This is a genomic window from Mycolicibacterium baixiangningiae, from assembly GCF_016313185.1.
Lineage (GTDB): Bacteria > Actinomycetota > Actinomycetes > Mycobacteriales > Mycobacteriaceae > Mycobacterium > Mycobacterium baixiangningiae.
Map to the genome: position 1 here is coordinate 4872312 of NZ_CP066218.1, position 57021 is coordinate 4929332.

Genomic DNA, 57021 nt, shown 5'->3' on the forward strand with positions numbered 1-57021 from the left:
CATACCCCCCCAAAGGCAAAGATCCTGAGTGGATCGCAGTGAGCATCTCAGAATGCGCTCAGGTTGTCAACGCGAACCATGGTTGCCGGGCGCGCCAATTATCACGGCGACTTAGTTGGCCAAGGAGCTGTTTGGCACGGCCGCGCTTGATCGAAAAATCGTGCGCAAATCACCATTCCTGGCAACAGCTTCACAGCCCACCCGGAACTCGACACTGTGCCGACGTGAACACGAAATACTATGCCCCCCAGTGCTTTTAGGCTGACGGCCGATGCGGATCAATGCCGGACCTCGGCAACTGCGCGACGCTCTGCGATATTCAGCAACTTTACGAAGACTTCCGCCTACGATCCGGCCGCCTATCACGTAGGAAGCCGCGGTTCACGCCGTGTCAAGTCGTTAGCTTGGGCGAACGGCTTAGGAAAGGAAACCATCGAGCCGGAAAAGGTTAGCTAAAAGAAAGATAGAGAGGCTGACGTCAACTCCATCATCCGGATGCTGAGCGGCTGATACTTTGCGGCAGCGAGTTATGGCAAGGCCTCGAGCGCTCATCCCAACGGCCCGGTAATCACACGGCTTCTCCCAAGCGCGTGGCGACCTGTCGGACACGAGGTTGAACATGCAGACGAGGTCGACAACGACTCGCCCCAATCCTGATGCCCGCAAGAATAGCGACGCCGTTCACCAAGGAGCTGCTGCCTCGCGGGTGATCGGCTAGCGCAATGAGTTAGGCGTGGCACCGACCTCTATGCCGCGGATGCCGTTTCAGGCCTTCGCCGCCTCGAACACCTTCTCGCCACGGAGAAGTCCGTAACGAGAAACATATGGCTCCTCGGCGGTGAACTCAGCCAGCTCGAAACCTGCAGTCTTAATCCGGTCGCGCACGTCGCGTCCGAACATTCTGACGTGGTCGTCCTGGCCGAAGTATCGAACGCGGTCAGCCTTGGAGGTGTGAGTCGGGTCCTCGTAGGTCCGATCCCATCCCTCTACGATCGGGAACATCAACAGTGCATGTCCGCCAGGCCGGAGAATGCGGTGGATTTCTCGAAGTGCCTTCGTGTCGTCGACATGTTCGAGAACGTGGGAACAGACAACTAGGTCGACGGATGCGTCCGGCAGGTCGATCGCCTCTATGTTGATGACGATGTCGGCGGCACCTGGTTCGAGGTCTGCGGACTGGTACGCAGATGATCGGCTGCGAAACAGCTTGGCGAGCACCTCTTCAGGCGCGAAGTGCAGAACTCGGGCGCCGTCCACCGCATCCGGGTGGGCCGAAACCCACAAGCCCATGAGGCGGTGGCGCTCCTTCGAGAAACACTTCGCGCAAACCGCACCTCCGCGAGGAGGGTTACCGAAGGGCAGGAATTTGCCAGAGTATCCGCAGAGATTGCACTCATATCTCTCGACCCGCAAGAGGTTCGCAGTTCCCTTGAGTAAATAGAACGCCGATGGGCTTGCGTGACGGATCCCCCTGCTAAGCCTCGTCTTTAGTCCTTGCGCTGTCGCGGTCATCCCCATTGGATCAACTTACCAACTACAGGCATAGTGCGGCGGCCTGAGGCAGCCTGTCACAGCGCTGATGTCCATAAGGCGGTGCAGCGAACTGGTCACCAGTCTGAATGTCGATCACTCTGACCGACGCCCGTCGACTCAACGGCCTGCCGGGATCGCCGTGTGAGCTTCGTCGGTTACGGCACCGGCCAGCGATATGAGCGCTCAGGCTGGGCTGAGCTTTTCCTCTTCTCGCCTCGATGGCCGCGCATGCCCTAGCTTTTTCGCTGCCCACGCGATGACTGGAGCGAAGAATATCGCGTACGCGAGCAGGTTGTCTGCGAAGTTGATACCGAGCCCCAGATACACTCCGACATGGAAGCCGATTACGAGCAGGAGCCATATTCTAAAAAGAATTGGAAAGAAGACCACAAGAATCAGTCCACCTTCAGCGATCAACGTAGCGTAGTCGAGGAATTTCCAGAACACGCTGCTGTCGATGTTCAGGAGCCACGGACCGAGCGGACCCAACTTTTCGCCGAGGGCCAGGTCTCTTGCCACATAACCCCGCGTCGCAAACCTATCTGGCGAAACCCATCCGCCCGCAACCTTCGGCACGGCTGCCGAAAGCATGGCCCAGCCGATCGTCATTGCATAGAGGAGAACAGGAAACCCGCTGACAGCGACCGGATTCTGCATCCGGCGCCGCCTGAAGATCGCGTCGACCGACCACATGCAACCCCACCCCGTGAAGGCCAGGAAGACCGGGGCCAACTCGAAAAGGATGAAGTGGTCGACTTTGGAGAAGGAGTACGAAATCCCAGAGCTGCATATCAGGGCGATCGAGAGCCCCACCGACGCCGGTAGCGTCCACAGCCCTACCGCGACCATCCCTCCGAACAGGACTTTTGCTGCCATGAGCGCATACAGCGTTGTGAGGTCAGGAGGTGCGGACAGCCATGCGAATAGTCCAGGGCGTGGGTTGACGAAATCCGCTGGCACATTGGCGATCCAGGTTACGTCGCCGGGGAAAATGATCACCCAGATACCGAAGACAATTCGAAGTGCGGCCAAGACTCGTGGGTCTGGAGCGTACGCACGCGCAACCCTCGCCAGGCGTGATTCGATCCGGGCGATCACAGGACCATCGTCTTCCAGGTACACGGCTGTTCGCCGGCTACGGAAGAATCGGACACGCGCACTCTAGACGCTTGCCAGCATATCCGAACGGCCGTGGCGTCGATCCCTGAATCAATTTCGTCGATCCGCTCCCGTAACCACATTCTGACCGGGGGTGAAATATGTGACGGTTCGCTGTCTCGGAAGACATAGTCGAATGACGGGCGCGCAGTCGAGAAGCGGAAATCAGCCATGAGCTCGACGACCGGGATTTGTCGTATCGAGCCATTGCTTCCGATCGCCTCTACGTGAGCGAAAGTGACTCCGACTGTTCCGTCACCCTTCGCGGCAGGACCGAAACTCGGCATTCGAATACTCGGATAGGGCTCGGGCCTTATCGCAAATGATAAGTAACCCTGTCCAATGAGTAGCAACGCAAACGCGACGACGACGATCAATCGCCAAGGCGTCTTGTTCGTACTCTGCCCCGTGACCACAAGCTCCCCCTCCGCCTCCGCCTCCGGGTACTTCGATATCAGAGCATGCTGCCGACCGTTGGCCGACCTCGTTCGAATAGTAGTGGGCTCGAGCGATCCGCACTCGGGTGGCGTACAACAGATTCCGCCGGATCGATGCTTGGCCCGTAGACGGGTAACCAGGCGGTGCAGTCGACTTGACATCCACACCGTCTCATCGTTCGCGTTCGACGAGGTCGGTGGCGCACCGACGTCGCGGTATACGGACTCGTCACAAGGGGGTCCGCCCGGCGGTCAGGACGCAGCGCTACTCGAAGTAGGTCTCGCGTACTCGTGGATTCGATAGTTGAATAGCGCCGCCAGGCGCCCATACCCTTTGAACAGATTGACAAATGGCTCCGCCTGCAGCCCTCTACCCATGGCCAGCCCGAGCCCGAGCGCAAAAACGCTGTACCCCGCGCGCAGGACGCTCACCGCCAGCCACGCCGGCGACAGGTCCCCGTGCTTCCGGCGTATCCGGGTCTCGGCGATGCCATTCCGGATGGCTCTGCGGCGAGTCCATCGCAGGGACAACCGATTGTTCGGTACGTCCTCGTACACCACCGCCTCGGCGCAGAAGACGATCCTGCACCCGGATTTCCTTATCCCCCAGAACAAGTCCCAATCCGAACCGCCAGTCAGGGAGAAAGACGGGTCGAATCGGGGAGAGCCCGCCCGGTGCCAGGCTTCACGGGTCAGCAGCGTGTTGTTGGTAGCCGCACTCGGAAGTTCAAGACCACTCTCCTGAATCCGGCGTTGCAGGAAGCCTCCTCGCTCAACCCACTTGGGTGTCTCTCCAGGAAATACGCTCACTACAGGGCCTTGTACGACATCGGCTTGGGCGCGTCGAGCGTATGTGGTGAGCGTGGAGAGCCACTCGGGCGAAACCCACTCGTCGTCATCCACGAAGATGATCGCTTGATGACGGTCGCTGAAGTGATCCAGCGCCCGGTTTCTCGCTGCCGCGATGCCGGGCTCGGGCTCTACCAGATACAGGGGCCGAAGTGGGTGGTTGGTCGCAACGGCGCGGGCTGATTCCTCGGCGTCATTATCGACCACGACAACTTCCGCTGCGACTGAACCGACGGCTGTTGCAAGGCTATCCAGCAGATGCAGCAGCGCTGATGGTCGACGATATGAGGCAATTGCGATCAGATAGTTGTCCGTCATCTTGCCATTCTCGTCGGTGTAGGCGGGAGCACGCAGTCCCCTGACTGTCACGGAATCATGCGATGGTTGGTTCGGCGTCATCGACTTGACCACAGCACCCCGATCGACCACCATCATGTCGAGGGTCCTTGACCGGGCGATCCGGTCCGACTTGTGGTGCGCTTACAGGGGGGCGCGGGCTATAAGCTACACGAGATCGACGGGGAGGAGTCGGGGGTTGGGACCCGGTAAAGAGTTACCCGCCCTTTTCGTCCTTGGAAGTGGCCAGGACGACAATGTCGGCGATGTGGTCCTGCGGCGCGAATACTTCGACCGCCTTCGTCGATTCGGGCGACTGCATATCTATCTCGGACCGGCGTCAGATGATTTCCTCAAGAGTCTGGCGCTTCAAGAATCCGACGTCATCTACGGCGACCTCCGGAAGTGGCACTCAGCCGCCTGGGGAGCCCTTTTCCGTGGGCCAGTTTGGTTCGTCGACAAGCCCGGTGAGCTTCTGGTCGACGGCCGTAGCTTCCGCCGCAACGTGAAGTTCCTGCCGTTGATCCTCGGCGTCAGGGCTCGCAGAGGGCAGGTGCTCCGCTTGGGAGTGGCAATGCGAGCGGAAAATCAGTCGTACGTGAAGATTCTGCGTCCGCTCTTCCGGTTATCGACGTGCGTTCGATGGCGCGACACTGATTCGAGAACAGCTTTCGGCTTCGGTGAGGTCGGTCCGGATTGGGCGTTCGGTTGGGAGTCGGCCGCCCGGGACGTCTCGGACGTCACTGGTGGTGACATCGCGGTCACGTACCGGGCAGACCGAGAGCCGCCATCCGACACCATCATCGACTCGATCCGCGCGTTGGCACGCGCCGGTTCGAGGCGCGTGGTCGTGGTCACCCAGGTCCGCAGAGACGCAGAACGTAGTGCCGACCTGGCGTCACGCCTTGGCGGAGAGCTCATTCCGTGGCCCGCCGAGCGGTCGTTAGCAGAACACGAAAATGTTCTTCGCGAGGTCTACCGAAACAGCGCCATGGTGATAAGCGACCGCCTCCACGCTCTGATCGTCGGAATGACGGAAGGTGCAGTCCCCGCGTGCGTCACTGACCACAGAGACGCCAAGGTCGGCCGGCACCTCGACGCGGTGGGGTTCCACCGCTCCACAATCGCCGTCGGAGACACAAGCCCGGCTGCACTGACCGATAATCTCGCGCAGCACCTACTGAGGCGTAAAGAGGCACTCACCGCGGTGCGTGCGGCGCTCGATTACCTCGACAATCTCACTGAACAGTTCGCAGCCCTCGCGTTTGCGCGATGGCCGAAAGGGACTTTCCCTTGAGCTCTTTGGCGCGAAAAGCGCTCGGCGGTGCGACCGCGACCCTGTTCTGGCAGGGAACGCGCATAGCGTTGCTGGTCATCTCACTCGTCGTGCTCGCGCGCTTGTTGTCGCCGGACGACTTCGGGCTCATTGCCATGGTGACCGGTCTGATCGGCATCGGGGAGTTGCTCCGCGATTTCGGGCTGTCAGTGGCATCCCTTCAGTCGAAGACGCTCAGCCCGGAAGAGAAATCAAACCTGTTCTGGCTCAACACCGTATTCGGCGCCTTACTCTCGATCGCGGCTTTCGCGGCGTCCTGGCCTATTGCGCACCTCTACGGTGATGCCAGACTTGTGGGAATCACACAGGCCCTGTCCGTGACGTTCTTGATCAACGGCATCGCAACCCAGTTCAAGGCACAGATCAATCGGGACCTCCGGTTCGTCGCTCTCGGGGTGACGGAGGCGGTACCGCAAGCTGCGGGTCTGGGCGCTGCAATCGCGCTCGCCACGACACTTCACAGCTATTGGGCTCTGGTAGTTCAAGCGCTCGTCACGGCCGTTCTCGGAGCCCTGCTTTGCATCGCGATTGCTGGTTGGCGTCCGGGCATGTACCGCTGCGATGTACCGATTGGCCGCTTCGTCCGGTTTGCCGGCGCACTCGTCGGAACACAGGGTCTTGCGTACCTACCCAAGAATGTCGACAGCGTATTGCTCGGCATCCTTGGGGGACCCGCTCAACTCGGCCTCTACAACCGTGCCTATCAGGTCGTGGTACTTCCGCTCAACCAGGTGACAGCACCACTATCCCGTGTCGCCATTCCAGTGCTGTCGCGCCTGCAAGACTCTGTGCAGACTTTCATGAAGTATCTCACGGCAGCCCAGTTCGCGACTGTGGCAGTCACTTCCACTGTCTACGGTGTGATGATCGGGATGGGCGGCCCACTCGTCGGCGTCGTGCTCGGTGATCAATGGGTCGAAGCAGCACCCATTCTGCAGATCCTCGCCGTATCCGGCATCTTTCGCGCGCTCAGCCAGGTTCCATACTGGGTGTTCGTAACGCTGGGTGAGACGCGCAAACAGCTGTATCTGTATGTGGCCGGCCAGCCATTGATCGTTGCGGCCATCGCCGTCGGAGCGTTCTGGGGCGGCGGCATCGGCGTAGCAACGGGATGTTCCGTTGGGTACGGCGGCTTCTGGGTGCTCAACATGTGGTGGGCGCGGCGAGTCACCGGGTTTCCCATCGGTCAGCTGGCGCTGTCAGGGCTAACACTTGTCGGAGTGTTCGGGCTTCCAGTCACCGCGGTAGGAGCCACCGCCTCGTTCTTGATCGACAGTGACCTGCTGGCGGTAGGCGTCGGCTGCCTCGCGACGGCTCTCTGGGTGGCCGGCGTCGTATACCTGGTTCCCCGTTACAGAGCGGAGGCCGTACGGTTCGCAAGGCTTGCGCTTGATCGCAAGTCACGGAAGAGGCGCACGGAATCCGTTACCGACGTTCAATAAGTGGTTGCGCGCCAACGGTGCTCGGGCAACGAGCAGCGACGGCGAGCACTTCGCAGGTCAGCGAAACCTACCTCGTTCACTCTCAAGTCTGACGCAACACCCGAGGCACCACTCGACGAAGCAGGAGCACGGGTTCGATCAGGTATCGGTGGGCGAGGCGGCGTGGCTCGTTGAGAAGGCGCCATAGCCATTCCAGACCAAGACTGCCGAGCCATCTGGGCGCCAGCCGCGTGCTTCCTCCGACATAGTCGATGGCACCGCCGACTGTCGCGTAAGTCGCCGCCGGAAGCCCATCGAAATTCCTCAACAAGAAATGCTCTTGACGAGGCATGCCCAGACCGACGATTACGAGATCGGGGTTGAAGTCTGTGATCGCCTTGACGGCGACTTCGTCGTTCACGTAGCCGTCCACACCGGAGATCGCCCAGTTCGTGAGTCTACCCCGCAAGACGTCGACAGCCTTCTGATTTGAGTCAGCAGTAGCACCGAAGATGAACAACCGTCCCGATGAATGGACCCGGGTAAGCGCTTCAAGCCAGTCCGTCGATGAGACGCGCCATGAGGTGCCGAAGGTGTCCGTAGAGAACTGGGAGGTGAGCCAGAGAATTGGCGCGCCGTCGACTATGACCCAGGTCGCCCGTCGGTAGAGCTCTCGGAACCGGCTATCGACATCGTGCAGATACGCGCTGTGCAGATTGTGATTGAGCAGCAGCCGCTTGCCTGATGCGTTGGCGACAATCTCCGCCACCTCGGGTGCGGTAAGCGGCGTTACCGAGATGTCCAGTGGATCAATCCGTACCCATTGCCCTGCGCAGTTGGTGGTCAACGCGAATCCCCCCTGGTCACGTCAAATCCAGAACGCACCCCACCTCGCCGAAACTTCTGCTGAAGTTGTTCGCTTGGCCAGTTGCAGATGCAAAGACCCACATTAACGTCTATTTGAGTAGACAACAACTTCACTCGCGCCAAAGCGATCGGTCAGCGTGGCGAACTCAGCACCATCAAGGCGCGAATGGCCGCGGTGTTCTTGGCCCCGAAAGGTGTCTCGACGTTCAGTCCGAACAGTCGGCTAATGTATCCCCGACGTTGAGGGGGCTTGCTGTGTACCGATGGAGCTGGGTGCTTATCGCCACTCTGGTGCTTACTGCCTGCGGAGGCGCGCGGCCCGCCGCAGTCCACACGAATCCTCCACCACCTCCACTTGAGGCGACACCGGAGCCGGGCGTGGATTACATCGCCATCATCGGAGACGGCTTTAGTGTTGGAAGCAAGGGTTCCGGCGGCGATCCAGATGCGTGGCCCAGTTTGATCCGGCCGCTGCTGCAACGACAGGGCCACGTGATCCAGGCCAACACTTCGGCCGCGTCGACGTACGGATACATACCGCGCGGCCCAGAAGGTCGGAAGTTCCACGACATTGCACCGCGTGTGGTTGGAAAGAACACAGACGTGGTGGTGCTGTTCGGCGCGTCCCGCGACAAGACAATGCTGCCCGACGGTGCTCGTTTGGCATCTCTCGTGAGTTTGACCATGCAGCGCGTTCAACACATCGCCCCCGACGCGCGCCTGCTCGTCATCGGGCCGGCGGTGATGGGTCCGCAGCCACCGGACGATGTCATGCAGGTGCGTGACATCGTGCGAGAGCAGGCGCTCGCGTACGGCGCCACGTTCGTAGATCCTCTTGCCGAAGGCTGGTTCACAAGCCAAGAGCTGGCCAACGACAAAGGGCGGCCGAATCCTGCCGGTCAGATTCTCCTTGCCGAGAAGATTGCTCCGCTCATTGCGGAGCAACTAGCAGGAGCGCCGGCGCCGCCGTCGTAAGCGCAGCTCACCCACACATTGATTGCAGGCTCTAAACGGCGCGCGCCGGTTCACGCAGAGTCGCGCTAAGCGACCCTGCGCCCCCTGATTCGCACCACACCGTTGGCAATCGCCTGGTAAAGGCGATACGGGACGACTACTTGGGCGGCGACGATGATGGCATGCCTCAATGGGAACGCCCGTTTCACGACGGCCTGGGCAAACAGCATGACTGCATAGGAGCGATTAGATGTGGATGCGACTCGCGCACACGGCCAACCGCGGCCCGCCCAGTAAGCGCGATCTGATATCTCACCCGTTCTTCTCATCCGGTCGAAGTACGCGAGCAATGGCGCGTAACTCGCGTTCCTGGACACGCGTGCATAACCGACTTTGTCTTCGAGCACAATCAGCGGCTCATCAACGAATTCGAACAAAGCACCGGCGTTCCCCGCGCGAATTGCAAAATCGCTGTCCTGAAACCACGGCAAAGACTCGTCAAATCGTACGCGGCGTGCAAGAGCGGCTGATACAACGATCGTGGACGTTCTGATGGTGCCGGGTGTACACAGGATGTACTCGTCGATGCGTTCATCTTCCTGAGCGCCTTCGGCAGGGCGGACCCACTTCTTCTCCATCCCCCTCTCCACGATCATCTGCGAATACAGCAACACTTCGCCGCCGTGCCGCTGGAGCACCTCCGCGCATTTCTCCAGCTTATTCGGCAAAAAACGATCATCTGAGTCCAGTAGCGCAATATAACGCCCCTTCGACAGCTCGAAACCGTGGTTCCTCGCACTACTGGCGCCACCGTTATCTTGTCGAACATAACGGAAACGGCTGTCGTCCATCGAATGAACCACAGCCGCTAGTTCATCCCCGTCACGCGAGCCGTCATCCACCACGATGCACTCGAAATGTGGGAACGTTTGCGATTGAACGGACTCCAACGTAGAGCGAACCACTTCGGATCGGTTGTAGGTCGGGATGATGACGGAGAAAAGCGGTGGGTCGGTGTCATCGACCATGGCTTTGGGGTCTCCTTCGCCTGAGGGCATGCACAGATCGACGTATCGACAACTCCGAGAATCGGCGCAGATCTGCACATTGTCTCGCAGAGTATATCCGGGCCTCCGCCCGGACGTGCGCTCCCCTGCTGGCGCGAAGCATGATCACGCTATCGCTCTCTGTGGACGAAAGTACTTGCGGCGGAGAGCCATCCAGGGCAAGCTCCTCAGTGAAAGCTGTCGACGTGCGGCACCGAGCCGTCCGTGTGACAAACTGCGCTCACGACAATCACGCCGTTCCGTGCGTCGCACCTCGTCGAGCACCGCGCGAATGGAGAAACGCCGTGAAGATCCTGTTCGTCTGCACCGGGAACATTTGTCGTTCCCCGACGGCAGAGCGGCTTGCGATCGCGTACAGCGCTCGATCGCAGGCTCACGGCGACATCGAAGTGTCCAGCGCTGGAACGCGAGCCGTGATCGGGCACCCGATCCATCATGAGGCGGCAGTGGTACTGGAGGAGATGGGCGGTCAGACGACGGATTTCGCCGCTCGGCAACTCACATTCAAGATCGCCTCCAAGGCCGACCTGATCCTCACCATGACGAAGGCCCATCGAGACGCCGTATTGGAAGTCGCACCACGCCAACTGCGTAGAACCTTCACCCTTGGAGAAGCCGCCCGGCTCGCAACAGATCACGACGCCCGAAACGTCGCTGACCTATCAGCGCTCCGACCGCAACTGGGCTCGCACGAGGCGGATGACATCCCCGATCCGATTGGGCAAGATGCGGAGGTCTTCGCGATGGTAGGTGCGCGTATCGCCGAACTGCTCCCGCCGGTTCTTGCGCTTTGCCAACAGCAGGACGCCTAGGTTCCGTCCGCCTTTTTGCCGCTACGGTCTGCCGATACCGCGGTACGACCAGCCCGCTCCGCGCCACTTGACCGGATCAAGGCAGTTTCGCCCGTCGATCACGACTCTTCGGCGCACCGCACCCGCGAGGTCTGTGGGCTCTACGGCAGTGAACTGCGTCCACTCCGTCAGAATCATGACCACATCGGCGCCTGCGCACGCTGCAGTCATATCCGGGGCGTACTGCAACGTCGGAAAGAGCTGTCGCGCATTCTGCATCGCCTCGGGGTCATAAACGGTAACCGCGGCGCCCTGCAGCTGGATCTGTCCTGCGATGTTCAACGCCGGCGAATCGCGAACGTCATCGGAGTCCGGTTTGAACGCAGCTCCGAGAACGCCCACGCGCGCGCCGATGAAGGAACCGCCTACGGCCTCTCGCGCCAACTCCACCATCTTGTTTCGCCGACGCATGTTGATGCTGTCCACTTCCCGGAGGAGCGCGAAGGCTTGTCCTGCACCGAGTTCCCCCGCCATGGCGATGAAGGCACGAATGTCCTTGGGCAGGCAGCCGCCTCCGAAACCGATCCCTGCGTTCAGGAACCGCCGTCCGATTCGGGCATCGTGCCCAATGGCGTCTGCAAGTACCGACACGTCCGCGCCCGTCGCTTCGCACACCTCAGCGATTGCGTTGATGAACGAAATTTTAGTTGCGAGAAACGCATTCGCGGATGTCTTGACCAACTCAGAGGTCGCCAAGTCGGTCACCAGGAACGGAATCTGTTCTTCCAGCAGCGGCGCATAGACGTCACGAGCGACAGCCTCAGCATTGCCGGGGCGGTCTCGATCCACACCGAGCACAATGCGATCGGGATGCAACGTGTCCTTCACCGCGAAGCCCTCCCGCAGGAATTCGGGGTTCCATGCGAGTTCTACCTGCCCCGTAGCGGGGGCAAGAGTGCGGACTCGAGCGCCCAACCTCGCTGCCGTGCCGGCCGGCACCGTTGACTTTCCGAAGATGACCGCCGGGCGGGTCAGCAGTGGTGCCAACGACTCGACAACAGCCTCGACGTGCCTCAGATCTGCGGCAAGTTCGCCTTGCTTCTGCGGAGTACCGACGGCGATGAAGTGCACGTCGGCGAATTCGGCGGCCTCCTGATAGGAGGTCGTGAAACGCAGCCGGCCAGCATCGATATTGGCCCGCAACACGTCCGGCAGACCCGGCTCGTAGAACGGCAGCTCTCCCATGGCCAGCTTGGCTAGTTTGCCTTCGTCGATGTCTACGCCAAGCACGTCATGGCCGAGTTCTGCCATGCAGGCGGCATGGGTCGCACCGAGATAACCGGTGCCGAACACCGCGATTCGACAGCTCATGAGTCCCCCCTTTGAATTCCTCCCACGCGTCATCCTAACTATCCGTCCGGGAATCCGCTCCGATGGGCGTTGCGACGAGGAAAGACACCCCCCGTCGCCCCCATCGCCAGACCAAATCGTCGGTGCGGCAGCGATGTCGGCAGTGGGTCCCAGCGATGCCGCAGAGGAGACGATGACGTCGGACAGCCGAATCGCCGTTGAGTAGCGCTTCTTGGCATGACGCCTCCATGGTTGATGGGTGACGGCATTGCGTCGGCAGAACTGCGAGGCCGGCACATCAGCGATCGAAGATCCATTGACTATCGGCATCTTGCAACGGGAAAGACACATCTGAGTAGAGTTTGCTGCCTCCATCCCAAGACACGGATAGCGTGCGTGCCTACCCGACCTCTTGTCAGCTCTACCATCGGGCACAGTGAGCGTGTGGCAGTTAGGGCAAACGGCGCTGATTTCGCGAGGATGCGAGCGTCGAGGTCAGCGAGCACCGCCGATGACCAAGCCGAGTACACACTTGGGGAATCGAAGCTCGATCGCCGTCGGAGAACACCGCTTCTAGTCGTGGCCGTTTGCTGGAGCTTAGTAAGGGATCTCGGGTGCGCCTCATGCGGCGCACCCCATTAAGCCGCAGCCCCGGCAAAGAGCGTCCCGGGCCACCGGCGCGTCGAAGATGATGGCGCTGCCACCCCTGGCACCGAGGTCGCCGAGACGGTGACCTCGGTGCGGCTGGGCGCGACTACTACGCGCGGGTAGCCGGCAACGACTACTCCGTGGACCCGCATGCAATCGGCCAACGCGTCGACGTGACCACCACCCTGGCTCAGGTGACGGTGACCCGGGCAGGGACGCCTGCTGGCGGCCCATGACCGCTGCTGGGCGGCGCGACGAACCGTCACCGACCCAGCCCCGTGGCGGCCGCTGCGGCGTTGCGCCGACAGTTCCAAGTCGGCCCACCGCCGGCTGCAGGTGATCAGCTGGTTCGGGACTTGACCGACTACGACCACACCTTCGTCGTCGACTTCGCCACGGCCACAGTCACTCCGACGACGAGGTGGTCTGATCATGGACGACGATCCGATCACGGTGGTCCTGCACTACGCCCAAGCTCTCAAGGCGCCGCGCATCCGCGAGTCGGCCGCCTACCTAGCCGAGCAGGCCCGCGACGCCAACCGGAGTCATGAGGAGTATTTGGCAGCAGCGCTCTCCCGGGAGGTCGCCGCCCGCGAGGCCTCCGGTGCGGCCACCCGTATCCGCTCAGCGGGGTTCCCGACCCGCAAATCCTTGGAGGGCTTCGACTTCGACCATCGGCCCGCCTTGAATCGCGACATAATTGCCCACCTAAGCACGGGAGCGTTCCTGGCCAAGTCCCACAACGGGGTGCTGCTCGGCCCACCAGGAACCGGCAGAACCCACCCAGCTATGGGCAATCCCCGCTGCCTCGAGATGCCGCCGACATTTACACAATCGTCGACGCCGCGCTTATCTTCGGTGCTGGAACTAACCGCGTAACGAGCGCTAGTGCTCCGATACGCGGCTCGCGTTTTGCACGTAATCCGCTAGCGCCTCGACAGCGTTTCCGGGTACGTACCCTGTAGATTCAATCTTGGCTAGGTCCAGCACACTACTGCTCGGTCGCGGAGCGACAGGATCCGCTGAGGACCCGAAGTAGTCTTCGGTGCTGACGCCGGTCACCCTGTCCGGGTCATGGCCGGCGGAAGCGAAAACGCACCTCGCGATCTCTGCCCAGGACATAGCGGGTCCACCGCCGGTAACGTTGTAGGTCCCGAACGAAGCACCCGTTTCGATGAGGTGTCGGATGGCCTGGGCGAGTTCTGAAGTGAAGGTCAACCTTCCATGCTGGTCGTCGACGACGAAGGGGTCGACGTCACGCTGGGCTAGGTCCAACATGGTTCGCACGAAGTTGCGGCCGTCGCCAGTCACCCATGAGGTGCGCAAGATGTAATGGTGCGGGACGGCGGCCACAATTTGATCACCGGCGGCCTTCGTCTGCCCGTAAACACCAAGGGGGCACACCGGGTCTTCCTCGCGGTACGGCCGCGTTGCGGTGCCGTCAAATACGTAGTCACTAGATATGTGAACAAGCACGATCTTGTACGCGTCGGCGACACGCGTTAGGGCGCCCACGCCGGTAACGTTGGTCTCCCATGCACGCACGCGGCCATCCAGAGTCTCTGCTTCGTCCACCGACGTGCAGGCCGCGGCGTTGATGATCACGCCGTAGTCGCGCCACCTGCGGGCAGAACCAAGATTGGTGGCGGTGATATCGATGTCGGCCCGGTCAGCGTACTCGACGTGAGGTGAGTCCGCGTACGCCTCGCGCAGCGCGCGGCCCAGCTGCCCACCCGCGCCAAGGACCAATACTTTGGGCGGCAGAATGGGCGAGATGTCAACCAGATAGGGGTGGGCTCGGTCCTTCGCCGATAGTTCCGCGCGATCCAACGGGATCGGCCAATCGATGGCGATGGTTGCGTCAGCGAGGTTCACCGATGTGTATACGGCGGCCGGTGAGTAATGGTCGTTGACGAGATAGGTGTATGCCGTGTTGGGCTCCAGCGTTTGAAACGCGTTGCCGACTCCACGAGGCACGAATACCGCTCGAGACGGATCAAGCTCTGCGGTGAACACGGTGCCGAATGAGGGCCCGACGCGCAGGTCGACCCACGCGCCGAAGATACGTCCCGTCGCGACCGAAACAAACTTGTCCCACGGCTCGGCATGGATGCCTCGCGTCGTTCCCAGTGCGTCGTTGAACGAGATGTTGTTTTGGACCGGCGAAAAGTCGGGCAGCCCAGCGGCCATCATCTTCTCACGCTGCCAATTCTCTTTGAACCAGCCGCGATTGTCACCATGGACGGGAAGGTCCCAAACCGACAATCCTGGGATTGGAGACATGGTGCGCCGCAACGATCCGCCATACTCTGTCAATTGCTCACCTCTTCGGTCACTGGCCGAGTAGGGCGTAAAGCGCCTCCGTGGCGTCCTTACCGGCCGACCACCAATCCTCATGGTGGCGATACCACTCGATCGTCGCGGCCAAGCCTTGCGCGAAGTCGCGGTATTCCGGCTGCCAGCCGAGTTCACTGCGCAACTTGGTGGAGTCGATGGCATAACGCAAATCATGGCCGGCGCGATCGGCGACACGGTCGTAGGCATCCGCGGGTTGGCCCATAAGAGTCAGGATCAGTTCGACCACCGTCTTGTTATCCTTCTCGCCGTCGGCGCCGATTAGGTACGTTTCCCCAATCCGACCTTTCTCCAGTATCGCCAGCACCGCTGACGAGTGGTCGTCGACGTGGATCCAGTCGCGTACGTTGTGCCCACTGCCGTACAGCTTGGGCCGGATGCCGCGGAGGACATTGGTGATCTGGCGCGGGATGAACTTTTCGATATGCTGAAAGGGCCCGTAATTATTGGAGCAATTCGAGATCGTCGCGGCGACGCCGAACGACCGGGTCCATGCACGCACTAACAAGTCGCTGCCGGCCTTCGTCGAGGAGTAAGGCGAGGACGGGTTGTATGGGGTGGATTCGGTGAACCTGCAGGGGTCTTCGAGCGCTAGATCGCCGTACACCTCGTCGGTGGAGATGTGGTGAAACCGAGTGTCGTGTTTGCGTGCTGCTTCCAACAACGCGAATGTGCCCACCAAGTTGGTCTGTAGAAACGGGTGTGGGTTGCGCAACGAGTTGTCGTTGTGCGATTCGGCCGCGTAATGCACCACCGCGTCTGCGGACGCTGTCAGTCGGTCCACGAGCGCAGCATCCACGATATCGCCCCTGACGAAGTTCACTCGTGACTCTGGCAATTCAGACAACGACGCGCGGTTACCAGAATACGTAAGTTTATCCAGCACGGTCACATGGTGATCGGTGTGGTTGATGACGTGGTGCACAAAATTGGACCCGATGAATCCCGCGCCTCCGGTGACCAGCAGCTGCGCCATACCCCCCCATTCCTGCAAGTTCAGCAAGCGATTACATTGCCGCGGAGCGACGCCAGTCTCGCCGTTATGCGGAAATCATCGCCTACAGCAACAGGATGACTGGCTTGCGTCGAATGTACCGGAATCCCCACGTGGAGTCCTGTCCTGTGACGCCGACTCGATCCGGTCGGATTTCGGCCACCCGACCTGGAACAGCGGTACCTTGTGCCCTTGATTGGCGAGGGCCTAGCACCGCCGAACCTCTCTGGCTGCGCCACTACGCTGGCCCCATTTGTCCCGTGGATTAGATCCGCCGATGATGAGCGTTGACGGTTCGCCTTACCAGATGTGGCACCGGCGCAAACGTAAGTATCCCGCCCACGACGTTGGCATCTACCTTGCCCAACTTTTCCACGGCTGACTCAAGCTCACTCTCCGCCAGATCGCCGTACCGGGCGACGATGACTACAGCATCACTATGAGTCGCGGTCACCGCCGCGTCGGTGAATGCCATCAACGCCGGTGTGTCCATAAGGATGAAGTCATAGAGCTTGCTCAGTTGAAGGAGAATTTTTTCAGCACCATCGGCGCTGAGGAGGTCACTCGGGTGTCGACACGGATAGCCCGCCGGAATCACTTCGAGCGGCATGGAGCTTGGCGTGACGACGATGTCGTCGAGCCCGCACCTTCCCGCGAGGGCGTCGGCCAGACCTACATGGCCAGCCAGACCTAGGAGTTCCGTCAAGTCCGCCTCGCGCAGGTCCGCATCAACGACAGCGACCCTGTGGCCAGCATCAGAGAGCGCGATTGCCAGACCGACGAGCGTCGTGGTCTTGCCTTCACCAGGGCCGGCACTGGTTATCGAGATAATGCCTGATGGACTGTCTTTGAGCGCATGAGTGAGGTTGGTTCGAACTTCCCTGAAGCCCTCCATCACGTAGTCGTCGCCGGTGACCATCTCGACAGGATCCTTAGATCGGTTTCGCGACCGCGGGACTGAACCCAGTGGCGGACGGCCTATGATCGCGGCGAATTGCCTGGCGTCACTAACGCTCCGACTCGTCCCCCTACGGAGATTGGCTACCACCAAACCGATCGCGAGTCCCGCCAGCGCGCCAAGCCCGGTGTTCCTAAAGGTATTCGGCGACACCGGAATAAGCGGCGTCGCGGCGGGTTGGACTAGAGTCACCGTAGGTCGCGGCGTGGAAGGTGCCGTCTTGAGTTGTAACTCAGCCACGAAATCTGCGAATTCGAATGCCGTGGCGTTTGCGATTTCTCGCGCCATCGTGGGTGATGAGTCAGAGACTGTCAAATTGATTAGCACCGTTTCGGGCTCGACAAGCGCCTCCACCTTCTTTGCGAGTTCGGCGGGCGCCATGTCGAGCTTGAGACTTTGCACCACTCGTTCGGTGACGACCTGACTGGATGCGAGTCGCACCAGCGACAGCGCAATCTGCTGCGATGCCGTGGTCTCCTGGTAGGAGGCATTGCTCACCGGTGCGCCCCCGGTGGTCGATACGAACAGAGCCGCGTGTGCCTTGTAAACCGGTGTTGCAGCTGCGGATACAGCAAAGCCGATCAACGCGCCCAGCAGACCGAACGCAAGCCCGAGAATCCAATAACCAGCGAAACTATTCGGTAACAAAGTTCGGATCTTCACTTGGATCCCCCATCGTATGATTAATTGACACAGAGTAACTAGAATCGCGTTCCGGCACTGCTTAAGACATGTTCGGTCGCCGGGTTCAGGTAACAGCGCATCGCACTCGTCGGCCCATACAGATTTTGAGTACTCAATGTGCTACCGGGCGCGACTCTGCGCGGACGCACGCTACCGTTCTTACGACTGGAGCGGCTGTGCCTCAGCACGACCCTGATCCTGTTTCTGGTCTGGTTCTGTTTTGCGTTCCCGCGCCACCGAAAAGACCCGAACCATGTGGCTGAAGGTGCCCTGAACTTCGCGCGGGCGGAACGGGAGCCTATGCGGGCGTGCGCTTTACCAGAGCGGACGAGGGAGACCACGCGCGGGTCATATTCCACCAACGGACGCCCGCCGACGATTGGATTGAGCCTGCCAGACTTCGGTATTCCGATGACGCTAGCGTGGCATCGGAGCAGCCCCGGGTGCTGCCTTCGGCAGTTGCTGTGACCATGAATTCGACGAGCCTGCGCTAGGGCTGAGTTCTGATAGCTCTCGTCGCTGCACACCGTTCCACTCCTCCAGGCGCGATGCGCGACGGCCTGAAGCAGCTCACGAGGCCATGAGGCGTCAGCGCGCACCGTGCACCGCCTGAATACACCAATCTGGCCCACTGTCGAACCGCACCAGAGTGAGGGTTCCTCCTGTCGTCACCTCGATCGGCGAGGCCGTCGCCTCGAAATCGATGTTCCCGCCGGAGTCGAAAAATACTGAGCCTCCCGAGGCTTTGAACACAATGGTTTCGCCCGGGAATCGGTTGGCAGTCACGACCCGTACAGGTGTCGGTGATGCCTTAAGCGCAACCGTGGTCGCCGCTCCGACGTTGATCTCGTCAGCAGGGTCAATGAGTGTGGTGAGATTCCGCGTCGTCAACTCGCCACTGCTCATCGTATTGGTCAATGACACAGTGGCTCCGCTGTCGTCCGCAGCCGCCGCGACACCGAATCGGCCAATGAATACATTCCCGGAACCGGAAATCTCCGAACCGCTCGCGGCCCGTATCGAGAATGCCTCACCGTCTCCCTGTGCCGCATTGGCAAAATGGCTGCGAGCGACTCGGTTGCGCCCCGCATTCACGAACAGCAAGCCGCTATCCAGCCCTTCGAAATGGCACGTGTCGAATGTGATCGATTCCGCGCCATCGACATAGACACCTAGCTGCGCCTGCTGGAATGACACGCCCGCGAACAGGTGGGTGTGCCCCGACTTATCGGACAGATATCGGGAGAAGCCGTCGGCCGACGGATCGTAGTGATCGAGTTGCCTGCAGATTTTTGCGTTCGTGCCGGGATGCGGGCCCTCCGATCCGAATCCGTCGATCCTGCCATTGAGCCACACCGTCTGATTCACCTGGCCAGACATCAAAAGGCTCGTCGAACGTTTGGAGTCGTGCGGACGCTCCAGCACCACGTTGGTGAACGTCAGGAACTGCACCGGATCTCGCGAGTCGTTGCCACCGCCTTGGAGCCACAGTTGCGCACCTCCGAAGCCCCACACACGAATGCTCCTGAAGTCCGAGTGCCAAAGTCCGGAGGCGTCGTCACTGTCGGCTCGGCGGGCCTGTACGTGAATCCCATGTCGTTCATTGCTGTCGGCAGCGTGAAAACCGATGCCTTCCACGAGCACGTTGCGGACACGACCGGAGTCGATGGTCAGTAGCGCGCCGTTGCCGGAACCTGGCACCGCACGAATCACCGTGCTCTCCGGGCCGGCGCCAACCAGTCTGGTCTGATCCCGGAGTACCAGGTTATCCGCCACGTACGATCCGGCGGGGAGAAACAGCGTCAGCCCATGGGCTCTGGTGAAGTCGATTGCATCCTGAAGATGGATCGATTGATCCGTCTCACCGGGCATGACGCCGAAGTCTCGTGCATTGGCCATGACACCGCCTAGGTCGGAGACCACTTCAGGTGTTTCGCGGGGAACCTTTGCGCCACACGCCGCACCCCCGAGCGCGACCGAAGCAGTCAGACCCGCCATCAACACACGTCTTCGACCACCAGATACTGACCTGTCAGACACTTTCAAATCGCTTTCTCCGCAGGGTCATCACCGCTTCCGGTTGCGGTTTACTAATCTCTGGGTTCGCCTCCGCGTTCCATGCCGGTCCGTAGCACGCTCCGAGGATGAGGACGAGCCCGAGGTAGGTTGCTGGGAAGCCGAGCCCGCCTGTAGTGACAGTCCCTACGGCTAGCCCGGTTGCTACTACCAGCAGTAGCTTGCGCCGAGTCAGAGCGGAGGGCGTGGTCGGCCAGGTGTTACGGGATGCCGCCCGTGCCAGGGCGTGGAGCATGAACCCCAAGTACAGAACGAGGCCCACGATCCCCGTTTTCATCAAGAAGTAGGCATACCCGTTATGCAGGAACGCAGCTCCGGTCCGGCTGAAAGTAGACCTGGTAGAGGCGGTCTCGAACCCGAAATTCACGTGACTCCCCCAGCCCTGACCGATCCACTGTGCATATGCTGGCTGCGCTTCGAACTGCACCATCGCCCGATTGAGCTCGAAAGCGCGGTAGCTGTCCGCGATTTGGGTCCGGGTTTCGAGTTTGGTACCGGACACTTCTGTCACAGAGTTCGCAAGGCGAGTTATGAAGTACTCATCGATGAACAGATGGGCTACCGGTAAGCAAATTCTTGTGAGCACATAGATACTTGCAGCCGCCGCCATCGCGGCAGCCACGGTGATCAGCAGCCTGGGTACATTGACGGAGAGTCGGTTTCTTTGGCCGACCGTCAGCCCGGTCGCTCCGACCACGAGGATGATCAACAGAAACATCAATCCGCGCGACAGTGTCATCAGCATCGACATCACCAAGACGGTGGCAGATCCGATGATCAGGGTCCGGTGCGTCGTCTTTGCCGAATCGCGAAGCAGGACAAGCGTAGAACAAAGCGCGGCGAACTGCGTCACAGAACCACGGCCGGCCTCGAGCCGGAACAAATACAAGTCAGTCGCGCCGCTTGACAAGACCTCGCTGAGCCTCACCAGATGCACGACGGAGATGAGCAAGCCGGCGGCAACAACCGCGATCAGTAGCAGTCGGAGCGTGTGGCGGCTATATGAGAAGTAGCACCCAACCGAGAGATAGAGCAGGTAGGACAGCGAAATTCCCAGGTCTCGCTGTACATCTACATCAAGGCTCGTCTGGCCACGGACGTCGGCCAGAACGGCTGATCCCAGACCCAAAATTAGAATCCCCACCAGCCACACAGCCGCGCCAGGAAACTTCGGCACGGGCAGTCCGGCGCTGCATAGGATCGCCACGCCAATCGCCGTCACCGAAACGGCGATGCCGATGATGGGCCCCTGATACTCCGCTACCACCAGTGAAATGAATACCGCCGCCGCGAGGAAGACCCAGCCTCGCGAAAAGCAGCCGGACGCCGACGGATTGGTTGAACTAGCCAAGGCGATCATCCATCCCGTTTCACTGCGACCGCGTCGAGCATGCGCTGAGAAATAGCGGCATGTCCTCGGTCGTTGGGATGAAAAGAGTCGGACAGCCCGTCGAAGGCGGCGACGCCCGCGGGGCCCGTGTTTTCCGCAATCTCCGCGATGTCACTGATACTGCGGAACACACCCCCACGGGCTTCACACAAGTCCTTGATGATGGTGTCGAACCTGGCGCTGACATCCCTGGGGCGCCAAGCTCCCATACACAGTAACGCCGCGTGAGGCGCGGCACTTCTAATCCGGTCGAGCAGCTCGGCGTAGTCCTGCCGAAAGATCCTGTGAGTCACCCGCACGGCGTCATTGGTGCCCAGCTCGATAACATAGAGATCCTGATCACGTGGCATGCCGGGACTCTGGAGGGCGAGTTGGACGGTGCCACCATTCGAATTGAGCGAGTTGTCAGCCACGGGTCCATCGGCCCGCCAATCCTCCACCATCAGTTGGTGAAACCCGTTCTCCTGCGAGCTCGCATAGAGGCCGCGATCCAGGGAATCTCCGACGAAAGTTACATGCAGCGGTTCACCCGGTGCCAGCGTGACTTCAGCTTTCTGGGGACTCAACGCCGTCGTTTCCGGAGACCCGAATAGGTAGGCGACGAGGGCAGTGCACACCAGCATCAGCGCCAAGCTGGCGACCAGGAGGGCTGAACCGCGGTTCCAGCGAACAGCTCTCATGGGCGCATCCGCTCCTTTAGGACTTTGGCCGGGACTCCTCCAATGATGCAGTTCGGCGGGAACTCCCCCCTTACTACGCTTCCCGCTGCTATTACGGAGCCGCTGCGCACATGCGACCCCGCTAAAAGCGTGACGCGGGCACCTATCCAAACATCGTTCTCCACAATGACTTCCGACTCAAAGGTGCCCTGACTGCGGATGGTCTGGTCCAGAGAGTTGGTGATGTGTTCCTGCGAGTGGAAGGTGACGTAGGGACCTACGATCACGTCGCGTCCGATCGTCACTCCGCCGCTGCATCCTATATGCGCGTAGTCGCCGATCCCGCTGTAGTCGCCAATGGTCAGGCCGACACCGCGTTTGGAGAGCTGACTCGTCGTCGTGACGATCGATCTTCTACCAATCTTGGCACCTCGTCCGAGGTGGACGCCTCTGACACCGCTGGCGTCCACAATCGATCCGGCCCCGAGCGTGGAGAAGTGTCCGGCGACGAGATTGCGCTTACACATAATGTGGACAGATGGACCGCGGAACACTCTTCTGCGGAGTGTTAGGAGTCCACGTAGCAATTGCGACGCTCGCGCGACGTACTGGGCGTATAGAAAACTCCTCGGAATCTCGGTGTCGACGGCATAGTTCCTGCCGGACTGCATGATCACGTGATCGACCAGCCTCATGGCCCTTACTCCCCACAGCTTGAAATTCGCGACCAGACAAGGAATCCAACGTGAAGCAACGTCACCGACAGCCATGCGGATGCCGATGCCAGCGCAGCTCCAAGTGCGCCCATCGTGCCGACCGAGTGAACCGATACCACGACGAGAATGAGTGCGCCGATGGTCGAATTGACCGATGCAGCGAGGTGATGTCCGCGCAGGATCAGTTGCATACCGATTACAGATGCGGCGCACATGCCCGAACTAGCCACCGCAGCGAAAGTCACTACAGTCGAGTCAAACTCGAAATTCGGCCAAACCGCTTCACCCAGCACGATCAGCAGCACCGCGATACCTGCGCTACCTGCAATCCCCACTCCTACGCTGGTGATCGTCAGTCGTTTTACCCGTCGCCGAGCAGACACGTTGTGCGCAGCTTGTATCAACGCAAGGATCGGAAGGTATACGTACGTCACTCCCGTCAGCGGGCGCAACACCGCCTGGTACTGGCCAGCTTCAGCAACTCCGGCCATCAATGACAAGATGTAGGTGTCGGTCCATGTCAATAGAAATGCACTCAACGCAACCCCGAACCCTGGCAGCCAGAGCGCGTAGTTGCTTCGTACGAACGTCCAGCTGACCTTTCGCGGAAGGCTCGGCCTACTTGACAGGAGCGAAGTCAGGATCGCCCCAAGCATTGCCGCGAGCGCGGAATGGGCGAAGCTACCGGCAATCGAGCCCAGTTTGGGAGAGTTCTGCCAGACGGCATTGAAACGGGTGGCAGCCTTCTCATCGCCGTTCTGTACCGCTGCCGATGCATGCGCCTTATCGCCGACGACCACCACCGCGCAGGCGAATGCTGCTGCTGCAACGTATCCGAAGGACGAGCCCGCCATCCCCGCGGCTATCGACACGATGACGCCCATCGAGCACATGACCGAACTAATCGCCACGGCGTTGTGTCGGAGAGATTCGCGCAGATGCCCCGGAAGGTCCGAGCGCAGCGACGCATTCAGCGACCCCAGGTCTGAAAACTGCAGGGCTCCTTGGACTACCGACAGCCCTAGAACTACCAGTCCGAACTCTGCGGCTCCTAGGTTGTTCGGGAGAAAATAATACTGGGCGACGGCAAGGCATCCGGTAAGCAGCACCACACCCGCGTACACAACCGGTGAGAGCCTGCCCGCACGGTACTTTGCCGGTTGCTGTGCCACCTGATGCTCCGCATGCTCATCGATTTGACCTCCTGCACGGTCGCGGCCCTCAGCCGGCCCGTACTCCTCAGCGCCAGACGGCAAGCGCATTTTTCATCAGGTGTTTCGCCCTGCGGTCGTGCCGATCTCTGGCGAGTCGCAAGAAGGCACGAGACGCATTTCCTAAGGTAAACGTTATCCGCCATGCCAACCGGTTGACCGACGTCGGCTGAAACTGCCGCAGGTAGTAGTCGTACAGGTTTCTGCCCCACATCGTGCTTACGTCGAGCGGTGAACCATCAGCACCTTGTGCCGGCTGCGCGCCTCGATTAGTCAGGTTTTGCACCGAATTTGCAGACGGTTCGTCGATCTCTTCGACCGGTGGCGATGAAGACCGGCCCACCTCGTGATACGCGTGTGCTGCCGCCAACACCTTGATGTTTAGGCCCGCATCGAGTACACGTTGGCAGTACTCGATGTCCTCGCCGTATAGGAACCACCTCTCACTCAGAACGCCAACCCGCTCGATCGTCGAGCGGGGAATGTACAAGCAACATCCCGACGTCCACTCCACCAATTGGTCCTCGCTCGAGTGATGGCTCAGGAAGAGGTGGCGTCCGCGTAACGCGCGCACTCCCGGGAACGCCCGACTCAACCCGGAGTAGTGGGTGAACATGGGCCACAACCGTGGTTGACGGCCGGCCGACATCACGCTGATTTCTTCGCCGCCAGTCACTAATGGAGCGACCATCCCCAGCACCGGATCCCCGCTGACGGCCCGCCGCATCATCGCGATGGCCTCCAGATCGGTTCTGGCATCCGGATTAAGCAACAGAATGTCGTCATTCCCCGATCGCGAGATGACGTCGTTCGCGGCGACCGCGAAGCCCCCCTTGTTGTCGGACATGATCACGTCATCGACATAGCCGTCGGCTGCCAGCTTCCGGAGGACTTGAGGTGTCTCATCAGTGGACCCGTTGTCCCTGATCCGGAGCGTGACATCTGCCGGGCGGTCAACGAACCACTTCACGCAGTCAGCGATGTGGCTGCGCGAGTTATAAGTCACCATGGCGATCGTGAGCGGATTCATTTTCTGCGTCATATCGATATCACCTCCAGGCTTTCAACGGCTTTCACAATCTCCCGCCCATAGCGATCCAACCCGAACTTCTCGTGTACATGACGCTGGCCGGCTACTGCGAGGGCGGCCGACTCTTCGGGATTGGCCATAGCCCAAAGGCAGCGCTGCGCAAGTTCTTGGTAACTTCCCGCGCGGAAGGTCAAGCCGTTCTGTCCGTCATTGACGATCTCAGTGAGTCCATCGACATCGGCCACGATGGTCAACAGGCCAGCTGCCATGCACTCGGCGGCCACCGTCCCGAAGGGTTCGATGCGGGACGGTACGATGGCGATATCAGTATCCTGTAGCACCGGCCGGATGTCCTCCTGGAATCCTAGAAGCGCAAGACGGTCGTCCACACGGAGATCGACTGCGGTTCGTTGCAGTTGCTCGGCAAACCACTCGTAGCCGGGGAAAACATCGCCAGCCAGCGTCAGCGTTGCATTGTGCCCAGCGGATACAATTTCAGCCAGAGAGAAGACGGCCAAATCTTGTCCTTTGCGCTGACTTAGACGTCCTACCACTGTCAGTCGAGTCGGACGTTGTGCGTCAGACGCCCGAGCCACCTGCCCAATTCCATAGTGCGACCAATCCTTTCCGTTGTAGATCACCGTCGCCGTACTCTCCAACCGCGGCAGGACCGAGGTGATCTCCCGCTTGGTCGATTCGCTGTTACACACAACCAGGTCGGCCATCAAGAGCGGTGCATAGAGCACTTTGCGGATGATCCGCGCGGACTGTCCTTCAGCCTCACGAACGTGCACCACCACCCGGCGACGCTGAAGCCTGGCGGTGACGATCCACCAGGGCTGGACGATGGTGTTGACGTACACGACGTCCGGGTCGGCGGAACGGATGAACGTAACCCTGCAAGCTTCGGTTCTCAGTACGTCCCAGATCAGTCTCAGGCCTCTCAAGGGGCTTAGCGCAGACTTTCGCAGAACAGGGATGTTCGCCACCACGACCTCCGCCGCACATGCTGAAATTCTTCCGACAAGTGGTCCGTCCACCGGGGCAACTGCCGTCACCACGTGTCCCTGTTTGACAAGCGCGTGCACAGTTATCACTGCCATGCGATCGGCACCGTACAGTTCGGCGGATGGGTGGGTGAAGAGGATTCTCATACCGGCTGAACCGCCGGCTCCACCATGCTGCGTGTGGCCATAGCCTCAATGGTTTGCAGGTAGCGCTCGCAAACCGAATCCCATGTGTAGGACTGCTGCTGTCGCATCCTTGCCGCAGTGCTGAGTCGGTTCTGCAGTGCACCGTCCGACAACACACTGTCGAGCATGGCCGCGATGGCACTCCCGCGCGGTTGAACGAATAGGCCGGCGTCACCGAGGACTTCACGGTTATACACGGTGTCTCGTGCCACCGTGGGGGCGCCGCATGCCATGGCCTGGACCAAAGCCGGATTCGTGCCGCCCACGCTGTGTCCGTGGAAGTAGACCCCGGCATTCTTCCAGAGCCCGAACAGCTTGGCGTCGTCGCTGATGTGACCGAACCACTTTATCCGGTCGTTCGCGTCGGCCAATTCCCTCGCCTGCTCGTCCAAAGGGCCGCCGTAGCCACTCGACCCGACTATTGCGATATCCCACCGAGTACTGAGGTACGTCGCGGCGTCGAAGAACTCGTCGACCGAGTTCTCAGGGACGAAGCGTGCGACCATGAGCGCGTACCGCCGAAGGGAAAGCTCCTCGCTGAATGTTGTTTCGATGGAATCCGACGCGCCGTACGGAATGAAAACGCCTTCTCGGCCGAACCCTTGGCGCCAACGCCGGCCGATCTCCAGCGAGTCATAGACAAGATTGTCGGCATATCTAGCGGTCAGCGTGGCGCCAGTCTTAAAGGCGGTCTTGGCTGCTCGGCCCCATTTTGCGCGCTCCCACTCGATGCCGTCCACATTCACGATCGTCGGGATGCCACGTTGCTTGAGTACCGGCAGCCAGAAGCCGTTGGCCACGTTCATAACCAGCGCCACGGATGGCTTGGCCTTGGCCGAGTCCAACGCCGACGTCAAGCCGTATGACAGGGTGCTCAGGGACTTCGACTCGACGCCTCGCGTCATGACACGCCTGATCCGACGATCACAGTCGGGGCCTTCCGGGCTAACGGAGCCAGGCCGGCCGTACACAGTGACGTCCCAACCGTGGTCGGCCAGATAAGGTGCCAGACGGCGTACCAGCGTCTCGAATCCGCCGTAATAACTCGGGTATCCCCGAGTACCGATGATTGCAACCGACCTTCGCGTCTCGTCAGACACCGAGTACCTCCAAAGTGGAAATCGGAACGACGAACTTGCCGCCCCGATCGTGGACTAACGACAATTCGGCGACAATCGCGTCGCGTGGGCGCGAGCGCTGGATGTCGATGTAGTGCTGCCACGTCTCGCGCGGGTTAGCGATCACTCTCCGCCAGAGGATTTCTCGGCAGATCGCAACTACTGATGCCGCACTAGTAGTTGAGTCGCGGGACACCTTTGGTCGAGACTCTGTACGTGGCGATTCGCTTCGCTCTGCCCTTCGGCGTCGATGGGGGCTTGAGGCGGTCCTGCCTGACTCGCTCCACCTGTCGGCAGATCGCGAGGCGACCCCCGAAAGCGTCGATTTCAGCGGCGATCTCTTTTCGGAGCGCGTCCGCCGCAGGTTCCAACAGCGGGTACAGGCCACACTCGGCAAGGCAAGGATAAGGCCGCGCCCAACCGCCAGGTGACCGCGACATCTCGGCGTTGAGCACCCGTACGTCGAGCCTCGCCAGCACCGTCGAGGCGGCCGACAAACATCAGTATGAGGAGTCTTCGTGGTAAATCGTGTCGAGCCGGGTGCATTCGATCTGCTGTTAGGACAGGAGGACCTGAAGGTGGCTCGGTCCGCCGGTGTCGACACCATCGCCATATCAGCTGCGGAGCTGATGGGAGGGGTGATGCGTGAAAGTAGGTCAAAGATGATGAGTAGGTCGGCGCAGACAGCCCGCCCTCCAGGATCGGCTGCTAGTTCAGCGCCGAAGAGCCCCAACGGTGGTATGCCGCGTTCCGCGGGGACGACCGCGACATCGGCGGCGCTATCCAGCGGTGAGATTCCGCCAGCGACGGCGCTATTCAGGATATCTGCGTTGTCGCTGGCGGCGTCGATTACAGCTACCTGGTATGGCCGCGCCATGTCGGAGCCTAGGATCATCGTGCACCAGAAATTCGGCTCGTTTGCCGGTCTCCACCATGGGCTTGGGCCGCGTCCCCGACGCCCGGCTGATCCGAGTCGGCGTCCGCTGCGAGAATCACAGCTTTCGTCGCGCACCCTAGCGTGTGACAGGATACTGGCGGGATCAGTTCTCACTCAGGGACTTCCGTTTGATCAATAAGTCCGAGCAGGTAGTCGCCGTAGCCAGATTTATGCAAGGCTTCTGCGCGACAGCGCAATTCGTCATCGCTAATGAACCCGCGCCGCCACGCGGCCTCCTCCGGTGCACCGATCTTGAGCCCTTGCCGCTGCTCAACCGTGCGGACGTAGTTTCCGGCGTCGATCAGCGAGTCAAACGTCCCGGTATCGAGCCAAGCGGTACCGCGCGGAAGCACTTCGACGGACAACGTGCCTCGTTCCATATAGATGCGGTTGATGTCGGTGATCTCGTACTCTCCGCGCTCCGACGGGGGCAGTGAGGCGGCGATCTCGACCACTTCGTTGTCGTAGAAGTACAGGCCCGGCACCGCATAGTTCGACTTCGGCAACTTGGGCTTCTCTTCGATCGAGATCGCCGTACGCTGGTCGTTGAATTCAACAACGCCGTACGCCCGCGGGTCAGCAACCCAGTAGGCAAAAATGGTGCCGCCTCGGACGTGGTTGAAGCGGCTCAGCTGCGAACCGAGCATCGGCCCGTGAAACAGGTTGTCACCCAGCACAAGAGCGACAGGTCCGTTGGCAATATGGTCCTTGCCGATCACGAAAGCCTGCGCCAATCCGTCGGGCGAAGTCTGCACTGCGTAAGTGATGGAAATCCCGAACTGCGAGCCGTCACCCAGCAGCCGGACGAACGACGGGGAATCGGCCGGAGTACTTATGATGAGGATGTCGCGAATTCCCGCGAGCATCAGAGTGGACAGCGGATAGTAGATCATCGGTTTGTCGTAAACAGGCAGCAGCTGCTTGCTCGTGCCCGTCGTGATCGGATGGAGGCGCGTCCCAGCGCCACCCGCGAGGATGATGCCGCGCAACTTCTGTTCGGTCATTACCGGAGGAGACTGGTTCACAGTCAGTACGCCCCTTTACTCGTTCGCGCTGCGCGCAGCGTCTTGGCCCGCCGCCAAATCAAAGAAATGTCGCTTGGACGTTCGGCGTGGCCGCTCGATTCGGCGACACCGAGTACATGTCGGAACGCGCGCCCTCACCTTCGGGTCGTATGCCCGCCCGGCTGCGCAAGAACCTGACCCTAGGACCCAGCTGAGCAGATCCCAGGCCGTCAATCCCCCGGGCGATTAGTAATCGCAAAGTAACGGACATTCGCTGTAGCTGCGCCCCCATGCGCATTTCGCACGAAGTTATCACCCGCCCCCAAGCCTTACAACTCGACAAGGCTGGGTCCCGTTGCATTTGCAACGAAAACCCGCGCGGACGCACTAGTGCAAATATCGGTTGGTCTCTGTCGCACGCTAGCTGCGATTACTCGCCAGTTCAGCGACGTTTCTGTGCAGAGCGAGCAGTTGCTGGATCACCCAGATATCGATGGGCCGGATTACCAACGGCAGTTGCTAGCGCGGAGCCAATTAGCCTCCTTCCCGGCGCACCTGCTCACCCATCTGCCCCGGGAGCGCCGCATGTTCCAGCGGCACGTTTATTGCCTACTCAAGGTTCCGCAACAGTTGTCCAAGCTGCGGGTTCACTCGGCCGCCCCTCGCTGGATGGCGGCCTACCGACAACTTCTCTACTTAGGGCCCGATTTGCCATCGGTCACTCGCATGGCACACCGGTGTGCGGCAGTGCAGAGGACTTGACAATCAGACCGGTTGCGGAGCTGAGCACAACCGACTGACAAATCGGTGCATGACCGTGGCTCCACTCAGAAGCCGCCGCCCGACGCTTCATCGTGGCCTTCTGCGACGAGACACACCGGAACGAATCAGACCGAACCTGAACCCGACAAAGATTTGGTTTCTCTAGGTCGGCCAGGGCTCTCAGTCCGCTTCAGGGTCGTAGTGGCCTCCCGGAGTCGTAGTTGACGGGTCATAGCCTGTCTGTGGCGCCGCCTTGTCACTGGTCGATGCGACGAACGACGCACTTGAATCGTTAAGTGCCGCAACTACATAGGACCGCGAAGCCATTGCGCAGGAAACTCCCACTCCACGACGAGACGGATGCATCAGCTAACCAGCCGTCAGTCGCCGAGAGGTGGTTGTTACCGATGACGAGGCTGCCTTCCCGGTGGCCGTCGTCAGACCGAGAAGGACCGGTCGTGGATGGTGAGCAGCGCTGCTGGAACCGCGGCCGCTGGCGCTCGCGCTGGTGCACTCGTGACGATCACGCCCGGAGGCAGCGGTGAATGGCGCCCCGCGCAACCGCGGCTGCCGTATGAAGCGCGAAACGATTGTTCGACAGCCTCATTGAGGGGGACCCGATTTGGTGGACCAGTCGCTATGCGACTTTGGGGTTGGTGGGTCGTGGTCCACTGTGGAGCGAACTCGGCTGGAGTGAGTTCGCCGTGGGCGGAGTGGGGCCGGTTGGCGTTGTAATCTCGGCGCCACTCTTCGATGATCACCCGAGCTTCCAGCAGCGAATCGAAGCGCCACGAGTTGAGCAGCTCGTCACACAGCCTGCCGTTGAACGGCTCGATCCACGCGTTCTGCCACGGCGACCCGGGATCGATGAAAACTGAACCGGCACTGTTGAATCGACACCAATCATTCACGGCGTTCGCCACGAATTCGGGTCCGTTGTCGAAACGCACATAGTGCGGCGTCCCGTGCATGAACGCCAGGCGATCCAAGAGATCGACGACGGCGTCGGCATCGATGCTGCGATCGACCTTGATCACGAGGGCCTCGCGGGTGAACTCATCAATCACGTTCAACATCTTCAACGTGCGGCCATCGGCGGTCGTGTCGAACTGAAGTCCATCGCCCAGATCACGTTCGGACGAATCGGCGACATCGCACCGACAGCAACTCCGATGCCCGTCAGCCGCTTCTTCCTGCGGCGCTGCGGTTCCCGCAAGCCCTCCTCACGCCACAACCGGCGGATCCGTTTGTTGTTGACCTGCCAACCGGTTCGGCGAGCCATCTTCGCCGCCGGCTCCACACGCGCTAGATGAGTCGTTGGCGCAAGGCATTATCATCTGAGTTCATGTCGGTCCGGAAAGTCCCGGGACGCTTTCGTTTAACCCGTTTGAAGCGTCGGCGAGCGCTCGCACGGACAGAGCAATCATTGCCGGCCCGCGCGCAAACAAGCCGCTTACCAGAAGGACTCCGCCAACCATGTGGCCGTTCCAGCGTGCTGACGTTTGCTTTGCCGCCCCTTTACTTATCCGTTGAGTCCGGCTCCCGTTTCAGCAGTGAACGCCGAGATTTTACCGGTCGGTGGTCGGCGCTGAAGCGACTAATTGGCCGCCGCGCCGCCGGGCTCAACGTGGCCGCCTCGCCCTCCAGTCATCCTCGCGGTCAACTGATAACCTTCAGCCAACCGGACGCGAGGAGGAGCCTTCCAGTGTTCGGCAGGCGCAGTGTGCTGTGGACAGCGCTCGCAGCTGCAGCTTGCGGCTACTGCGTCTTCGTACTCTTCGTACGCGTGTTGCCACTGCCCAACATCGTCGCTCTCTTGGTGTCCGTCGGAGCGCCGTTCACTTCGTTAGTCGCCCTCCTCGGCCTTGCGCTGTCTATGGTGGGCCGCCGAATCATCCTGTCCATCGCTGCAATGGCGGTGTTGGCCGCCACCGTGGCGGTTCAGGTGCCGTGGTATTACTTCGGCAGCCCTCCCCCAGTCGGTCAGCACACCGACTTGCGGGTGCTTTCGTCAAACCTCCGCAAAGGGCGTGCCGATGCAGCGTCCTTCGTGGACTTGGCAAAAGAACGAGCAGACGTCATCACGGTCTCGGAACTGACGCCGGAGGAGGCCCGACGCTTCTCCCGCGCAGGTCTGGAATCAACCTTTCCCTACGCTGTGCTCTCGCCCGCTCCCGGGGGCGGGGGAATTGGTCTGTGGAGCCGGTTCCCACTCGCCACGGTTTCACCTCCGAAGCGCCGCGACACCACCATCGCCGCAGCCAAGATTCAAATCCCCGGTGTGCGATACGACCTGGTAGTCGCCAGTGTCCACGTCACCTCTCCACTGTCCGTCGGCATCGACATCTTCGACAGATGGCGTCGAGGCATCACTGACCTCAAGGCCAGCATGGACGGCTTCGTGGAGACTGCCGGAGCCGGTGCTGTCGTTGTCGCCGGTGACTTCAACAGCACACCTGACATGCGGCAGTTTCGCGATCTGCTCACCAACGGTTACCGCGACGCCGTCGAGCAGACCGGGGCCGGCCCCGGTCCGACGTTCCCCTCCTACCCTTGGTTCCGCCCGCTGATCACCATCGATCACGTTCTCACCCGCAATGCTGCCGCCTCCTCCCTTCGGACACTCGACATTAAGGGCTCCGATCACCGCGCCATCTTGGCCACCATCGAAGTACCGCTCGATCCCACGGCTTCCTGACGTTGCCGAACCGCTCGGACCTGTTGGTCGAATGCACGACCAGAACGGTTTGGCGAAATCCTCATTCTGCCAACGCAATTAGCTCCAATCCCGAGAGCTCGGAGTCCAGCGGCGATCGTTCGGCGGCTGGGCGCTCCATCACGGAACTGAAGGGAATCTCTTGGCCAGTTGCGGGGTCAAGCTGCGCGAATAGGTGGCAGTCATGTGGGTGTTGTCCCGAAAAACCAGCACCCCACCGATGACAGGACTGCACTGTGACCCCGGGCAGATCCAGTCGGTGAGATCCACCATTTGCACACCGGGCACTGCTTCCACCGCAGCTGCCTGAGACTGGTCGCGTTTGGCCAGAGCCTCATCCCTCGAGCGGGCGCAAGCTGTGAGCCTGTCCCCGTGCTCAGCTACGCAATCCGGCACGTTCCTACCCGGCGCCGGGGTGTCTCGGATCACGATGACCTTCGTTCCCTGCGCGACGAGCGGGCCCCAGCGGGCCTGTGCGCCAGAGATGAGAAGATTCCTGTCGCCGGTGTTGTACACGCCGTATGACAACACCACCGCATCAGGCTTCCCTGGGCCCGTCAGATAGGCGCCCATCTGTTCATTCCACGCACGGCATTCGTCGTAGGGACGGTTGAGATTGTCCGAGAACACCGCAATGTCGAGGTAGGGGCAGGCGCTCTTCGTCGCGACCACCAATTTCCATCCGCGCTCAGCGGCCACTGCCTCCATCGCCGGGATCCACTGACCGGCGTGCGAGTCGCCGACCAGTGCGACTTCGATGTCTGATTCTTTATCTCCGTACTCGCAGAACTTCGGAATGACCTGTGTGTAATTGAGCTGACAGTCGTTCACATCGGGGTTATCGGCATTCGCTGCTTGAGGGCTGGGGGTGATCGACGGAACCTTATCGACCAGGGCAGCTGCGGTACTGGTGAGCGGATCATCGCCTAGGACCTCAGCGCCCATTGGCTGATCCGCAGCCACCACTTCGTCGGATTGCGACGGTACGTAACTGGACTGGTAGGCGTCTGGAGCTCGAGGAACAACGGCCGTGACGAGAAGCCCGACGACAACGCTGATGCCGATTCCCAGGAAGGCCAACGCCATGGAGTTCTTGACTGAATCGACGAACGTCTCCGCCCGTCGAATCGGGTCCTCGACGAACTTGAGCGAGAGCCACGCCGGCAGGACCGACAACGCCACCAGCACGACGCCTTCAATCACGCTGATTTCGCGGAGCCCATCGGTGATCCAATAACCGCCGATGACGAGTACCGGCCAGTGCCAGAGGTACATCGAGTAGGAGCAACCGCCGATCCATTGCGTGGGTTTGTTCGCAAGGATGCGGACAGGTCCAGCATTACCGGCGGCTGGACCAGCGGCAAGGACGAGGGCGGTCGCCGCGGTGGGGATCAACGCGATGAACCCGGGGAACGGAACCGCGGTGGTGAGCAAGAACCCGGTGCCGAGAATTCCCGCCACCCCGATCCAGGCCAACGCGGCCGCAGACATTTTCGGCATCTTGTGGAACAACGGCATGGCCAGCGCCACGAGGCCCCCGAGCGCGAGCTCCCAGAGCCGGGTTGTCGTGACGAAATATGCGCGGGACGCGTCCGCGTCGGTGAGATAGACGGACCAGGCGAGTGAACCCGCCGCGATGATCACAAGAGCGGCGAAGGTGACCGCGGTGGCTGAGCCGCCTGTGCGCTTGATGACCCAAGCCAGAAGCACGATGAGCAGAGGCCAGAAGATGTAGAACTGCTCCTCGATCGACAGGCTCCAAAAGTGCTGAATCGGGCTGGGCGCAGTGTCCTGAGCGAGATAGTCGACCGCCCGGTCCGCGAGCCGCCAGTTCACCAGGTAGCCGCCGGCCGCGGCGATGTCGAGACCGATGTCGCGCCACCGTGTGTCGGGAAGGACCAGGAAGGTGGCGAGGCCGGTGGCGAGCAGGGTGAGTGTGCTGGCGGGAATGAGCCGCCGTGCACGCCGGCCATAGAACTCCGCGACGCTGATCCGTCCATACCTGACGTGCTCACGGTGGAGGATCGTCGTCATCAAGAAGCCGGAGACGACGAAGAAGACGTCGACGCCCACGAATCCGCCAGGCAACCAAGAAACGCCGGCGTGCCAGATGAGCACGAAGAGCACGGCGATCGCACGTAAACCCTCGATGTCCGGGCGGAACGCTGCCTTATCCTCTTTCCGCTTTCGGCGGCGCTTTCTTGATGAGCCAGAGCTGAGCGCTCGATCCAGCCCCCGGATCAGTGAAGTCATGACATCCCCCATGGAAGTCTCGGCCCTCAACGCGCACCGTTCCCGCGCAGGGTATCTGACGGCGATCTGCCACGCAGAAGTCCAGGCCCGGCCGCTGCGCGCTCGCGCTGTCCCGCAATTCAACACGCACGAACCGACGAAATCCCGCCAGCCTGCGCGACCGCAGCGCGTTCACAAATCCCGTGCCCGCAAACGCAAACACACCGCACCGGAAGGTGCGGGGGTCACGCCCGGTGGCAGCGGTGAGCGACCGTGCGGCGCGAATTCGGTTGATATACGGCCTGTTAAATGCTCTCTTGGCACAAGCTCCGGGAGGGCGAGCTCATCATGGCGACAACCACCTTTCAGCGATCGGCACACTGGTTGAGCGCCATACTCGGATGCTGCGACTGGTGAAACTGCTCCGCGCTGACTCCGAAACCCCTGTTCCGCCGACCTATTCGCCGCCCTGCCAGCCGCGCACTGCCCGTCGGTGTTGCCGCGTTGACCAGAACCCACCCCGCCGCTACAGGCCGGACTTTCAACCGTCGCCAACAGCGCCACGGTTAGTCGCCCAGGATCACCAGCCCAAGCGAGAAAACCATCATGCCGACATCAACGCTAGCTTCAAGCTGCGAAAGCCAGAGGAAGCAATGAGTATCCACACGCCGAGGTTGGTTCTAGAACAGTTCTTCCCTCGATTCGGATGGCACTATCCCGAGCACTGGGGGACCGAGATCTTCGGTTTCACCGTGTCGATCAAGGGCTGCACCGGAACACGTGCGGTGCCGGCTGAAGTCGGCTCCGAGAGCCGGAAACTCAGCACACCGGATTGCCCGGGCGGTATACCTAGTTGCACTTCGAAGGTCGGGTGACCACGTTCCGTCCCGCTGAAGACAGGCACCTGTTGCCCGTCGACCAATGCGCTGATCAATGTCGCGCCTGTCGTCGCCAGCAGACGAACGGAGGTGACCATCGCACCCCTCGGCACATCGAGGGGGATGTCTGGGCGAATACCTGGCGCCGTGGCGACGTAGTCCGGAAGTCCAGTCGTGGGCGCCTCATTCGACAGCCGTATCGTGACAGTCGAATTCCTCGTCTCCGCACTACAGCCATCGGCTACGTACTCGATTTGTCTTCTCAAGTAGTAGTCGAGCTTGTTCCCGCCCAGATTGTTGACGACGACTCCGGCGTACGGGGCTGGATCGTCGGGAACCACGTGAGCCAAGGGAGTCTCTTCGAGGAGCTCCTGGTCGGCGGGCACCGAACTCCACACCGCGATCCTGCGTTCGCCCACTGCCTTACCCAAGGCGTCGAGCAGCTTCTGCGGCGATTCCACTCGCCCGGTGATCTTTCGGACGACCTCGCTGGCAATGTCCTGCAGGTACATTTTGCGCGCCGTCTGATCCGTGGGGAAACGGCTGTACGCGGTGGATTCAGTGAGTTCGACGACGTTGTCCTTGGTGATGACCTCACCATCAGGCATCTTCACCGAGCCTACTGCGCCGAGCACGTAACTCAGCGCCACCGGATCGAGAGCGATCACCCCGTCGACGTTCATTCCGGTCTGCTCCGCCCACATCGATTTCCAGATCTGGGCTGCGTAGGGGAAGTGAGAGCTCAGGTTGCTGTTACGGAAATCCGTTGTCGGATTGGTGAACCCGTACATTTCCGTGAACTCACGTCCGAGGTCCACCGAAGCTGTAGCGCCAGCCAGGTCTCGGTTCGATGCCAACGTGTCAACGGTTGCGGTGCCGTTGTCGAACCGTAGAACGCCGAACCCACCCAGCAGGCCCCCGGTGCCACGCGCCTCGGCGTTCGTCTGGAAAGCCATGAAATACGTGCGTGCGCCGTCTGCCCCCATCATCGAGGGCACAATCCGTGCGGCCAGCGCGGTGTTGTCGAGCAAGCCGGCGACGTTGGCCGTCTGTTCCTGCAACTGCGAACGAGCGTCGGCCAGAAGTGAGACGTACGTCGGGTCCGATATCGCCCTGGCGTTCTCGTTGAGGTTTGTGGCGGCCGCGGCCAGTGTGCTCAGCTGAGGTTCGCGTTCACGGAGCGCCTGGACGTCTACACGGTTGCCCTGCAGCAGCTGATCGGGTGAGAGGACGGCACCGACCTTTGCTGCTGGCTGCAGTACATCGGCGGCGAGACCAAGTACGACATCGGAAATTTCCTGACCCGAGGTGAATGGATCGCCCAACAACGGAACTGCCGAAGCAATATTCCACGGAATCGAATGAGTCGCGTCGCGCGCCTGCTGCGCATGAGAATGCGCGTCGTTCGCAAACTCGGATGCGCCCTCGGTGTCACCCTGTAGCAGCGCGTCTTTCGCCTGTTGAGCGCTGTTCCGCGCTGCCTCGAGATTCGATTTTGCGTCAAAGGCCCGAACAGCAAGCCAACAACCGAAAGCCACCACGAGTAGCAAGACAAACAACCCGGCGAACGCCACGTGTCGGCGCCGAAGATGTCGCAGCATCTTCGGCCGCCCCTCTCCCTCGTCCACTCTCGAAGAACCGTCTAGCGCGCCGTCGTCACCATTCGTTTCACGCATGAACGACCAACACGCGAATACGTGAAATCAACGATGACTCGCGTTCAATTGAAGCTCTGGTTCGCATAACCGCCAACGCTGGTGCGGTTCACCAATTGGAGATGAACCGCACCAGACGTGTCGCTAAGGGCAGATCTCTAGCCGCGGCCCGTGGAGTACGGCCCGATCTGGAAGAAGCGCTGCACGGCAGTAATGGCTGCTTGTGCTGCGGCGGCGAAGGGCGCAATGATGGCCCCGGCGACGGCAAAGACCAGCGCGCCGAACCGCTCGATTATCGTACGGCCGTTCTCCAACCAGGCCGGCTGCTCGGCCAGATCAGCGATGCTCATTATCGGGCTCAACGGCGCGTCGATCAAGATCTGCGTCACCGGCGCGATCGGCGCCGGCGCAATGGGATCAGCATTCGCAACTACCGCCGGGAAGGCAGCAGCGGCGGCCACTGCGCACGCTGCGGTACCCACCTGCAGTCGAGTAACTCCCCCGCGAAAATGTGTCGCCATAGTCGACATGTCCCCCCCTTTATGTTCGAACGACTTTAGTGAGCAAAGCTTCTCAGACCCTAGTGACCGTGTCAACCGGAACTCGCGGAGCACACACAGTTCCGATATCTTTGCGGCCGATTCAGTGACGGCATCCATTTCGCTGCAGCCTGAAGGCGTCGACGACGCCAATGCACCGGTCAGACTACTTCGCCAGGCGGTTCGCGCAGGTCAACCGTTGCGAGATGAGCGTGACCGCGTCGAGCGACACCCGCGCATCGGCCGCAATTTGCCCATATCCACGCTATTTCGGCGCTTAACGGCAACGCTGGACCCCCAGGCGCTCCAGACCACGCGTTTGCCAAATATCGTCTGGATTGCACCAGACGTGGGCAAACCAATCCTGTCGGTCGCGCTCGATCGCGACAATCCGTCTTGTGGCCGTTACCAGAAGTAACGATTAGTTAAAAGTGCGTGAACTCGTGCGCATGGCGCCGCGATTGTTTAACTCTCGGCGGACGCCCGCCTAAGCGCCAGCGCCCGACAGATCGGTCACCCGCCGCAAGCCCAGATCGCCGTGACTCGATATACCACGTCGTCTTCGGCATTCGGTGTCGGCATCCATACCCGGACCCCCTCCCTACCGCACCAGCGGCTAGCGGACCGCGGGTCTATCGCTTGTCGTCATCGCACACCGAAGCGCCGTGCCGGCGGTCACCCTCAACAACGCGACACCCGACAACCCAATTCTTACGAAGTCCTCGATTCTCAGCCGCTTATTATTTGCTATCGATACCGTGGCGATGTGGCACCACCTAACGCCTACCTGGTCACTTCCTGGCTCAACAACCGTGCACAGTGCCAATGCGGCTACGAAGGCAAACGACGCTGGTTTCGCGGTAATGCCGTCATCGATGTCATCGAGCACTGCCAGCTGACCGAGCACAAGCCGGTCGGCCTCCCCGCCATCAGGCAGATGCAGTCGCTCTGAGGCGCCCACAGACACACGAGACAAGCAGAAAGCCCTCGCCCAATTGGGCGAGGGCTTTCTAGCGGTTTGGAGGACTCAGGCCTCGGCGAAGTTGCGCGTCACCGCCGGGTCGACCGGGATGCCCGGGCCCGTCGTCGTCGACACGACGATCTTCTTCAGGTAACGGCCCTTCGACGCCGACGGCTTGGCGCGCAGGATCTCATCGAGCGCGGCACCGTAGTTCTCGACCAGCTTCGACTCGTCGAACGAGGCCTTGCCGATCACGATGTGCAGGTTGGCCTGCTTGTCCACGCGGAAGTTGATCTTGCCGCCCTTGATGTCGGACACAGCCTTGGCCACATCGGGGGTCACCGTGCCGGTCTTCGGGTTCGGCATCAGACCACGCGGGCCCAGGATGCGCGCGATGCGCCCGACCTTGGCCATCTGATCCGGGGTCGCGATCGCCGCGTCGAAGTCGAGCATGCCGCCCTGGATCTGCTCGATCAGGTCGTCGCTGCCGACGATGTCCGCACCCGCGGCGATGGCTGCCTCGGCCTTGTCACCCACGGCGAACACCGCGACGCGCGCGGTCTTACCGGTGCCGTGCGGCAGGTTCACCGTGCCACGCACCATCTGATCGGCCTTACGCGGATCCACGCCCAGCCGGATCGCGACCTCGACGGTGGCGTCCTGCTTCTTCGACGACGTCTCCTTGGCCAGCTTCGCGGCCTCGATCGGCGTGTAGAGCTTGTCCTTGTCCACCTTCTCGGCGGCTTCGCGGTAGGCCTTGCTGTTCTTGCTCATTGATCTTCCAATCGTGTGTGTTGGAGTCGTGGTGCGGGCCGATGCCAGCCCTCCCACATTTCGGGCCGATCCGCTTCGCTTCTCGGCCGAAGACGGTCGAACTATTCGACCGTGATGCCCATCGACCGAGCAGTGCCGGCGATGATCTTCGCGGCCTGGTCGATGTCGTTGGCGTTGAGATCTTCCTTCTTGGTCTCGGCGATCTCGCGCACCTGATCCCAGCTCACCTTGGCGACCTTGGTCTTGTGCGGCTCACCGGAGCCCTTCTGCACACCGGCAGCCTTCAGCAGCAGCTTCGCCGCGGGCGGCGTCTTGAGCTGGAAGGTGAAGGTGCGGTCCTCGTAGACGGTGATCTCCACGGGGATGACGTTGCCGCGCTGGCTTTCCGTCGCGGCGTTGTACGCCTTGCAGAACTCCATGATGTTGACGCCGTGCTGACCGAGCGCCGGACCCACGGGCGGGGCAGGGTTGGCCGCCCCGGCCTGGATCTGCAGCTTGATCAGCCCGGTGACCTTCTTCTTCTTCGGGGCCATGCTGTGGTGTTCCTTCTCTTTTTCTCGGGTCTTAGATCTTCGAGACCTGGGTGAACGTCAACTCGACAGGCGTTTCGCGGCCGAAGATCGACACCAGCACCTTGAGCTTCTGCTGTTCGGCGTTGACCTCGCTGATCGAGGCCGGCAGCGTCGCGAACGGACCGTCCATGACGGTGACCGACTCCCCGACCTCGAAGTCGACCAGGATCTCCGGACGCTCCAGCGTCGCCTCCGACGAGGCCGCACCCGACGAGGCTGCCTTGCCCGGCTTCTTCGCCGCGGCCGGCGGCAGCAGGAACTTCACCACGTCGTCGAGGCTCAGCGGCGACGGCCGCGAGGTCGCGCCGACGAAGCCGGTGACGCCCGGCGTGTTGCGCACCGCGCCCCACGACTCGTCGTTGAGTTCCATGCGCACCAGGATGTAGCCGGGCAGCACCTTGCGGTTGACCTGCTTGCGCTGGCCGTTCTTGATCTCGGTGACCTCTTCGGTCGGCACCTCGACCTGGAAGATGTAGTCCCCGACGTCGAGGTTCTGCACGCGGGTCTCGAGGTTGGCCTTCACCTTGTTCTCGTAACCGGCGTAGGAGTGGATCACATACCAGTCGCCGGGCTGCCTACGCAGTTCCTTCTTCAGCGCGACGGCGGGATCCTCATCCTCGTCCGGAACCGGCTCAGCGGCGGGCGCGTCAGCGGACTCGGCGTCGTCAGCCGTCGTGGCGGCCTCTTCGCTCACCTCGCCGCCCGCGACGTCGGCATCCTCGGTCGCAGGGTCGGTGGTGGCGTCGGTGGTCGACGCGTCGGTCTCATCGGTATCGACCAGATCGACGCTCTCGGCCGAAGGCGTATCGCCCTCGAAGCTCGTCACGGTTGTAGTCCTCTCTTGTTACTGGCCGATCCTCGGCTATTCGCCGAACACCAGACCGACCAGTCGGGCCAGGCCGTAGTCGGCCCCGGCGATCAGCGCCACCATGAAGGCGAGGAAGACCAGCACCACGCTGGTGTAGCTGACCATCTGCTTGCGGTTCGGCCAGATGACCTTGCGCAGCTCGGCGATGACCTGCCTGATGTAGTTGACGACGTAGAGGAACGGATTCGGGAACCGGCCCGGTTCCTTCTTCGCGGTCTTCTTGGCCGTGCCAGAGCCGTTCTTGGTGGCCTTGGTGTCCGTCGACAAGGCGTCGCCATTGGATTCGGCGTCGGTCTCGACCGCCGCGCGCCGCGTCCGCTTGCCGGTGGGGCGCAGTGGCCGGGTCACCACGGCGGTCTGACCGCCGGTGTCCTCGACGCCGTCGTTCTCTGCGTCGTTGCCGGTGCCTGCGGAGCCGGCACTATCGCGCTCGTCGCTCACCGCATGCCTTTCGTCTCAGGTTCCTGTGGACTGTTGTCATCACTGTCCAGTGTCCACACGTTGTCCAGTATTCAGTTGGCAGGGGCGACAGGACTTGAACCTGCAACCTGCGGTTTTGGAGACCGCTGCTCTGCCAGTTGAGCTACGCCCCTTCAGTGCTGGCAATGCCGGCATGCTGCCGACGCTGTCCTCACTGTGTACGGGGCTCACACAATTCGCGCGCTTCCAGACGATCAGTCTGAAGCGCGCTGTAATGGGAAAACCCCGGTTACCGAGTTTAGCGCGCAGCCTGTCGGACTTCCTAATCCGCTGCCCAGCGACTACTCGCCCTCGGCCTTGCGGACCACCTGACCCGTCTCCGGATCCCACCTCACCGAGATCGAGTTGTCGCCCTCATGCCCCATCAGGGTGGTGAACGACTCCATCACGACCATGTCGTTCTGGTCGACGAGCACGTTGCGGGTCGTGACGATGTCGGCGCCGAAGCGCTCGTCGACGGTCTCGATGTGCATCGTGCCGGTGAGCGCGTCGCCGACCATGATCGGCCGGTGGAAGAGGAACTTCTGATCGACCTGGACGATCTGCATCGTCTCCAGACCCACGTCGACGTTCTGGAAGAAGTGGTTCTGGATCATGACCGCGAAGATCGACATGAAAGTGGGCGGCGCGATCAGCGCATCGTGGCCCAGTTCGGCCGCGGCGTCCTCGTCGAGGCTCGCCGGATCGGTGACCTTCACGGACTTCGCGTACTGCCGGATCTGTTCGCGGCCCACGACGAACGTGTCCGGGTATTTCCAGACCATGCCGCGGATGTCGGTTTTGAGTGCCATGTGAACGACCCCTACGCCAGCGTCGCGATGGCGACGGCCCGGCCGAAGATCTTCTTGCCGCCGGCGGTGGCCGCCAGCGCGATCGTCACCGTCTTCGTCTCGGGTTCTGCGGACTTCACGCGGCCGGTGAACACGATCTCGGCGCCCTTGCCGTCGTTGGGCACGGGGACCACGGCGGTGAAGCGCACGTTGTACTCCTTGACCGCGGCCGGATCCCCCACCCAGGAGGTGACGTAGCCGCCGCCGAGGCCCATCGTGAGCATGCCGTGGGCGATGGCGGTGTCGAGACCGACCTGCTTGGCGATCTCGTCGTCCCAGTGGATCGGGTTCAGATCGCCCGAGACGCCGGCATAGTTCACCAGGTCCTGCCGGGTCAGGGTGATCACCTTCTCGGGAAGTTGATCGCCCACCTTGACGGAATCGAACTCACGCAGTGCCATCGCTGAAGCCACTCTCTCCGTTGTCGTCGCTGCGGCCCGCCAGGGTGGTGTAGGTCTCCTGTACGACGTCGCCGTTCTCGTTCGTGATCATGTTCCTGGTGGTGATGATGTCGGTGCCGTGCGCCGTGCGGATCGAGTCGATGTGCACGTCGCAGTACAGCTTGTCGCCTGCCTGGATCGGCCGGACGAACTTGAGCACCTGGTCGACCTGGACGATCTGGGCATCCGAGATGTTGATGTTGGCGGCATTGAACATCGCCAACTGCGCCTGGTAACCGAACACCGAGATGAACGTCAGCGGTGCGAGCAGCCCCGGGTATCCGAGGTCCGCGGCGGCCTTCTCGTCGAAGAAGGAGGCGTCGTCGTTCTGCACGGCGACGGCGTACTCGCGGATCTTCTCTCGCCCGACCACATAGTGATCGGGATGCCGGTAGTGCAACCCGACGTAGTTGTCCAAGAAAGACACGAGTGATGAACCTATCTGTCAGCCGACGCCGAAGCGAACGGGCCGACCGATCAGCGCGACTCCTTGTGCGCCCGGTGCGTCCCGCAGTTCGGGCAGAACTTCTTCAGTTCCAGCCGATCAGGGTCGTTGCGGCGGTTCTTCTTCGTGATGTAGTTGCGGTGCTTGCACACCTCGCAGGCCAAGGTGATCTTCGGCCGGACGTCGGTACTGGAGGCCACGTCAGCTGCCCTCTTTCAAATCTCGTGTCGTTGCTCGTGCTCTGTAGCGGTGGGGGGGCTCGATCCCCCGACCTCACGATTATGAGTCGTGCGCTCTAACCAGCTGAGCTACACCGCCATTCCAGGCGCCTACCACTCGTCGGTCGCCGAGCCCCCTAACGGAATCGAACCGTTGACCTTTTCCTTACCATGGAAACGCTCTACCGACTGAGCTAAGGGGGCCTTACCCGCGGCGTGGTCAGCGCCGTGCCGTGGGCCTTAAAGAGACTACAGTCTGGCCCGGGCAGTCGCCAAACCGCTGGTCACTGCGAGGCTTCGCTGCCGTGGATGCTTAATGTTGAGCGTATGCCCGACGCTGATCGCCTCTACTTCCGCCAACTGCTGGCCGGGCGCGACTTCGCCGCCGGCGACATGATCGCCACGCAGATGCGCAACTTCGCCTACCTCATCGGCGACCGGGAGATCGGCGACTGCGTCGTCGTCGATCCGGCGTACGCGGCCGGTGATCTCGTCGATGCGCTCGAGGCCGACGGTATGCACCTGTCCGGCGTGCTGGCCACCCACCACCACCCCGATCACGTCGGCGGCTCGATGATGGGCTTCGAACTGGCCGGGCTCGCCGAGCTGCTCGAGCGGGTCAGCGTGCCGGTGCACGTCAACAGCCACGAGGCGGACTGGGTCTCCCGGGTCACCGGGATCGCCCGCAGCGAGCTGACCGCTCACGACCACGGTGACGTGGTGAGCGTCGGCAGCATCGGCATCGAACTGCTGCACACCCCCGGCCACACCCCGGGCAGCCAGTGCTTCCTGCTCGACGGCCGCCTGGTCGCCGGGGACACGCTCTTCCTCGAAGGCTGCGGACGCACCGACTTCCCCGGCGGGAACGTCGACGACATGTTCCGCAGCCTGCAGGCGCTGGCCAAGCTGCCCGGCGACCCGACGGTGTTCCCCGGCCACTGGTACTCCGCGGAGCCCAGCGCCGCGCTCTCGGAGGTGCGGCAGAACAACTACGTCTACCGCGCCGGCGACCTCGACCAGTGGCGCTCGCTGATGGGCGGCTGACGCGTCGTTCGCGGTGTTCCCGCACCGGATGACGTCACAATCATGACGGTTTCGCCGAGGGCGTGTAAGGCGCTCGTCAGCGGGCAAACTCGGTTACGAACAGCATCGTTAAGGGCCGGGGGTCGCTGTGAAGAACATCGTTATGTGCTTCGATCGCACACAAGATCATTCCGGCCGACGGGCGTCCACCAATGCCGGAGCGCTCTTCGGACTGGTCGAGAGCTCACCGCGTCAGCAAACGTGGTACGACGCCGGCAGCATGCAGCGCCCCAGCGTCGGCGCGTTACGGTGGCGGCACACCGCCGCTGAATCCGCCCGCGCGAGCATCGCCGACGCCTACCGCTTCCTGGTCGACGTGTGGATCCCGGGTGACGAGGTCTACCTGTTCGGCGTCGGACGCGGAGCGTCGTGCGCCCGTGAACTCGCCCGGCTGATCGGCACGATCGGGGTCTGGCCCTACCGGCGCGATCGGCTGCTCGACTATCTGCTCGGCGCCTACGTGTTGCCGCGCACCGTCCGCACCGCCGCGGACTGGGGCCGGATCAGGCTGCTGACCGCATCTCTGACGGGTCGGCGCACGGTGGCAGCGCACGTCGGCTATCTCGGGCTGTGGGACTCGGTGACGGTGCCCGGTGTCCCGCATACGGCGAACGAGGAACTGGCCAACGTCGCGGCCGGGCGGCACGCCATCGCGATCGACGGCGGCCACTTCGGCGAGCACGTCGACACCCACGCGGTCGAGGAGGTCTGGTTCCGCGGCGCCCACTGCGACGTGGACGGGACGCGGGGCGCCTGCTGGCAGCTCGCCGACATCCCGCTGGACTGGGTTCTCGACGGCGCGGTCCGTGCGGGGCTGCTGCTGCGCGGCGGCTGCCGTCTGCCGACGCCGACGGAGTTCGATGCGCTGGCCGGCGGCGGCAGCCATCCGCTGTCGATGCGCAAACTGCCCGAGGACGCCCGCGTGCACGCCAGCGTCGAGGTCTTCCTGCGGGCGCACCCGCAGTACTGGCGGCGACTGCCCGCCCGCATCGAGTGGGACGACGTCGAATGGCTGGCTCGCGGGGAGCGGTTGGTGCACGCCCACAGGCCGGCGCCGGTTCCGTCGCGTGAACTCGCGACCGTGCACTAGACGCTCAAACGTCCTGTCACCTGTCGACGGGCTGATCACCCCAGCCGGAGTTCTCCAACACGTCCGGGAACGTGATCGAGCTGCCGTTGAGCAACCTGTGCAGGTGGGCGGGGAAGGTGAACGGCGGCGCCTTGAGCGGATTGGCGGCGGTGCCCTGCGCGATGAGGTCGGCGATGGCGTACCCGAAGTCGTGGCGCGGCCACGCCGCATGCACGCGCTCGACGAAATCGGTTGACACCAGCGTCTTTTCGGCACCGTCGATGTCGAGCGAGATCCCGAAGAACGACACCGCCTGCTCCGCACCGAACCGGTCCGCCAGTCCGAGGCTGGTGTGCAGCGCGATGCCCTCCCACACCGTGCGGGCTCGGTCCTCGGCGACACCGCGGTCCCTGAGGAAGCGCACCGCGGCGTCGGCGCCGTCGACCTCGAATCGCTGATCGCCGTCACCGTGCTCGGTGACCCCCAGATCGTGCAGCAGGCACGTGAGGAAGACGAGTTCGTCGTCGTAGTCAGTGCCGCTGCGCAACCCCTTGGCGGCGGCCAGTTCGCGGGCGAACAGGTAGCTGCGGACGGTGTGGTTGGCGATGACGGCCGGCGAGACGTCCATCACTAATTGCAGTGCGGCGGAACAGACATCGTCGTCCGGCAGATCCCACTGGGACAGGTCGACTTCTTGGGGCAGCGTCATACCCCTCACTGTGCCGGGGTGGCGGGTTTCGCACGAGTGGCTAGATCGCCATCATGCAACGGGATCTGGCCACCCGGTTGGCATTCGTAACGCCGTTACGTAACGTCGGGCCGATGAGCGACACCGTGCACTACGACCTGACCGAGTCGATCTCCACCATCACGATGGACGACGGTAAAGCCAACGTCCTCTCGCCGACCATGCAGGCCAACCTCAACGAGGCCTTCGACCGCGTCGAGTCCGACGACTCCAAAGCCGTTGTGCTTGCGGGCAATCAGAAGCTGTTCAGCGGTGGGTTCGACCTGGCGGTGTTCGCCTCCGGTGACGCGCAGGCCGCGCTCGGCATGCTCTCCGGCGGATTCGAACTGGCCGTGCGCTGCCTGACCTTCCCGAAGCCGGTCATCATGGCCGCGACCGGACCGGCGATCGCGATGGGCTCGTTCCTGCTGCTGTCCGGCGACGTCCGCATCGGCTCACCGCGCACCCGCTGCCAGGCCAATGAGGTCGCCATCGGCATGGTGCTGCCGATCTCGGCGATCGAGTTGATGCGGATGCGCCTGACCCCCGCGGCGTTCCAGCGCGGCATCTCGATGGCCGCCACGTTCTCCGGCGACGCCGCGATCGCCGGCGGGTGGCTCGACGAGGTCGTGGAGCAGGACGCGGTGCTGGCCCGCGCGCAGGAGGTGGCCACCGAGGCGGCGGCCACACTGCACCTGCACGCCCACGTCGCCAGCAAGCTCAAGGCCCGCGACCACGCGCTGCAGGCGATCCGCGCCGGGATCGACGGCCTGGCAGCGGAGTTCGGCGGCTGAGCGTCCATGCCGAGGGCCAAACAGCGCACGCCTGAACTACGGGACCGGTTGCTGGAGGCCGCCGTCGCGACGCTCAACGAGGAGGGCGTCGCACGGCTCACGACGCGCCGGGTCGCCGAGCGGGCGGGAACGTCGGTGCCCGCGGTCTACGAACTGTTCGACGACAAAGCCGGGCTGGTGCGGGCGATCTTCTTCGAGGGTTTCCGGCTGCTGGGCCGCGAGTTGGCGGGGGCGCCGGTGACCGACGATCCGGTCGCCGACATCGAGGCGCTGGTGCCGGTGTTCCGCCGCTTCTGCCTGGACTCGTCGCGGCTCGCCCAGGTGATGTTCTCCAGACCCTTCGCCGACTTCGACCCGGGCCCAGAGGAATTGGCGGCCGGCGAGTCGGTGCGCGACATCTTCCTGCGCCGCATCCAGCGCTGCCTCGACGAAGGGGCGCTCGCCGGCGATGCGGTGGACATCGCGCACGTGCTCCTCGCGCTGGCGAAGGGGCTGGCGGTGCAGGAGGCCGGCTGCTGGCTGGGCACGACGACACGTTTGGTCGACCGGCGGTGGCAGCTCGGGGTGCACGCGCTGCTGGCAGGATTCCGCCCCGCCGCCGCGGTGTGATTTCGGCGTGCTGAGTCGCGCTGGGCGCGACCACCCACGCCGAAATCGCCACGAAAGTTGAGGCGGATGCCCCATGCCGGGAGCGCGATGAAGGCGGGCCCGCGGAAGCTCAGTACTCCTGCAGGCTTTCGCGCAGCGTCGTCCCGGGGTAGCGGGTGCGGAACCGGCCGCGCCGCTGCAACTCTGGCACCAGCAGTTCGGTCATGTCGTTGAAGCAGCCCGGGGTGTCGGTGGCCAGCATCATGAAGCCGTTGCAGCCGCCGTCGTCGAGGTACTGCTCCATCTGGTCGGCCACATCCGAGGGGGTGCCCACCGCGACCGGGGCGCCCATGGACACACCGTAGATCTGCGCGGCTTCCCGCACGGTGACGGGCGCGCCGTCCTTGGCCTCGAGGATCGCGTCGAACAGGCCGCGGATGCCCTGCACGTCGGCGTCCACCACGTTGTCGTCGAGCCCCAGGGTGGAGAAGTCGAAACCGGTGTGGCCGGACAGGATTCCGAGTGCGCTCTCGATCTGGACGTTCTCGACGAATTCGGCGTAGCGGTCGTTGGCGCGGGACTTGTCGCGGTCGATGATGGTCTGCAGACCGTAGATCAGCTTCACCGACTCCGGATCGCGGCCGTGGTTGTCGGCGCGGGTGCGGATGTCGTCGGCGTAGGTGCGCATGCTCTTCGGGGTCGGGAAGATGCCGAAGACGGATTCGGCGTGCTTGGAAGCGAATTCGCGGCCCTGGTCCGACGAGCCGGCCTGCCACAGCACCGGACGCTTCTGCGGTGAGGGGGCGACGAAGTGGCGGCCCTTGGACTGGAAGAACTCGCCCCGGAAGTCGACCTCGCGCACCTTGGTGGGGTCGGCGAAGATCCCGTTCTCCCGGTCGTAGACGATCGCGTCGTCGTCCCAGGAATCCCACAGCTGGTACAGCAGCTGCATGTACTCTTCGACCACCTCGTAGCGCTTGTCGCGCGGGGTGAGGTTCTCCTTGCCCATCGCCTGGAACTCGCTCTTGGAGTACGACGTGACGATGTTCCAGCCGACCCGGCCGCCGGTCAGGTGGTCCAGCGTCGAAAGCTGGCGGGCCATCATGTACGGCGGCACAAAGGAAGTCGACAGCGTGATGCCGATGCCGAGGTTCTTGGTGAACGCACCCACGATCGGCACGACGCTGGCCGGTTCGTGCACCGGGCACTGGCCGGCGAACTTCACCACCGGATCCGAATTGCCCTTGTAGGTGGTGTACGGGGCGAGTTCGTCGGCGATGAACATCGCGTCGAACAGCCCGCGTTCCATAGTGCGGCCCAGATCGCGCCAGTACTCCGGGCGCGACCAGTGGTAGCCGACCTTGTCGCGGGGATGCGCCCACATGGTCGACGCGTGATTCATCACGCCGTGCTGGACGAAGCCCAGCAGGTGCGCCTTCTTCTTGGTCATCGGAGACTCCTGCGGTCGATGAGGAATGCGGCGACGACGGCGACCGCCGAACCGATTGCCAGGACCGGCGGAATGTACCAGAACAGGCCGTTGAGCCCGAGCAGCACGATGACCGAGGTCGACAGCACGACCGCGCCGAGCGCCTTCCACGTGAACGTGGCGGTGTCGTCGTCGAGGCCCTCGAGGTCGAGCACCGGCGCCTCACCGGATGCCGCCAGCGCCAACACATCCCGCCTCACACGCAGGAACGCCTGCACGCCCAGCGCCAGGTAGAGGACGCCGACCACGACGCCGACGACCACGGCGATCCAGAAGGCGATCATCGGACCGGATCCGGGTCGGCGGTCTTCACGGCCTCGGTCTGCGGGCCGGCTTCTGCGAGCGCCTCGTCGCGACCGCGCAGCGTGGCGAAGTCGAACGATTGCTTGGACAACAGGCTGATACCGACGGCAGCCACGAGTGAGATCGCCTCCAGGGTGATGATTCCTTGCAGTTCGCCCACCGTCTCGCGGACGGGGTAGCCGACGGCGATGGCGAGCAGCAGGCTGGCCACAAAAGCCGTGGACGTCATCCGTCGCCAGAAGATGGCCAGGGCGAGCGGGATGATGAGCGCGGCCTTGAAGAAGAACACGGTGTTGACCAGGTCCACATAGTCGATTCCCGAGCTGACCACGATCCCGCCGATCACACCCGCGACCAGGATCGACGACTTGGTGTAGCGGAACAACGACTTCGGCGCGATGTCGGGTTTGGCGCGTTTGAGGATGTCGACCGCGACGATCGAGGACAGCGCCGAGAACGCACCGTCGATCGAGGAGTAACAGGCGTTGAGGATGATCAGCACGTAGAGGGCGACCAGCACGAGCGGCAGACCCAGGTGGCTGACCACGTAGGGTCCGATACCGCCCGATCCGGCGTCGCCCAGATCGGCCGGGTTCACGTCGAACGCAAGGCCCACCAACCCCAGCAGGCCGAGCACGATCGGAATGGGATAGAACCACAGCCCCGCCCACACGAACGTGCGCCCCATCGAGGCCGGCTTGAGCGCCCAGGCCTTCTGCCAGAACGTCTGGTCGGCCATCGTCGAGGCGAGCAGGCCCAGCGCCAGCGAGATGCCGAACGCCGCGGCCGCCGACCCGTCGAACGCGTTGAGGGTGTCGGCCCCGGCTTCGTCGACCTTCTGGAACACCAACTCCGGACCGCCGACCTTCTGCAGGACGTAGAGCACCACGATCGCGGCGGGCACCGTGATGAGCAGGGTGTTGAAGGTCGCCGTGATGGCGGAGGTCCACAGGCCGCCGAAGTACGAGTACACCGTCACGGTGGCGAGCGTGACGATCAGGACCACAGTGGGGTTGATACCGAAGACCACGCCCATCACGAGCACCACGCCGAAGAGGTTGATGAAGATCTCGGCGAGCAGGCCCAGCAGCATCGCGACGAGCATGACGGTGGTGGCCGGCTTGTTCTGGAAGCGCTCGCGGATGAACTCGACGATGGTGTATCCGGCGGGCATCTGGCGGCGCAGGCGCAGCGCGAACGGCACCATCACCATGACGGCCAACCCGTTGGGCACGACGAACCAGATCAGCCCGGACGTGCCGAAGGTGAACGCCTGCGCCGAGGACATCATCACCGCCATCGACCAGGTCCACACCGCGATGACCGAGCCGACACCGAATCCGAAGCCGATGCGGCGGTCGGCGATCACGAAGTCGTGGGTGTTCTTCACCATCGTCCGGACCGTGAACGCGACGACGAACATGAAGGCGCCCAGCCCCAACATCAGCGCGAAGCCGATACCTGGTGACAGGTTGGACGGTTGGAACACGCAGCCTCCTGGGACACGACGTAAACGCACTTATGGCGGACGACAGTGTCCCAGCCCGCGACGGGATCGCGAGATGGTTCAAATCGTGATGAGTCGAGCTATCGCCACCGGCCGCGACTCACTGTAACCGCGGTTATGACGGCCCGCAGGGTTCAGACGGCGTGAGGGTGTGTGGCGTCCGAATGCTCGGTGCGCCATGACCGCTCGATGCGCAGCACCCGCCGGTGCTCCAGCGCGATCAGGCCGCCACCGGCGGTGACGACCGCACCCGTGACGAGCGAAAGCGGCAGCACCAGGTGGGTCTCCCCGTACGCGGCGGATGCCACGATGGCCGCCAGCCCGACGACGCCGAGCGCGATCAGCAGCAGCCCGGGAAACCAGAGAGTGTCGATCATCGATTCGCCGGCGTGCGGCTGACAGGTCCGCGAATGGTCCGCGGGATCGTGATGCGCGCCCTTCATCGCATCCTCTTTTCCTCGAGGGATGAGGCCAGCGTACGCCGTAGTGACGCAGGTCACATCAGGTTGCTTTGGCAAGCTGTCCCGATGAGCGACGTCCGGGGCCGGGTCTGGCGTAACGGCACACCGCAGGATGATTTCGAGTTCTCGATGATCTCGGATCGTCTTGCCGAACCAGGCACCCTGGTGTGGGCCGACGTGTACGCCTCCGATCACGCGATCCTCAAAGACATCGCGCGCGAACTGGGTCTCAACGAGTGGGCCGTGGAGGATGCTCTACGTGACGTTCAAACGGCGCGACTGGCTGTAGGAACGGGACGCCGGGGTACGCGGCGGGCGCTCAGCCCTTCTTCACCTTGAGCACCCGCTTGCGCAGACCGTCGGTCGCGGTTTCCATCAGACCCTTGGCGCCCTTCTTGACCAGGAACCCCGGCAGCGGCACCGTCGGGTCGACGGTCAACTCGAAACGGACCCGGGTGCCGTCGCCTTCGGGCGTCAGGAAGTACCGGCCGTCCTGGGCGCGTTGCTGTTTCGAGCTCACCAGCGTCCAACTCACCCCGTCGTCGTGGACGGAGTAGTCGAGCACCTGTTCGTCGCTGACGCCGACGATCTTGACCACCTGGCGGGAGCGTTTCGGCCGCCCCTCGTCGTCACGTTCGAGGATCTCGACCTTCTGGTGCGCCGAGGACCACTCGGTCAGCGACTCGAGGTCGAACAGGACGTCCATGATGTCGTCGGCGGGGGCTTCGATGACGACTTCGCGCGATTCTGTGATGGCCATGGGAATCTATGTGCCACCCTTCGTCACCTTCAAAACCTGTTTACGCAAGCCGTCGGTCGCGGTCTCCATCGCACCCTTCATCGCCCGCTTGAGGACGAAGCCCGGCAGCGGCACCGACGGATCGACGGTGATCTCGAACCGCACCTTGGTCTTGTCCCCGTCGGGGGTGAGTGTGTAGGTGGCGTCCTGGCTCTTGAGCTGCCCGGCACTGACCAGCGTCCAGCTCGCGGAGGTGTCGGTCCAGGTGTAGTCGACCACCTGTTCGTCGGTCAGACCCGCCGCCTTGACCTTCATCTTGACCCGGCGCGGTCGGCCGTCGGGATGGGCGTCGAGCACCTCGGCGCTCTGGTACTGCGACGACCAGTCGGGTGTCGAGCCGACGTCGGCGATGACGTCGAGGATCTGGGTCGGCGTTGCTTCGATGACCACTTCACGCTTGTCGCTGACTGCCATGCGGTGACCATAGCGACCAAGCCGCCGTCGCGGGATCAGTTGGCGCGCTTGGCCACCTCGAGTACCCGTTTGCGCAATCCGAGGGTCGCGGTGTCCAGGACGCCCCGCGCGGCGCGGCGCAACAGGAATCCCGGCATCGGCACGACCGGGTCCACGGTGACCTCGAAGCTCACCCGGGTCAGGTCGCCGTCCGGGGCGAGCCGGTAGCGGGCGTCCTGGGAGCGCTGATAGGTGGAGCTGATCAGCGTCCAGCTGTAACCGTCGTCGTGATAGTTCAGCGCGATTTCCTGGACGTCGGTGATGCCGACCGTCGCGACCGTGGCCCGGCTGCGCAACGGCCTGCCCTGCCCGTCGCGTTCGAGCACCTCGGAACTGCGGTGCGCCGACGACCACTGCGGCAGCGCTTCGAGATCCAGCATGACGGCGAGGATTTCGTCGACCGGAGCCTCGATCACGACCTCGCGGGATTCACGAATGGCCACAGCGGCGACCCTACGCGCGGCGTAGGGTCGCCGGGTATGACCGAGGCGATCAACCCCGCCGCGCCGCCGAGCGGAACCGGCTGCGCCGAATGCGAAGCCGTCAGCGGCTGGTGGGTACACCTGCGCCGGTGTGCGGCGTGCGGGCACATCGGATGTTGCGACGACTCGCCGGCTCGCCACGCGTCGGCGCACTGGCGCGAGACGGGGCATCCGATCATCCGGTCGTTCGAGCCCGGCGAGGACTGGTTCTGGAACTTCGAGACCGACAGCTATTACGACGGACCCGCACTGGCCGATCCGCAGAGCCATCCGGACGACCAACCAGTGCCCGGACCGCGCGGTCGGGTGCCCTCGGACTGGGTGGCACAGTTGCGCGGCCGGTGAGCGGATCGTTTCCACGCCGCTCCGGCAGGGTATGAGGCCGTGGTGAGCGACGAGCCGAAGACCACCGAGTCCGCCAAGGGTCCCGACAACGCCAGGGACGACGTCATCAGCGATCCGGCCGAAGGCGCCGGCGACCGCGTCGACTGGTCCAGTGAAGGCGGCGCGACCCCGAGCGGGCCCGCCGACACCGGCGACGACTCGCAGTAACCGCTCAGTAGATGGTGCTCGCCGGCGACGAAAGCGCCTCGGCGGCACGGTATCTCGGGGTCCAGCCCAGCTGATCCCGGCCTTGCCGGTGGCCCCGTCGCCGGCGACTCTCAACGACAATTTGCGAGCTTTCCCGCAGGGCGAACGGGCAAAACGTTGATGATGGGCGCGACGGGGAATAGAAAGAAGATCCATCACACGAAGGGGACCGCGATGCAACTCATCTCGCCGACGGATTCGATGTTCCTACTGGTCGAATCGCGCGAGCATCCCATGCACGTCGGCGCCCTGCAGTTGTTCGAGCCGCCGGAGGGGGTGTCGGGGTCGGACTTCCTCCGTGAAGCCCATCAAGCGATGGTCGACGAACAGGATTTCCAGCCGACGTTCCGCAAGCATCCGGCCAGAGTGCTCGGGGGGATCGCGAACCTGACGTGGGCAGAGGACGACGACGTCGACCTGGACTACCACCTGCGCCGGTCCGCACTACCCGCGCCGGGGCGCGTGCGCGATCTGCTGGAGCTGACCTCCCGCCTGCACGGGACCCTTCTCGACCGGCACCGCCCGCTGTGGGAGGCGCACCTGATCGAAGGGCTCAGCGATGGGCGCTTCGCGGTCTACATCAAATTCCACCACGCGCTGATCGACGGGGTGTCGGCGCTGAAGCTGACCCAGCGCGCACTGTCCACCGATCCCACCGACACCCAGTTCCGGGTTCCGTGGAACCTGCCGCACGCACCCCGGCCGGCTCCGGAAGAAGCCTCCACCCTGCAGAAGATCACCCGCACGATGGGATCGGTTGCCGGGCTGGCGCCCTCGGCACTGTCGCTGGCGCGTTCCGCGCTGCTCGAACAACAACTCACCCTGCCGTTCGGGGCGCCGCGGACCATGTTCAACGTGCCCATCGGTGGGGCCCGCCGCGTGGCGGCGCAGTCCTGGCCGTTGGAGCGCATCCGCAACGTCAAGGCCGCGGCCGGAGTCACCGTCAACGACACGGTGCTCGCGATGTGTGCCGGCGCCCTGCGCGGTTACCTCATCGAGCAGGACGCGCTGCCCGACGCACCCCTGATCGCCATGGTTCCGGTCAGCCTGCGGACCGAGGCCGAAGCCGACACCGGCGGGAACATGACCGGCATCATGCTGTGCAACCTCGCCACCGACATCGTCGACCCGGCGAAGCGCCTCGATGCCATCAGCACGTCGATGCGCAACAACAAGAAGGTCTTCTCCGAGTTGCCACGGACGCAGCAGTTGGCGTTGTCGGCGACGATGCTCGCGCCGCTGGGTCTGGGTGCCGTTCCGGGATTCGTCTCGACCGCACCGCCGCCGTTCAACATCGTCATCTCCAATGTGCCCGGCACCCGGGAGCCGATGTACTGGAACGGCGCCCGGCTCGACGGCAACTATCCGCTGTCGATCGCCCTCGACGGGCAGGCGGTCAACATCACCCTTGCCAACAACGCGGACAATCTGGACTTCGGCCTGGTCGCCGCCCGAGGCAGCGTGCCCCACATGCAACGGTTGCTCGGCCACCTCGAGGACTCGCTGAAGGAACTGGAGCGCGCCGTCGGCGTGTGACGGGTCAGGCCTGGTCCGGGCGCAGCAGGGCGATCGACGCGGCGACGGCCTCGTCGGTGATGTCGCTCATCGCGCCGCCGTCCTCGACGGTGATGGCGGTCAGTTCGCGCAGGCCGCCGAGCAACATGACGACGCGCGGACGCGAGACGGGGCCGATGCCCGCGGAGTGGAACTCGTCGGTGTCGCCGAGCGCCTGCACCATCGTGATGAAGTTCTCCGTCACCTCGCGCTGCAGATCGCGCGCCGCCGCGCCGATGGCCGGCAGGTCGCGGGTGGCGCTCAACATCAGCGCTGAGCGCGACTCCGCCGAGGAGATCCAGGCCTCGATGGCCTGCCGCACCTGGACCCGCCACGGCGAGTTGGGGTCGACCGCGGCCGAGATCTGCTGGACCTGGTCCGCGTAAGCCTCGGCGAGCAGCGCCAGGAAACAGGCCTCGCGGCCGTCGAAGTGTTCGTAGAAGGTGCGCCGCGACGTGCGGGCCCGCCGCACGATGTCGGCGACGGTGGTCTTCTGGTAGCCGTCCTCGGCGATCGACTCTTCGAGCGCGTCGAGGAGCCGCTGGCGGAAGTTGTTCTTGTCGTCCAGCGCGCCGGGCGCCTCCGATGTCACGGTCATGTCAGCGAGAATCGTACGGCTGCGCGTGACGAGAACAGCGGGAAGGACCACTGTTGTGGTGGCCAGGGCCGGGATCGAACCGGCGACCTTCCGCTTTTCAGGCGGACGCTCGTACCAACTGAGCTACCTGGCCGGAAGGCACCGGCCCGTTGAGAGCCTCAATGCCTCGCCGTGATGGCGACCCTGACGGGACTCGAACCCGCGACCTCCGCCGTGACAGGGCGGCGCGCTAACCAACTGCGCCACAGGGCCTTACTTTCCTGCGTGTACTACCTCGCTCCGACGTTGCCGTCGCTGCGATGTACCCCCAACGGGATTCGAACCCGTGCTACCGCCGTGAAAGGGCGGCGTCCTAGGCCACTAGACGATGGGGGCCTAATCCGAATTCCTCCGGGGTACTCGCAACTTCGTTCCGCTGGGAGCTTCGATAGCTTAGGACACCGGTAGCTCAAACCCAAAACCAGGGTCGGCACCGGACCCAGTATTGTGGTGCACCGCGCCCCTATAGCTCAGTTGGTAGAGCTACGGACTTTTAATCCGCAGGTCGTAGGTTCGAGCCCTACTGGGGGCACCACGGAATCGTCGCAGTCAGCGGCATTCCGCCGTGCCGCACGCGTCTACTTCAACGATGCGACGTGATCCGCGACGACGAGTTCCGCGACCTCGGTCAGCTTCGTGTTGGTGTCCTGCGAGACCTCGAGCATCATCCGGAAAGCCTGCAATGAATCGACCTGAGCACGGTGCATCAGGATGCCCTTGGCCTGCCCGATCGCGTCACGACTGGCGAGCGCCCTGTCGAACTGCGCTTCAGCTGCCGAACCTGCCATAGCCACCGAGGCGTGTTGGGCCAGGACGTCGCCGACGAGGGTGGACTCATCATCGAAGACACGCGCTTCATCGGCGTAGAGGTTGAGCGCGCCGAGATTGCCCCTCTGAATGAAGAGCTGAAACGACAGAGAGCTCTTCACGCCCCGGTCCAGCGCTGCAGCGGTGAAACGCGGCCACCGACCGTCTGCGGCCATATCGGCGATGTGGACGGTGCGGTGTTCACGCAACGCGCCCAGGCTGGGACCCTCGTCCA

General features: G+C 62.7%; 55 protein-coding genes, 7 tRNA genes and 2 pseudogenes (1 of these 64 cut by a window edge). 18 read left to right on the forward strand and 46 right to left on the reverse strand.

Going from position 1 to position 57021, the window contains the following annotated elements:
• Positions 1 to 765: 765 nt before the first annotated feature.
• From I7X18_RS23060 to I7X18_RS23070, 3 genes are all read right to left on the reverse strand, one after another.
• Positions 766 to 1290, reverse strand: a complete 525-nt coding sequence (locus I7X18_RS23060; RefSeq protein ID WP_193046298.1) for a class I SAM-dependent methyltransferase — start codon at positions 1288 to 1290, stop codon at positions 766 to 768.
• Positions 1291 to 1716: 426 nt separating this feature from the next.
• Positions 1717 to 2631, reverse strand: coding sequence for an HTTM domain-containing protein (locus tag I7X18_RS23065; protein WP_193046299.1), 915 nt, complete (start codon positions 2629 to 2631; stop codon positions 1717 to 1719).
• 749 nt (positions 2632 to 3380) lie between these two features.
• Positions 3381 to 4412, reverse strand: a complete 1032-nt coding sequence (locus I7X18_RS23070; RefSeq protein ID WP_226863533.1) for a glycosyltransferase family 2 protein — start codon at positions 4410 to 4412, stop codon at positions 3381 to 3383.
• Between the two features lie 100 nt (positions 4413 to 4512).
• Here I7X18_RS23070 and I7X18_RS23075 point away from each other — a divergent pair, with 100 nt between their 5' ends.
• A complete protein-coding gene (locus tag I7X18_RS23075) occupies positions 4513 to 5610 on the forward strand; it encodes a polysaccharide pyruvyl transferase family protein (protein ID WP_193046300.1) in 1098 nt (365 codons plus the stop codon).
• Positions 5586 to 7091 (forward strand): lipopolysaccharide biosynthesis protein, encoded by a 1506-nt coding sequence (locus I7X18_RS23080; protein ID WP_193046301.1) that lies wholly within the window; start codon positions 5586 to 5588, stop codon positions 7089 to 7091. Before I7X18_RS23075 ends, I7X18_RS23080 begins: the two co-directional genes overlap by 25 nt.
• 82 nt (positions 7092 to 7173) lie before the next feature.
• Here I7X18_RS23080 and I7X18_RS23085 read toward each other — a convergent pair whose 3' ends face one another.
• Positions 7174 to 7917 (reverse strand): WecB/TagA/CpsF family glycosyltransferase, encoded by a 744-nt coding sequence (locus I7X18_RS23085; RefSeq protein WP_193046302.1) that lies wholly within the window; start codon positions 7915 to 7917, stop codon positions 7174 to 7176.
• Positions 7918 to 8315: 398 nt separating this feature from the next.
• On the opposite strand from I7X18_RS23085, the gene I7X18_RS23090 reads away from it, so the two are divergent.
• The gene (locus tag I7X18_RS23090; RefSeq protein ID WP_193046303.1) at positions 8316 to 8912 is read left to right on the forward strand and encodes an SGNH/GDSL hydrolase family protein; all 597 of its coding nucleotides are present in this window, start codon (positions 8316 to 8318) and stop codon (positions 8910 to 8912) included.
• 65 nt (positions 8913 to 8977) lie between these two features.
• Here I7X18_RS23090 and I7X18_RS23095 read toward each other — a convergent pair whose 3' ends face one another.
• Positions 8978 to 9919, reverse strand: a complete 942-nt coding sequence (locus I7X18_RS23095) for a glycosyltransferase family 2 protein (RefSeq protein WP_193046304.1) — start codon at positions 9917 to 9919, stop codon at positions 8978 to 8980.
• A 323-nt stretch (positions 9920 to 10242) separates the two neighbouring features.
• On the opposite strand from I7X18_RS23095, the gene I7X18_RS23100 reads away from it, so the two are divergent.
• A complete protein-coding gene (locus I7X18_RS23100; protein ID WP_232375309.1) occupies positions 10243 to 10770 on the forward strand; it encodes an arsenate reductase/protein-tyrosine-phosphatase family protein in 528 nt (175 codons plus the stop codon).
• 21 nt (positions 10771 to 10791) lie between these two features.
• Here I7X18_RS23100 and I7X18_RS23105 read toward each other — a convergent pair whose 3' ends face one another.
• Positions 10792 to 12120, reverse strand: a complete 1329-nt coding sequence (locus I7X18_RS23105; RefSeq protein ID WP_193046306.1) for a UDP-glucose dehydrogenase family protein — start codon at positions 12118 to 12120, stop codon at positions 10792 to 10794.
• A 767-nt stretch (positions 12121 to 12887) separates the two neighbouring features.
• Between I7X18_RS23105 and I7X18_RS30135 the strand changes: the two genes are divergently transcribed.
• Together I7X18_RS30135 and I7X18_RS23110 are read left to right on the forward strand one after the other, a co-directional pair.
• The gene (locus I7X18_RS30135; RefSeq protein WP_404822811.1) at positions 12888 to 12983 is read left to right on the forward strand and encodes a hypothetical protein; all 96 of its coding nucleotides are present in this window, start codon (positions 12888 to 12890) and stop codon (positions 12981 to 12983) included.
• Positions 12984 to 13179: 196 nt separating this feature from the next.
• Positions 13180 to 13542: pseudogene (locus I7X18_RS23110) on the forward strand (ATP-binding protein); the annotation flags it as partial.
• 90 nt (positions 13543 to 13632) lie between these two features.
• Here I7X18_RS23110 and I7X18_RS23115 read toward each other — a convergent pair.
• The 13 genes and pseudogenes from I7X18_RS23115 to I7X18_RS23175 all read right to left on the reverse strand — a co-directional run.
• Positions 13633 to 15063: a sugar nucleotide-binding protein gene (locus I7X18_RS23115; protein WP_404822813.1), complete on the reverse strand. Its 1431-nt coding sequence runs from the start codon at positions 15061 to 15063 to the stop codon at positions 13633 to 13635.
• A 16-nt stretch (positions 15064 to 15079) separates the two neighbouring features.
• Complete coding sequence (rfbB, locus tag I7X18_RS23120) at positions 15080 to 16078, reverse strand: dTDP-glucose 4,6-dehydratase (protein WP_193046308.1); 999 nt, start codon at positions 16076 to 16078, stop codon at positions 15080 to 15082.
• A gap of 283 nt (positions 16079 to 16361) precedes the next feature.
• On the reverse strand, positions 16362 to 17717 hold the full coding sequence (locus I7X18_RS23125) for a tyrosine-protein kinase domain-containing protein (protein ID WP_193046309.1): 1356 nt from the start codon (positions 17715 to 17717) through the stop codon (positions 16362 to 16364).
• Between the two features lie 609 nt (positions 17718 to 18326).
• The gene (locus I7X18_RS23130; protein WP_193046310.1) at positions 18327 to 19637 is read right to left on the reverse strand and encodes a glycosyl hydrolase family 28-related protein; all 1311 of its coding nucleotides are present in this window, start codon (positions 19635 to 19637) and stop codon (positions 18327 to 18329) included.
• A gap of 133 nt (positions 19638 to 19770) precedes the next feature.
• Complete coding sequence (locus I7X18_RS23135) at positions 19771 to 21174, reverse strand: hypothetical protein (RefSeq protein WP_193046311.1); 1404 nt, start codon at positions 21172 to 21174, stop codon at positions 19771 to 19773.
• Positions 21171 to 21884 (reverse strand): SGNH/GDSL hydrolase family protein, encoded by a 714-nt coding sequence (locus I7X18_RS23140; protein WP_193046312.1) that lies wholly within the window; start codon positions 21882 to 21884, stop codon positions 21171 to 21173. Before I7X18_RS23140 ends, I7X18_RS23135 begins: the two co-directional genes overlap by 4 nt.
• The gene (locus tag I7X18_RS23145) at positions 21881 to 22558 is read right to left on the reverse strand and encodes an acyltransferase (RefSeq protein ID WP_193046313.1); all 678 of its coding nucleotides are present in this window, start codon (positions 22556 to 22558) and stop codon (positions 21881 to 21883) included. Before I7X18_RS23145 ends, I7X18_RS23140 begins: the two co-directional genes overlap by 4 nt.
• 5 nt (positions 22559 to 22563) lie before the next feature.
• Positions 22564 to 23751 carry a polysaccharide biosynthesis protein gene (locus I7X18_RS23150; RefSeq protein WP_193046314.1) on the reverse strand — a complete coding sequence of 396 codons (1188 nt, stop codon included), beginning with the start codon at positions 23749 to 23751 and terminating at the stop codon, positions 22564 to 22566.
• 67 nt (positions 23752 to 23818) lie between these two features.
• Positions 23819 to 24832, reverse strand: a complete 1014-nt coding sequence (locus I7X18_RS23155; RefSeq protein WP_193046315.1) for a glycosyltransferase — start codon at positions 24830 to 24832, stop codon at positions 23819 to 23821.
• A complete protein-coding gene (locus I7X18_RS23160) occupies positions 24829 to 25974 on the reverse strand; it encodes a glycosyltransferase family 4 protein (RefSeq protein ID WP_193046316.1) in 1146 nt (381 codons plus the stop codon). Before I7X18_RS23160 ends, I7X18_RS23155 begins: the two co-directional genes overlap by 4 nt.
• Positions 25971 to 27113, reverse strand: a complete 1143-nt coding sequence (locus I7X18_RS23165) for a glycosyltransferase (protein ID WP_232375310.1) — start codon at positions 27111 to 27113, stop codon at positions 25971 to 25973. Before I7X18_RS23165 ends, I7X18_RS23160 begins: the two co-directional genes overlap by 4 nt.
• Before the next feature lie 1065 nt (positions 27114 to 28178).
• A complete protein-coding gene (gene rfbA / locus I7X18_RS23170) occupies positions 28179 to 29057 on the reverse strand; it encodes a glucose-1-phosphate thymidylyltransferase RfbA (protein WP_193046462.1) in 879 nt (292 codons plus the stop codon).
• 1421 nt (positions 29058 to 30478) lie between these two features.
• Positions 30479 to 31125 (reverse strand): annotated as a pseudogene (locus I7X18_RS23175) (IS3 family transposase); the annotation flags it as partial.
• 495 nt (positions 31126 to 31620) lie between these two features.
• On the opposite strand from I7X18_RS23175, the gene I7X18_RS23180 reads away from it, so the two are divergent.
• Positions 31621 to 32532 carry an endonuclease/exonuclease/phosphatase family protein gene (locus tag I7X18_RS23180; RefSeq protein WP_232375311.1) on the forward strand — a complete coding sequence of 304 codons (912 nt, stop codon included), beginning with the start codon at positions 31621 to 31623 and terminating at the stop codon, positions 32530 to 32532.
• A 138-nt stretch (positions 32533 to 32670) separates the two neighbouring features.
• Here I7X18_RS23180 and I7X18_RS23185 read toward each other — a convergent pair whose 3' ends face one another.
• The 3 genes from I7X18_RS23185 to I7X18_RS23195 form a co-directional block, all read right to left on the reverse strand.
• The gene (locus tag I7X18_RS23185) at positions 32671 to 34803 is read right to left on the reverse strand and encodes an acyltransferase family protein (RefSeq protein WP_193046318.1); all 2133 of its coding nucleotides are present in this window, start codon (positions 34801 to 34803) and stop codon (positions 32671 to 32673) included.
• Between the two features lie 691 nt (positions 34804 to 35494).
• On the reverse strand, positions 35495 to 37261 hold the full coding sequence (locus tag I7X18_RS23190; protein WP_193046463.1) for a DUF4012 domain-containing protein: 1767 nt from the start codon (positions 37259 to 37261) through the stop codon (positions 35495 to 35497).
• A gap of 212 nt (positions 37262 to 37473) precedes the next feature.
• Positions 37474 to 37776, reverse strand: coding sequence for a hypothetical protein (locus tag I7X18_RS23195; RefSeq protein ID WP_232375312.1), 303 nt, complete (start codon positions 37774 to 37776; stop codon positions 37474 to 37476).
• Positions 37777 to 37960: 184 nt separating this feature from the next.
• Between I7X18_RS23195 and I7X18_RS23200 the strand changes: the two genes are divergently transcribed.
• Positions 37961 to 38272: a hypothetical protein gene (locus tag I7X18_RS23200; RefSeq protein ID WP_193046320.1), complete on the forward strand. Its 312-nt coding sequence runs from the start codon at positions 37961 to 37963 to the stop codon at positions 38270 to 38272.
• A gap of 348 nt (positions 38273 to 38620) precedes the next feature.
• Positions 38621 to 38806: a hypothetical protein gene (locus tag I7X18_RS23205; RefSeq protein ID WP_193046321.1), complete on the forward strand. Its 186-nt coding sequence runs from the start codon at positions 38621 to 38623 to the stop codon at positions 38804 to 38806.
• A gap of 75 nt (positions 38807 to 38881) precedes the next feature.
• Here the strand turns inward: I7X18_RS23205 and rplA are convergent, their stop codons facing one another.
• The 11 genes from rplA to I7X18_RS23260 all read right to left on the reverse strand — a co-directional run bounded on the left by rplA (position 38882) and on the right by I7X18_RS23260 (position 43646).
• The gene (rplA, locus tag I7X18_RS23210; protein ID WP_193046322.1) at positions 38882 to 39589 is read right to left on the reverse strand and encodes a 50S ribosomal protein L1; all 708 of its coding nucleotides are present in this window, start codon (positions 39587 to 39589) and stop codon (positions 38882 to 38884) included.
• A 101-nt stretch (positions 39590 to 39690) separates the two neighbouring features.
• Positions 39691 to 40122 (reverse strand): 50S ribosomal protein L11, encoded by a 432-nt coding sequence (gene rplK, locus I7X18_RS23215; protein WP_193046323.1) that lies wholly within the window; start codon positions 40120 to 40122, stop codon positions 39691 to 39693.
• 31 nt (positions 40123 to 40153) lie between these two features.
• On the reverse strand, positions 40154 to 40987 hold the full coding sequence (gene nusG / locus I7X18_RS23220) for a transcription termination/antitermination protein NusG (RefSeq protein WP_193046324.1): 834 nt from the start codon (positions 40985 to 40987) through the stop codon (positions 40154 to 40156).
• A 36-nt stretch (positions 40988 to 41023) separates the two neighbouring features.
• Entirely contained in the window at positions 41024 to 41470 is a 447-nt protein-coding gene (secE, locus tag I7X18_RS23225) for a preprotein translocase subunit SecE (RefSeq protein WP_193046325.1), read from the reverse strand.
• A gap of 76 nt (positions 41471 to 41546) precedes the next feature.
• Positions 41547 to 41622: transfer RNA gene (locus tag I7X18_RS23230), tRNA-Trp, on the reverse strand.
• Between the two features lie 168 nt (positions 41623 to 41790).
• Positions 41791 to 42300 carry a (3R)-hydroxyacyl-ACP dehydratase subunit HadC gene (gene hadC, locus I7X18_RS23235; RefSeq protein ID WP_193046326.1) on the reverse strand — a complete coding sequence of 170 codons (510 nt, stop codon included), beginning with the start codon at positions 42298 to 42300 and terminating at the stop codon, positions 41791 to 41793.
• Positions 42301 to 42311: 11 nt separating this feature from the next.
• Positions 42312 to 42740, reverse strand: coding sequence for a (3R)-hydroxyacyl-ACP dehydratase subunit HadB (gene hadB, locus I7X18_RS23240; protein WP_193046327.1), 429 nt, complete (start codon positions 42738 to 42740; stop codon positions 42312 to 42314).
• Positions 42727 to 43206: a (3R)-hydroxyacyl-ACP dehydratase subunit HadA gene (gene hadA / locus I7X18_RS23245; protein WP_193046328.1), complete on the reverse strand. Its 480-nt coding sequence runs from the start codon at positions 43204 to 43206 to the stop codon at positions 42727 to 42729. The genes hadB and hadA overlap by 14 nt, the downstream gene beginning before the upstream one ends.
• A gap of 50 nt (positions 43207 to 43256) precedes the next feature.
• On the reverse strand, positions 43257 to 43424 hold the full coding sequence (gene rpmG, locus I7X18_RS23250) for a 50S ribosomal protein L33 (protein ID WP_011558336.1): 168 nt from the start codon (positions 43422 to 43424) through the stop codon (positions 43257 to 43259).
• Positions 43425 to 43468: 44 nt separating this feature from the next.
• Positions 43469 to 43542: transfer RNA gene (locus I7X18_RS23255), tRNA-Met, on the reverse strand.
• A gap of 31 nt (positions 43543 to 43573) precedes the next feature.
• A tRNA-Thr gene (locus I7X18_RS23260) sits at positions 43574 to 43646 on the reverse strand.
• A 123-nt stretch (positions 43647 to 43769) separates the two neighbouring features.
• Here I7X18_RS23260 and I7X18_RS23265 point away from each other — a divergent pair.
• The gene (locus I7X18_RS23265; protein ID WP_193046329.1) at positions 43770 to 44486 is read left to right on the forward strand and encodes an MBL fold metallo-hydrolase; all 717 of its coding nucleotides are present in this window, start codon (positions 43770 to 43772) and stop codon (positions 44484 to 44486) included.
• Between the two features lie 127 nt (positions 44487 to 44613).
• Positions 44614 to 45615 carry a phospholipase effector Tle1 domain-containing protein gene (locus I7X18_RS23270; RefSeq protein ID WP_193046330.1) on the forward strand — a complete coding sequence of 334 codons (1002 nt, stop codon included), beginning with the start codon at positions 44614 to 44616 and terminating at the stop codon, positions 45613 to 45615.
• 16 nt (positions 45616 to 45631) lie between these two features.
• On the opposite strand, the gene I7X18_RS23275 is transcribed toward I7X18_RS23270, so the two are convergent.
• Positions 45632 to 46303 carry an HD domain-containing protein gene (locus I7X18_RS23275; protein ID WP_193046331.1) on the reverse strand — a complete coding sequence of 224 codons (672 nt, stop codon included), beginning with the start codon at positions 46301 to 46303 and terminating at the stop codon, positions 45632 to 45634.
• A gap of 113 nt (positions 46304 to 46416) precedes the next feature.
• Between I7X18_RS23275 and I7X18_RS23280 the strand changes: the two genes are divergently transcribed.
• Positions 46417 to 47115 (forward strand): crotonase/enoyl-CoA hydratase family protein, encoded by a 699-nt coding sequence (locus I7X18_RS23280; protein WP_193046332.1) that lies wholly within the window; start codon positions 46417 to 46419, stop codon positions 47113 to 47115.
• A 6-nt stretch (positions 47116 to 47121) separates the two neighbouring features.
• Positions 47122 to 47724 carry a TetR/AcrR family transcriptional regulator gene (locus I7X18_RS23285; protein ID WP_193046333.1) on the forward strand — a complete coding sequence of 201 codons (603 nt, stop codon included), beginning with the start codon at positions 47122 to 47124 and terminating at the stop codon, positions 47722 to 47724.
• 109 nt (positions 47725 to 47833) lie between these two features.
• On the opposite strand, the gene I7X18_RS23290 is transcribed toward I7X18_RS23285, so the two are convergent.
• The 4 genes from I7X18_RS23290 to usfY all read right to left on the reverse strand — a co-directional run bounded on the left by I7X18_RS23290 (position 47834) and on the right by usfY (position 51445).
• Positions 47834 to 49153: an LLM class flavin-dependent oxidoreductase gene (locus tag I7X18_RS23290; protein WP_193046334.1), complete on the reverse strand. Its 1320-nt coding sequence runs from the start codon at positions 49151 to 49153 to the stop codon at positions 47834 to 47836.
• Positions 49150 to 49476, reverse strand: coding sequence for a hypothetical protein (locus tag I7X18_RS23295; protein ID WP_193046335.1), 327 nt, complete (start codon positions 49474 to 49476; stop codon positions 49150 to 49152). Before I7X18_RS23295 ends, I7X18_RS23290 begins: the two co-directional genes overlap by 4 nt.
• Positions 49473 to 50984 (reverse strand): sodium:solute symporter family transporter, encoded by a 1512-nt coding sequence (locus tag I7X18_RS23300; RefSeq protein WP_193046336.1) that lies wholly within the window; start codon positions 50982 to 50984, stop codon positions 49473 to 49475. The genes I7X18_RS23295 and I7X18_RS23300 overlap by 4 nt, the downstream gene beginning before the upstream one ends.
• Before the next feature lie 152 nt (positions 50985 to 51136).
• A complete protein-coding gene (usfY, locus tag I7X18_RS23305; RefSeq protein ID WP_193046337.1) occupies positions 51137 to 51445 on the reverse strand; it encodes a protein UsfY in 309 nt (102 codons plus the stop codon).
• An 84-nt stretch (positions 51446 to 51529) separates the two neighbouring features.
• Here usfY and I7X18_RS23310 point away from each other — a divergent pair, with 84 nt between their 5' ends.
• Positions 51530 to 51802: a hypothetical protein gene (locus tag I7X18_RS23310; protein WP_404822816.1), complete on the forward strand. Its 273-nt coding sequence runs from the start codon at positions 51530 to 51532 to the stop codon at positions 51800 to 51802.
• Here I7X18_RS23310 and I7X18_RS23315 read toward each other — a convergent pair.
• Genes I7X18_RS23315 through I7X18_RS23325 form a run of 3 tightly spaced genes read right to left on the reverse strand, consistent with a single transcriptional unit; the run spans position 51783 to position 53158 of the window.
• Positions 51783 to 52223, reverse strand: coding sequence for an SRPBCC family protein (locus I7X18_RS23315; RefSeq protein WP_193046338.1), 441 nt, complete (start codon positions 52221 to 52223; stop codon positions 51783 to 51785). The genes I7X18_RS23310 and I7X18_RS23315 overlap by 20 nt on opposite strands.
• A gap of 6 nt (positions 52224 to 52229) precedes the next feature.
• Positions 52230 to 52676, reverse strand: coding sequence for an SRPBCC family protein (locus tag I7X18_RS23320; protein WP_193046339.1), 447 nt, complete (start codon positions 52674 to 52676; stop codon positions 52230 to 52232).
• 35 nt (positions 52677 to 52711) lie between these two features.
• Complete coding sequence (locus tag I7X18_RS23325; protein WP_193046340.1) at positions 52712 to 53158, reverse strand: SRPBCC family protein; 447 nt, start codon at positions 53156 to 53158, stop codon at positions 52712 to 52714.
• 36 nt (positions 53159 to 53194) lie between these two features.
• Here I7X18_RS23325 and I7X18_RS23330 point away from each other — a divergent pair, with 36 nt between their 5' ends.
• The 3 genes from I7X18_RS23330 to I7X18_RS23340 all read left to right on the forward strand — a co-directional run bounded on the left by I7X18_RS23330 (position 53195) and on the right by I7X18_RS23340 (position 55324).
• Entirely contained in the window at positions 53195 to 53542 is a 348-nt protein-coding gene (locus I7X18_RS23330) for a UBP-type zinc finger domain-containing protein (protein WP_193046341.1), read from the forward strand.
• Positions 53543 to 53584: 42 nt separating this feature from the next.
• The gene (locus tag I7X18_RS23335; RefSeq protein ID WP_193046474.1) at positions 53585 to 53749 is read left to right on the forward strand and encodes a hypothetical protein; all 165 of its coding nucleotides are present in this window, start codon (positions 53585 to 53587) and stop codon (positions 53747 to 53749) included.
• Positions 53750 to 53962: 213 nt separating this feature from the next.
• Positions 53963 to 55324 carry a WS/DGAT/MGAT family O-acyltransferase gene (locus I7X18_RS23340; protein ID WP_193046342.1) on the forward strand — a complete coding sequence of 454 codons (1362 nt, stop codon included), beginning with the start codon at positions 53963 to 53965 and terminating at the stop codon, positions 55322 to 55324.
• Between the two features lie 4 nt (positions 55325 to 55328).
• On the opposite strand, the gene I7X18_RS23345 is transcribed toward I7X18_RS23340, so the two are convergent.
• From I7X18_RS23345 to I7X18_RS23360, 4 genes are all read right to left on the reverse strand, one after another.
• Positions 55329 to 55940: a TetR/AcrR family transcriptional regulator gene (locus I7X18_RS23345; RefSeq protein WP_193046343.1), complete on the reverse strand. Its 612-nt coding sequence runs from the start codon at positions 55938 to 55940 to the stop codon at positions 55329 to 55331.
• Positions 55941 to 55996: 56 nt separating this feature from the next.
• Positions 55997 to 56073 (reverse strand) — tRNA-Phe (locus tag I7X18_RS23350).
• Between the two features lie 42 nt (positions 56074 to 56115).
• Positions 56116 to 56192: transfer RNA gene (locus tag I7X18_RS23355), tRNA-Asp, on the reverse strand.
• Positions 56193 to 56242: 50 nt separating this feature from the next.
• A tRNA-Glu gene (locus I7X18_RS23360) sits at positions 56243 to 56315 on the reverse strand.
• Positions 56316 to 56438: 123 nt separating this feature from the next.
• Here I7X18_RS23360 and I7X18_RS23365 point away from each other — a divergent pair.
• Positions 56439 to 56514, forward strand: a tRNA-Lys gene (locus I7X18_RS23365).
• Between the two features lie 43 nt (positions 56515 to 56557).
• Here I7X18_RS23365 and I7X18_RS23370 read toward each other — a convergent pair.
• Positions 56558 to 57021, reverse strand: the 3' portion of a protein-coding gene (locus tag I7X18_RS23370; protein ID WP_232375313.1) for a GAF and ANTAR domain-containing protein. It continues 235 nt past the right edge of the window; the window shows 464 of its 699 coding nt (coding positions 236–699); its start codon lies off the right edge, out of view; its stop codon occupies positions 56558 to 56560.

Bases quoted from the DNA above. Each gene is read 5' to 3' on its own strand.
- I7X18_RS23060 (WP_193046298.1), bottom strand. From the start codon at position 1,290: ATGGGCTTGTGGGTTTCGGCCCACCCGGATGCGGTGGACGGCGCCCGA.
- I7X18_RS23070 (WP_226863533.1), bottom strand. From the start codon at position 4,412: ATGATGGTGGTCGATCGGGGTGCTGTGGTCAAGTCGATGACGCCGAAC.
- I7X18_RS23080 (WP_193046301.1), top strand. From the start codon at position 5,586: ATGGCCGAAAGGGACTTTCCCTTGAGCTCTTTGGCGCGAAAAGCGCTC.
- I7X18_RS23095 (WP_193046304.1), bottom strand. From the start codon at position 9,919: ATGGTCGATGACACCGACCCACCGCTTTTCTCCGTCATCATCCCGACC.
- I7X18_RS23105 (WP_193046306.1), bottom strand. From the start codon at position 12,120: ATGAGCTGTCGAATCGCGGTGTTCGGCACCGGTTATCTCGGTGCGACC.
- rfbB (WP_193046308.1), bottom strand. From the start codon at position 16,078: ATGGCGCAGCTGCTGGTCACCGGAGGCGCGGGATTCATCGGGTCCAAT.
- I7X18_RS23130 (WP_193046310.1), bottom strand. From the start codon at position 19,637: ATGGCCAATGCACGAGACTTCGGCGTCATGCCCGGTGAGACGGATCAA.
- I7X18_RS23135 (WP_193046311.1), bottom strand. From the start codon at position 21,174: ATGATCGCCTTGGCTAGTTCAACCAATCCGTCGGCGTCCGGCTGCTTT.
- I7X18_RS23140 (WP_193046312.1), bottom strand. From the start codon at position 21,884: ATGAGAGCTGTTCGCTGGAACCGCGGTTCAGCCCTCCTGGTCGCCAGC.
- I7X18_RS23145 (WP_193046313.1), bottom strand. From the start codon at position 22,558: ATGAGGCTGGTCGATCACGTGATCATGCAGTCCGGCAGGAACTATGCC.
- I7X18_RS23155 (WP_193046315.1), bottom strand. From the start codon at position 24,832: ATGACGCAGAAAATGAATCCGCTCACGATCGCCATGGTGACTTATAAC.
- I7X18_RS23160 (WP_193046316.1), bottom strand. From the start codon at position 25,974: ATGAGAATCCTCTTCACCCACCCATCCGCCGAACTGTACGGTGCCGAT.
- I7X18_RS23185 (WP_193046318.1), bottom strand. From the start codon at position 34,803: ATGACTTCACTGATCCGGGGGCTGGATCGAGCGCTCAGCTCTGGCTCA.
- I7X18_RS23190 (WP_193046463.1), bottom strand. From the start codon at position 37,261: ATGCTGCGACATCTTCGGCGCCGACACGTGGCGTTCGCCGGGTTGTTT.
- rplA (WP_193046322.1), bottom strand. From the start codon at position 39,589: ATGAGCAAGAACAGCAAGGCCTACCGCGAAGCCGCCGAGAAGGTGGAC.
- rplK (WP_193046323.1), bottom strand. From the start codon at position 40,122: ATGGCCCCGAAGAAGAAGAAGGTCACCGGGCTGATCAAGCTGCAGATC.
- hadC (WP_193046326.1), bottom strand. From the start codon at position 42,300: ATGGCACTCAAAACCGACATCCGCGGCATGGTCTGGAAATACCCGGAC.
- hadB (WP_193046327.1), bottom strand. From the start codon at position 42,740: ATGGCACTGCGTGAGTTCGATTCCGTCAAGGTGGGCGATCAACTTCCC.
- I7X18_RS23265 (WP_193046329.1), top strand. From the start codon at position 43,770: ATGCCCGACGCTGATCGCCTCTACTTCCGCCAACTGCTGGCCGGGCGC.
- I7X18_RS23275 (WP_193046331.1), bottom strand. From the start codon at position 46,303: ATGACGCTGCCCCAAGAAGTCGACCTGTCCCAGTGGGATCTGCCGGAC.
- I7X18_RS23280 (WP_193046332.1), top strand. From the start codon at position 46,417: ATGAGCGACACCGTGCACTACGACCTGACCGAGTCGATCTCCACCATC.
- I7X18_RS23285 (WP_193046333.1), top strand. From the start codon at position 47,122: ATGCCGAGGGCCAAACAGCGCACGCCTGAACTACGGGACCGGTTGCTG.
- I7X18_RS23290 (WP_193046334.1), bottom strand. From the start codon at position 49,153: ATGACCAAGAAGAAGGCGCACCTGCTGGGCTTCGTCCAGCACGGCGTG.
- I7X18_RS23295 (WP_193046335.1), bottom strand. From the start codon at position 49,476: ATGATCGCCTTCTGGATCGCCGTGGTCGTCGGCGTCGTGGTCGGCGTC.
- usfY (WP_193046337.1), bottom strand. From the start codon at position 51,445: ATGAAGGGCGCGCATCACGATCCCGCGGACCATTCGCGGACCTGTCAG.
- I7X18_RS23310 (WP_404822816.1), top strand. From the start codon at position 51,530: ATGAGCGACGTCCGGGGCCGGGTCTGGCGTAACGGCACACCGCAGGAT.
- I7X18_RS23315 (WP_193046338.1), bottom strand. From the start codon at position 52,223: ATGGCCATCACAGAATCGCGCGAAGTCGTCATCGAAGCCCCCGCCGAC.
- I7X18_RS23320 (WP_193046339.1), bottom strand. From the start codon at position 52,676: ATGGCAGTCAGCGACAAGCGTGAAGTGGTCATCGAAGCAACGCCGACC.
- I7X18_RS23330 (WP_193046341.1), top strand. From the start codon at position 53,195: ATGACCGAGGCGATCAACCCCGCCGCGCCGCCGAGCGGAACCGGCTGC.
- I7X18_RS23340 (WP_193046342.1), top strand. From the start codon at position 53,963: ATGCAACTCATCTCGCCGACGGATTCGATGTTCCTACTGGTCGAATCG.
- I7X18_RS23345 (WP_193046343.1), bottom strand. From the start codon at position 55,940: ATGACCGTGACATCGGAGGCGCCCGGCGCGCTGGACGACAAGAACAAC.